The organism is Erwinia sp. V71 (assembly GCF_965644245.1).
GTDB lineage: Bacteria > Pseudomonadota > Gammaproteobacteria > Enterobacterales > Enterobacteriaceae > Erwinia.
In genome coordinates, this window is sequence record NZ_CBFFRK010000016.1 from 1 (window position 1) to 57,671 (window position 57,671).

The 57,671-nt window shown below is 56.1% G+C and carries 51 protein-coding genes and 1 pseudogene (1 of these 52 running past the window's edge); 19 read left to right on the forward strand and 33 right to left on the reverse strand.

The genetic code is table 11. The features are described 5' to 3' along the window. Positions 1-275 precede the first annotated feature (275 nt). The 4 genes from gntU to ACSZO1_RS05815 form a co-directional block, all read right to left on the reverse strand. Positions 276-1,616 (reverse strand): gluconate transporter, encoded by a 1,341-nt coding sequence (gene gntU / locus ACSZO1_RS05800; RefSeq protein WP_437610439.1) that lies wholly within the window; start codon positions 1,614-1,616, stop codon positions 276-278. A gap of 6 nt (positions 1,617-1,622) precedes the next feature. Then, positions 1,623-2,159: a gluconokinase gene (gntK, locus tag ACSZO1_RS05805; RefSeq protein WP_437610441.1), complete on the reverse strand. Its 537-nt coding sequence runs from the start codon at positions 2,157-2,159 to the stop codon at positions 1,623-1,625. A 139-nt stretch (positions 2,160-2,298) separates the two neighbouring features. Further along, positions 2,299-3,294 (reverse strand): gluconate operon transcriptional repressor GntR, encoded by a 996-nt coding sequence (gene gntR, locus ACSZO1_RS05810; protein WP_437610443.1) that lies wholly within the window; start codon positions 3,292-3,294, stop codon positions 2,299-2,301. A gap of 122 nt (positions 3,295-3,416) precedes the next feature. Continuing rightward, complete coding sequence (locus ACSZO1_RS05815) at positions 3,417-4,112, reverse strand: pirin family protein (protein ID WP_437610445.1); 696 nt, start codon at positions 4,110-4,112, stop codon at positions 3,417-3,419. Positions 4,113-4,542: 430 nt separating this feature from the next. On the opposite strand from ACSZO1_RS05815, the gene ACSZO1_RS05820 reads away from it, so the two are divergent. Both ACSZO1_RS05820 and ACSZO1_RS05825 read left to right on the forward strand, forming a co-directional pair. Beyond that, the gene (locus ACSZO1_RS05820; RefSeq protein ID WP_437610447.1) at positions 4,543-6,129 is read left to right on the forward strand and encodes an AbgT family transporter; all 1,587 of its coding nucleotides are present in this window, start codon (positions 4,543-4,545) and stop codon (positions 6,127-6,129) included. A 222-nt stretch (positions 6,130-6,351) separates the two neighbouring features. Next, entirely contained in the window at positions 6,352-6,849 is a 498-nt protein-coding gene (locus tag ACSZO1_RS05825; RefSeq protein WP_437610449.1) for a GNAT family N-acetyltransferase, read from the forward strand. Between the two features lie 131 nt (positions 6,850-6,980). Here ACSZO1_RS05825 and ggt read toward each other — a convergent pair whose 3' ends face one another. After that, complete coding sequence (gene ggt / locus ACSZO1_RS05830) at positions 6,981-8,735, reverse strand: gamma-glutamyltransferase (protein WP_437610451.1); 1,755 nt, start codon at positions 8,733-8,735, stop codon at positions 6,981-6,983. 218 nt (positions 8,736-8,953) lie between these two features. On the opposite strand from ggt, the gene ACSZO1_RS05835 reads away from it, so the two are divergent. Continuing rightward, positions 8,954-9,244, forward strand: coding sequence for a DUF2756 domain-containing protein (locus tag ACSZO1_RS05835; protein ID WP_437610452.1), 291 nt, complete (start codon positions 8,954-8,956; stop codon positions 9,242-9,244). Here the strand turns inward: ACSZO1_RS05835 and ugpQ are convergent. From ugpQ to ACSZO1_RS05885, 10 genes are all read right to left on the reverse strand, one after another. Beyond that, positions 9,241-9,984: a glycerophosphodiester phosphodiesterase gene (gene ugpQ / locus ACSZO1_RS05840; protein ID WP_437610454.1), complete on the reverse strand. Its 744-nt coding sequence runs from the start codon at positions 9,982-9,984 to the stop codon at positions 9,241-9,243. The two genes, ACSZO1_RS05835 and ugpQ, sit on opposite strands and share 4 nt — an antisense overlap. Then, positions 9,974-11,053, reverse strand: a complete 1,080-nt coding sequence (locus ACSZO1_RS05845; protein ID WP_437610455.1) for a sn-glycerol-3-phosphate import ATP-binding protein UgpC — start codon at positions 11,051-11,053, stop codon at positions 9,974-9,976. The genes ugpQ and ACSZO1_RS05845 overlap by 11 nt, the downstream gene beginning before the upstream one ends. Positions 11,054-11,056: 3 nt before the next feature. After that, positions 11,057-11,902, reverse strand: coding sequence for a sn-glycerol-3-phosphate ABC transporter permease UgpE (ugpE, locus tag ACSZO1_RS05850; protein WP_437610457.1), 846 nt, complete (start codon positions 11,900-11,902; stop codon positions 11,057-11,059). Beyond that, positions 11,899-12,786: a sn-glycerol-3-phosphate ABC transporter permease UgpA gene (gene ugpA, locus ACSZO1_RS05855; RefSeq protein WP_437610459.1), complete on the reverse strand. Its 888-nt coding sequence runs from the start codon at positions 12,784-12,786 to the stop codon at positions 11,899-11,901. The genes ugpE and ugpA overlap by 4 nt, the downstream gene beginning before the upstream one ends. An 83-nt stretch (positions 12,787-12,869) precedes the next feature. Next, entirely contained in the window at positions 12,870-14,189 is a 1,320-nt protein-coding gene (gene ugpB / locus ACSZO1_RS05860; RefSeq protein ID WP_437610461.1) for a sn-glycerol-3-phosphate ABC transporter substrate-binding protein UgpB, read from the reverse strand. 294 nt (positions 14,190-14,483) lie between these two features. Continuing rightward, on the reverse strand, positions 14,484-15,197 hold the full coding sequence (livF, locus tag ACSZO1_RS05865; RefSeq protein ID WP_437610463.1) for a high-affinity branched-chain amino acid ABC transporter ATP-binding protein LivF: 714 nt from the start codon (positions 15,195-15,197) through the stop codon (positions 14,484-14,486). A 1-nt stretch (position 15,198) separates the two neighbouring features. Further along, positions 15,199-15,966, reverse strand: coding sequence for a high-affinity branched-chain amino acid ABC transporter ATP-binding protein LivG (livG, locus tag ACSZO1_RS05870; RefSeq protein WP_437610465.1), 768 nt, complete (start codon positions 15,964-15,966; stop codon positions 15,199-15,201). Further along, complete coding sequence (locus ACSZO1_RS05875; RefSeq protein WP_437610467.1) at positions 15,963-17,237, reverse strand: high-affinity branched-chain amino acid ABC transporter permease LivM; 1,275 nt, start codon at positions 17,235-17,237, stop codon at positions 15,963-15,965. Before ACSZO1_RS05875 ends, livG begins: the two co-directional genes overlap by 4 nt. Continuing rightward, positions 17,234-18,160: a high-affinity branched-chain amino acid ABC transporter permease LivH gene (livH, locus tag ACSZO1_RS05880; RefSeq protein ID WP_437610469.1), complete on the reverse strand. Its 927-nt coding sequence runs from the start codon at positions 18,158-18,160 to the stop codon at positions 17,234-17,236. Before livH ends, ACSZO1_RS05875 begins: the two co-directional genes overlap by 4 nt. Before the next feature lie 205 nt (positions 18,161-18,365). Then, positions 18,366-19,481: a branched-chain amino acid ABC transporter substrate-binding protein gene (locus ACSZO1_RS05885; protein WP_437610471.1), complete on the reverse strand. Its 1,116-nt coding sequence runs from the start codon at positions 19,479-19,481 to the stop codon at positions 18,366-18,368. A 400-nt stretch (positions 19,482-19,881) separates the two neighbouring features. Between ACSZO1_RS05885 and panM the strand changes: the two genes are divergently transcribed. Beyond that, positions 19,882-20,283 (forward strand): aspartate 1-decarboxylase autocleavage activator PanM, encoded by a 402-nt coding sequence (gene panM / locus ACSZO1_RS05890; protein WP_437610473.1) that lies wholly within the window; start codon positions 19,882-19,884, stop codon positions 20,281-20,283. Positions 20,284-20,420: 137 nt separating this feature from the next. On the opposite strand, the gene rpoH is transcribed toward panM, so the two are convergent. The 4 genes from rpoH to ftsY all read right to left on the reverse strand — a co-directional run bounded on the left by rpoH (position 20,421) and on the right by ftsY (position 24,676). Next, positions 20,421-21,278 (reverse strand): RNA polymerase sigma factor RpoH, encoded by an 858-nt coding sequence (gene rpoH, locus ACSZO1_RS05895; RefSeq protein ID WP_437610475.1) that lies wholly within the window; start codon positions 21,276-21,278, stop codon positions 20,421-20,423. Positions 21,279-21,544: 266 nt separating this feature from the next. Next, the gene (gene ftsX, locus ACSZO1_RS05900) at positions 21,545-22,528 is read right to left on the reverse strand and encodes a permease-like cell division protein FtsX (protein WP_437610477.1); all 984 of its coding nucleotides are present in this window, start codon (positions 22,526-22,528) and stop codon (positions 21,545-21,547) included. Beyond that, positions 22,518-23,186 (reverse strand): cell division ATP-binding protein FtsE, encoded by a 669-nt coding sequence (gene ftsE, locus ACSZO1_RS05905; RefSeq protein ID WP_437610479.1) that lies wholly within the window; start codon positions 23,184-23,186, stop codon positions 22,518-22,520. The genes ftsX and ftsE overlap by 11 nt, the downstream gene beginning before the upstream one ends. A gap of 5 nt (positions 23,187-23,191) precedes the next feature. Then, on the reverse strand, positions 23,192-24,676 hold the full coding sequence (gene ftsY / locus ACSZO1_RS05910) for a signal recognition particle-docking protein FtsY (protein WP_437610481.1): 1,485 nt from the start codon (positions 24,674-24,676) through the stop codon (positions 23,192-23,194). Between the two features lie 186 nt (positions 24,677-24,862). Between ftsY and rsmD the strand changes: the two genes are divergently transcribed. Continuing rightward, a complete protein-coding gene (gene rsmD / locus ACSZO1_RS05915) occupies positions 24,863-25,468 on the forward strand; it encodes a 16S rRNA (guanine(966)-N(2))-methyltransferase (RefSeq protein WP_437610483.1) in 606 nt (201 codons plus the stop codon). Beyond that, positions 25,458-25,727, forward strand: coding sequence for a DUF1145 family protein (locus tag ACSZO1_RS05920; protein ID WP_437610485.1), 270 nt, complete (start codon positions 25,458-25,460; stop codon positions 25,725-25,727). Before rsmD ends, ACSZO1_RS05920 begins: the two co-directional genes overlap by 11 nt. Positions 25,728-25,991: 264 nt before the next feature. On the opposite strand, the gene ACSZO1_RS05925 is transcribed toward ACSZO1_RS05920, so the two are convergent. Next, complete coding sequence (locus tag ACSZO1_RS05925; RefSeq protein ID WP_437610487.1) at positions 25,992-26,348, reverse strand: DUF2500 domain-containing protein; 357 nt, start codon at positions 26,346-26,348, stop codon at positions 25,992-25,994. Positions 26,349-26,540: 192 nt separating this feature from the next. On the opposite strand from ACSZO1_RS05925, the gene ACSZO1_RS05930 reads away from it, so the two are divergent. Further along, positions 26,541-27,167: a lysoplasmalogenase gene (locus tag ACSZO1_RS05930; RefSeq protein ID WP_437610489.1), complete on the forward strand. Its 627-nt coding sequence runs from the start codon at positions 26,541-26,543 to the stop codon at positions 27,165-27,167. Between the two features lie 118 nt (positions 27,168-27,285). Next, the gene (locus tag ACSZO1_RS05935; protein ID WP_437610490.1) at positions 27,286-29,538 is read left to right on the forward strand and encodes a zinc/cadmium/mercury/lead-transporting ATPase; all 2,253 of its coding nucleotides are present in this window, start codon (positions 27,286-27,288) and stop codon (positions 29,536-29,538) included. A 47-nt stretch (positions 29,539-29,585) separates the two neighbouring features. Here the strand turns inward: ACSZO1_RS05935 and tusA are convergent, their stop codons facing one another. Further along, the gene (gene tusA / locus ACSZO1_RS05940; protein ID WP_437610492.1) at positions 29,586-29,831 is read right to left on the reverse strand and encodes a sulfurtransferase TusA; all 246 of its coding nucleotides are present in this window, start codon (positions 29,829-29,831) and stop codon (positions 29,586-29,588) included. Between the two features lie 390 nt (positions 29,832-30,221). Between tusA and ACSZO1_RS05945 the strand changes: the two genes are divergently transcribed. Continuing rightward, the gene (locus tag ACSZO1_RS05945) at positions 30,222-30,887 is read left to right on the forward strand and encodes a 7-cyano-7-deazaguanine/7-aminomethyl-7-deazaguanine transporter (protein WP_437610494.1); all 666 of its coding nucleotides are present in this window, start codon (positions 30,222-30,224) and stop codon (positions 30,885-30,887) included. 105 nt (positions 30,888-30,992) lie between these two features. After that, on the forward strand, positions 30,993-31,547 hold the full coding sequence (locus tag ACSZO1_RS05950; RefSeq protein ID WP_437610496.1) for a DcrB family lipoprotein: 555 nt from the start codon (positions 30,993-30,995) through the stop codon (positions 31,545-31,547). Between the two features lie 156 nt (positions 31,548-31,703). Here the strand turns inward: ACSZO1_RS05950 and iolE are convergent, their stop codons facing one another. From iolE to iolD, 4 genes are all read right to left on the reverse strand, one after another. Then, on the reverse strand, positions 31,704-32,600 hold the full coding sequence (gene iolE, locus ACSZO1_RS05955; RefSeq protein WP_437610498.1) for a myo-inosose-2 dehydratase: 897 nt from the start codon (positions 32,598-32,600) through the stop codon (positions 31,704-31,706). Positions 32,601-32,652: 52 nt separating this feature from the next. Next, complete coding sequence (locus ACSZO1_RS05960; protein WP_437610500.1) at positions 32,653-33,537, reverse strand: sugar phosphate isomerase/epimerase family protein; 885 nt, start codon at positions 33,535-33,537, stop codon at positions 32,653-32,655. Between the two features lie 68 nt (positions 33,538-33,605). Beyond that, positions 33,606-34,619, reverse strand: a complete 1,014-nt coding sequence (locus ACSZO1_RS05965) for a Gfo/Idh/MocA family protein (RefSeq protein ID WP_437610501.1) — start codon at positions 34,617-34,619, stop codon at positions 33,606-33,608. Positions 34,620-34,709: 90 nt separating this feature from the next. Next, complete coding sequence (iolD, locus tag ACSZO1_RS05970) at positions 34,710-36,650, reverse strand: 3D-(3,5/4)-trihydroxycyclohexane-1,2-dione acylhydrolase (decyclizing) (RefSeq protein WP_437610503.1); 1,941 nt, start codon at positions 36,648-36,650, stop codon at positions 34,710-34,712. A 570-nt stretch (positions 36,651-37,220) separates the two neighbouring features. On the opposite strand from iolD, the gene ACSZO1_RS05975 reads away from it, so the two are divergent. Then, positions 37,221-39,140 carry a bifunctional 5-dehydro-2-deoxygluconokinase/5-dehydro-2-deoxyphosphogluconate aldolase gene (locus ACSZO1_RS05975; RefSeq protein ID WP_437610505.1) on the forward strand — a complete coding sequence of 640 codons (1,920 nt, stop codon included), beginning with the start codon at positions 37,221-37,223 and terminating at the stop codon, positions 39,138-39,140. Between the two features lie 207 nt (positions 39,141-39,347). Beyond that, on the forward strand, positions 39,348-40,184 hold the full coding sequence (locus ACSZO1_RS05980; protein ID WP_437610506.1) for a MurR/RpiR family transcriptional regulator: 837 nt from the start codon (positions 39,348-39,350) through the stop codon (positions 40,182-40,184). A gap of 155 nt (positions 40,185-40,339) precedes the next feature. On the opposite strand, the gene iolB is transcribed toward ACSZO1_RS05980, so the two are convergent. Then, positions 40,340-41,161 carry a 5-deoxy-glucuronate isomerase gene (gene iolB, locus ACSZO1_RS05985; RefSeq protein ID WP_437610508.1) on the reverse strand — a complete coding sequence of 274 codons (822 nt, stop codon included), beginning with the start codon at positions 41,159-41,161 and terminating at the stop codon, positions 40,340-40,342. A gap of 70 nt (positions 41,162-41,231) precedes the next feature. Then, positions 41,232-42,737: a CoA-acylating methylmalonate-semialdehyde dehydrogenase gene (locus tag ACSZO1_RS05990; RefSeq protein WP_437610510.1), complete on the reverse strand. Its 1,506-nt coding sequence runs from the start codon at positions 42,735-42,737 to the stop codon at positions 41,232-41,234. A 315-nt stretch (positions 42,738-43,052) separates the two neighbouring features. On the opposite strand from ACSZO1_RS05990, the gene ACSZO1_RS05995 reads away from it, so the two are divergent. Then, on the forward strand, positions 43,053-43,865 hold the full coding sequence (locus ACSZO1_RS05995; RefSeq protein ID WP_437610512.1) for a TIM barrel protein: 813 nt from the start codon (positions 43,053-43,055) through the stop codon (positions 43,863-43,865). 58 nt (positions 43,866-43,923) lie between these two features. On the opposite strand, the gene ACSZO1_RS06000 is transcribed toward ACSZO1_RS05995, so the two are convergent. The 3 genes from ACSZO1_RS06000 to ACSZO1_RS06010 all read right to left on the reverse strand — a co-directional run bounded on the left by ACSZO1_RS06000 (position 43,924) and on the right by ACSZO1_RS06010 (position 46,990). After that, positions 43,924-45,129 (reverse strand): MFS transporter, encoded by a 1,206-nt coding sequence (locus tag ACSZO1_RS06000; protein WP_437610514.1) that lies wholly within the window; start codon positions 45,127-45,129, stop codon positions 43,924-43,926. Positions 45,130-45,360: 231 nt separating this feature from the next. Further along, positions 45,361-46,293, reverse strand: coding sequence for an alpha/beta fold hydrolase (locus ACSZO1_RS06005; RefSeq protein WP_437610516.1), 933 nt, complete (start codon positions 46,291-46,293; stop codon positions 45,361-45,363). Positions 46,294-46,351: 58 nt separating this feature from the next. Further along, a complete protein-coding gene (locus ACSZO1_RS06010) occupies positions 46,352-46,990 on the reverse strand; it encodes a TetR/AcrR family transcriptional regulator (RefSeq protein WP_437610518.1) in 639 nt (212 codons plus the stop codon). Between the two features lie 129 nt (positions 46,991-47,119). On the opposite strand from ACSZO1_RS06010, the gene ACSZO1_RS06015 reads away from it, so the two are divergent. The 6 genes and pseudogenes from ACSZO1_RS06015 (at position 47,120) to ACSZO1_RS06040 (ending at position 55,393) form a co-directional block, all read left to right on the forward strand. Then, entirely contained in the window at positions 47,120-48,703 is a 1,584-nt protein-coding gene (locus ACSZO1_RS06015) for an EAL domain-containing protein (protein WP_437610520.1), read from the forward strand. Positions 48,704-48,903: 200 nt separating this feature from the next. Continuing rightward, positions 48,904-50,409, forward strand: coding sequence for a glycine betaine/L-proline transporter ProP (gene proP / locus ACSZO1_RS06020; RefSeq protein WP_437610522.1), 1,506 nt, complete (start codon positions 48,904-48,906; stop codon positions 50,407-50,409). 184 nt (positions 50,410-50,593) lie between these two features. After that, a complete protein-coding gene (locus ACSZO1_RS06025) occupies positions 50,594-51,625 on the forward strand; it encodes a LacI family DNA-binding transcriptional regulator (protein WP_437610524.1) in 1,032 nt (343 codons plus the stop codon). Between the two features lie 208 nt (positions 51,626-51,833). Continuing rightward, positions 51,834-53,267: pseudogene (locus ACSZO1_RS06030) on the forward strand (sugar porter family MFS transporter). 16 nt (positions 53,268-53,283) lie between these two features. Beyond that, positions 53,284-54,207: a TIM barrel protein gene (locus ACSZO1_RS06035; protein WP_437610526.1), complete on the forward strand. Its 924-nt coding sequence runs from the start codon at positions 53,284-53,286 to the stop codon at positions 54,205-54,207. A gap of 13 nt (positions 54,208-54,220) precedes the next feature. Next, positions 54,221-55,393, forward strand: a complete 1,173-nt coding sequence (locus ACSZO1_RS06040) for a Gfo/Idh/MocA family protein (protein WP_437610528.1) — start codon at positions 54,221-54,223, stop codon at positions 55,391-55,393. A gap of 251 nt (positions 55,394-55,644) precedes the next feature. On the opposite strand, the gene ACSZO1_RS06045 is transcribed toward ACSZO1_RS06040, so the two are convergent. The 3 genes from ACSZO1_RS06045 to ACSZO1_RS06055 form a co-directional block, all read right to left on the reverse strand. Next, entirely contained in the window at positions 55,645-55,881 is a 237-nt protein-coding gene (locus tag ACSZO1_RS06045; RefSeq protein ID WP_437610530.1) for an NUDIX hydrolase, read from the reverse strand. Between the two features lie 401 nt (positions 55,882-56,282). Further along, positions 56,283-57,209, reverse strand: a complete 927-nt coding sequence (locus tag ACSZO1_RS06050; protein ID WP_437610532.1) for a substrate-binding domain-containing protein — start codon at positions 57,207-57,209, stop codon at positions 56,283-56,285. Between the two features lie 112 nt (positions 57,210-57,321). Beyond that, positions 57,322-57,671, reverse strand: the final stretch of a protein-coding gene (locus tag ACSZO1_RS06055; RefSeq protein ID WP_437610534.1) for a TIM barrel protein. The gene runs 430 nt beyond the window's last position; 350 of the gene's 780 nt are visible here — the last part of the coding sequence; its start codon lies off the right edge, out of view; it ends in the stop codon at positions 57,322-57,324.

Below are 57,671 nucleotides of genomic sequence, written 5' to 3' on the forward strand. Positions count from 1 at the left end.
ACTTATCGGTAGTTAACCCTTCCTCCTACACTCTCCACAATCATGTCCGAGCGTTGCACTTATTATCTGAATTCGCGGATCGGCAGAACATTGTTTAATCACCACGAAAAGATATGGCTCAGAATAATCTATACGGCAGTCATGAGGCTGATGAACAGAGAAGTACACTGCAGCTCTAATTACGCCCGCAAACAGGCGGCAATCGATAACGTGGGGAGAGAGGATTGATGGCGGTATCTGCGGGAATGCCGGAACAGACATTCCCGCCCAGGGGATTACGACAGCAGCTGGAAGGCGATCATACCGATCTCTGCACCTACGGTTCCCAGGATAGTTTCCATCATGGTCCAGGTTTTCAGCGTCTGTGCTTCGGTCGCGCCGGTAAAGCGACCAAACAGCCAGAAACCGGCGTCATTGACGTGGCTCAGCACAATGGAGCCGCTGGCAATGCAAATCGACAACGCCGCCATCTGCGCGCCGGAGAAGTGCAGCACTTCAATCACCGGCATCACCAGACCTACCGTCGTCAGACAGGCCACAGTAGCGGAACCCTGAATCACGCGCACCGCCGCAGAGAGGATAAAGCACGCCAGCGCAATCGGCAGACCGGCACCGGTTAACGCATTGCCCAGCGCCGGGCCGACGCCCGAATCCACCAGCACCTGCTTGAACACGCCGCCTGCACCAATCACCAGCAGGATAATGCCCGCAGGCTGCAACGCGCTGCCGCAGATTGCCATCACCCGCTCTTTATCCATGCCCTGGCGATACGCCAGACCATAAATGGCCACCAGACAGGCCAGCAGAATGGCGGTAAAGGGGTGGCCGATAAACTCCATCCACTCATACAGCGTGCTGCCTTCCGCAGTGAAGCGTGCGCCAATGGTTTTCAGCCCCACCAGCACCAGCGGGAACAGGATCAGAGACAGGCTGAAGGTAAACGATGGCAGCTTCGCCTTGTCATACTGCGGCTGCGTCTCTTCCTCCGGCAGACGAAAGTCGACGTGACGGCTGATAAAGTTGCCAAACAGCGGCCCGGCAATCAGCATCCCGGGGATCGCAGCGCACAGCCCCAGCAGGATCATCCAGCCAAAATCGACATGCATCTGCGACGCCAGCAGCATCGGTGCCGGTCCCGGCAGCAGGAACGCGGCGGCGGCGGCCACCCCGGCAAACAGCGGGATCACCAGCTTCACCAGGTTGTCGCCGGTACGACGCGCAACGGCAAACGCGATGCTGATCAGCAGCACAATCGCCACCTCAAAAAACAGCGGCAGTGCGCAGATCAGCCCAGCAATGCCCATCGCATAGTGCGCGCGGCTTTCACCGAAGGATTTCAGCATGCGAATGGCGATCTGATCGACCGCCCCCGTTTCATGCAGGATTTTGCCGAACATCGCGCCCAGCGCGACGACGATAGCGAGAAAACCGAGGGTGCCGCCCATGCCTTTCTGCATGGTGTCGGCAATTTTGTCGAGCGGCATACCGGAGCAAAGACCGGCGCCGACAGAGACAAGCATCAGCGCCAGAAAGGCGTGCATACGGGCTTTCATCACCAGGAACAGCAGCAGTAAAACCGACCCCGCTGCGGTCAGAACCAGTGTTGCGGTACTCATTACAACTTAATCCTTGTTGATAGCGCCTTCGATGGTGGCGATGGTGGAGGCGATGACCTCATCCAGTGGATGATTAATATCCACCACTAACACATCCGGCTCATCTGCGCCCGGCTCTTCCAGCGTTTCAAACTGCGTCACCAGCATCTGCGTTTTGAAGAAGTGGCCTTTACGCGCTTTCAGACGCGCTTCAATAGTGGCGAAGTCACCCTTCATGTAGATAAACGACAGGTTGTCGTTATCTTTGCGCAGGATATCGCGGTAGCGCTTCTTCAGCGCCGAACAGACCACGATCGAAATATCATTGGTACGCTGCATGGCGAACGCCGCGTCATTCAGCGACTGCAGCCACGGACGGCGGTCGTCGTCATTCAGCGGATGGCCTTCGGCCATTTTCACGATGTTGGCGCGCGGATGCAGAAAGTCGCCATCCAGAAATGCCGTTTTTAACTGATAAGAGACCTGGTTCGCTACAGCGGATTTACCGCTGCCAGATACGCCCATCAGGATAAAGACATGATGCGACGAGGATTGGGTTGTCATTATTTTCTACTCCGGCAGATGAAGCACGCATGTTACCGATAACAAATGTGCATAATATTCTCAGGAGCTGCGCTGGCATTAGCAACCATTCCGCCGGGAAAAGGTTGGAAGTGTGAGCTATCTCAAAAAAACGTCACACTCAGATACTGCCGCCTTGCAGGATTTCGAAGCCGACATCCAGCGGCGCAAATTCCCGCTCATCACCGCCAATGCGCGCCAGTAACATCGCGGCGGCTTCGCGCCCCATACGCTCACGCGGCGTCAGCACGGTCGCCAGCGGCGGGTTAACCACCTGCGCGATATCGTGACCATGGAACCCGGCAATCGCCATATCCTGCGGCACGCGCAGTCCCTGACGCTGGCACTCAAACAATGCGCCAATCGCCAGGTCATCGTTGGTACAAAACAGGCCATTGGTCGCCGGATAACGCTGCTGCGCAGCACGCATCAGCTCAGCGCCTGCGGTAAAAGAAGAGGCATCTTCCATCATCACACTGTTGGCCTTCAGCCCGGCTTCTTCCATAGCAATCTCGTAACCGCGCTGTTTCTGCAGCGTACGCTCATCAAGACGCGCGCCGAGATACACCGTATGACGATGCCCTTTGGCGAGAATGGCGTGCGTCATCTGACGCGCCGCTTCCACGTTATCGAACCCCACAGCCATATCCAGGCAGGGAGAAACCGAATCCATCATCTCAATCACCGGAATACCGGCCGTCTCAATCATGCGCAGCGTGGCAGGCGTGTGGGTGCGTTCGGTGAGGATCAGGCCGTCAATGTTCCAGCCCAGCAGTGATCGCAGCTGTAGCTCTTCTTTCTGCTGATTGTAGCCAAAGTGGCTGAGTAGCGTCTGGTAACCGGCCGCATCGGTGACGGTCTCAATGCCGCGTAATACATCAGCGAACACCTGGTTAGTCAGCGAGGGCAGCAGCACGCCAATGGCGCGGCTGGTGGCGTTGGACAGCATATCCGGCGCACGGTTAGGGATGTAGCCCAGCTCATCCAGCGCCACGGCGATTTTTTCACGCAACGCGGCGGAAACCTGCTCAGGATTGCGCAGATAGCGGCTGACGGTCATTTTGGTGATGCCAACACGGTCGGCAACATCCTGCAGTACGGGTCTTTTTTTCTTCATCGGTTTGCGGCTGACGATTCGGGGTAATGCTGAGTCTACCAAAATAACCGGCCGCAAAGCGTGTTGTGGTACAGAAAACAATAAGATGGCCAGCATTGCTGGCCATCCTGTCACTCATCACATCAGACTGGCGGCAGATCAAACAGCAGAATTTCTGCGGCGCTGTCAGCCTGAATCGTCAGGGTGCTTTCGTCCCAAATCGCCAGCGCGTCGCTGGTGGTGGCTGGCTGGCCATTCACCTGTACATCGCCTTTGACCACCTGGATCCAGATGCGGCGTTGCGCATCCACTTCCGTCGTCGCCTGCTCACCCGCCTGCAGTGCCCAGCGCGACAGCGTCATATCCTGGAACACCTTCAGCGAACCGTCACGCGCATCCGGCGACAGCACCAGCTGACGTCCCTGCACATCATCGAAGCGGCGCTGTTCGTAGCGCGGTTCGATGCCGGCTTTTTCCGGGATAATCCAGATCTGATAGAGATGCAGCGGCTCTTTGTCACTGCCGTTATATTCGGAGTGACGCACACCCGTGCCCGCACTCATAATCTGGAACTCACCCGCCGGGATACGCTCTTTGTTGCCCATGCTGTCCTGATGCTCCACCACCCCAGACAGTACATAGGTTAAAATTTCCATATCTTTATGCGGGTGGGTGCCGAAACCCTGACCCGGGGCGATGATATCTTCGTTAATTACCCGCAGGGCGGAGAACCCCATAAAGTCAGGGTCATAGTAATTAGCAAAGGAGAACGTGTGCCAGCTATCCAGCCAGCCATGGTTTGCGTGACCGCGATCTTCAGCTTTACGTAAATAAATCATATTCAACTCTCCTCAACGTTTTTTACTAGTCTGGACCTGAAGCACGCTGGAAGATAGCTGAAAAACTTCATCCCTCTGTTCAAAAAAAATGATGGAGTTGTCTCACTCTGGCTCAGCCAAATTGTTGATTTACCGCTGATGTCATCTGCCGTTATTCACGCGAAAGAGTTTTAGCGGTGTCACATAATCAACACATGAAAGATATCGATAACGCGTCAGAAAAGAGAAATAAAACCCGTAAAAAAACCGGATTAACCGCAGGATTATCAACGACTAACTTACTGATAAAAATCTAATTATTACAATATTATTCGGTTTTATCTGACTATCAGATCGGTTTTCCTGCCTTGGTCACTTTTCCCCGCCTAATAAAATGTGCGCTTCGCTGGTATGGTGATGCCGAATCATTGGGTAATTTCAGGGAAGAAAGATGACCGATCACACCGCACTAAAACCACCGGGCCCGCTGACCCGCTTACTGAATACCATCGAGTGGCTGGGCAACCTGCTGCCGCATCCTGTCACGCTGTTCGCGATACTGTGCCTGTTGATCATCGTTGCTTCCGGCATTGCGGCGGGCTTTGATATCAGCGTGATCGATCCGCGCCCGGAAGGCGCCAGTGGACGGGCTGCCAATGGCGTGGTGAACGTGGTCAGCCTGCTGAGTGTCGAAGGATTGCAGCGCATTGTCAGCCATCTGGTGACCAACTTCACCAGCTTTGCGCCGCTGGGGACGGTGCTGGTGGCGATGATTGGCGTCGGTATTGCCGAACATTCTGGCCTGCTGTCGGCCGCTATGCGCGCACTGGTATTTGGCGCGCCGAAAAAACTGGTGACGTTTACTCTGGTATTTGCAGGCATTATGTCGAATACCGCCTCGGAACTGGGTTACGTCGTGCTGATCCCGCTTGCCGCCATGCTGTTCCACTCGCTCGGACGCCATCCTCTGGCCGGACTGGCGGCGGCATTTGCGGGTGTCTCTGGCGGCTACAGCGCCAATCTGCTGCTGGGAACCGTCGACCCGCTGTTATCCGGTATTACTCAGAATGCCGCGCAAATTATCGACCCCAGCTACAGCGTCGGCCCCGAGGTTAACTGGTACTTTATGGCGGTCAGCACCCTTGTTATCTCGGTACTCGGTACCTGGATCACCACCAGTATCATCGAACCGAAACTGGGTACCTATAACGAGAGCGACGGCGATGCGCCCAAAGGTGATATGGGCCAGCTCAGCGTGCAGGAAAAACACGCCCTGAAAGGCGCAGGTATTGCCGCGCTGCTGCTGACTCTGCTGCTGGCGCTGACGTTGTGGCCGGGTTACGGCATTCTGCTCAACCCCAAAACTGGCGGCATCGCTGGCTCACCGTTCCTGCACGGTATCGTCGCCTTTATCATGCTGTTTTTCGCCATTCCCGGTTATGTCTATGGTCGCCTTAACGGCACCATGCGCACCGACCGTGATGTGATCGCGGCGATGGCAAAAAGTATCAGCAGCCTGAGCCTGTATATCGTGCTGGTGTTTTTTGCCGCGCAGTTTGTTGCGCTGTTTAACTGGAGCAATTTTGGCACTGTGATCGCCGTAAAAGGCGCGCAGTTCCTGTCAGCACTGGATATCAGCGCTCCGCTGCTGTTCTGCGGTTTTATCCTGCTGTGTGGCTTTATCAATCTGATGATTGGTTCCGCCTCCGCCCAGTGGGCGGTCACCGCACCGATTTTTGTGCCGATGCTGATGCTGGTGGGCTATGCGCCGGAAGTGATTCAGGCGGCATACCGCATCGGCGACTCCGTTACCAATCTGATTACACCAATGATGAGCTATTTCGGTCTGATTATGGCGGTAGCGGCGCGCTATCAGCGCAATCTGGGGATCGGTACACTGGTGGCAATGATGCTGCCGTACTCGGTGATCTTCTTACTTGGCTGGAGTTTGCTGTTTGTCGTGTGGGTATTTGGTTTCGGCCTGCCGGTGGGGCCTGGTGCGGCGACCTGGTACACACTGCCCGCGGTGGCGAACTGAAGGCAAAAAAAAGCCAGCACCCGAGCTGGCTAAGAAACACTGGAAGCAATGTGAGCAATGTCGTGCCTTCACAGCAGGTCCAGTAAGGGACTTCCTGAGAACGCGTGACAATAATAATCATTATCATTCGCATCTGTAAAGCGCTTTTTGCGATTAATTTCATTTGACCTTTAGTGAAAAGTCCCTGATGTTAAAAGGGAATATTCGCAAAGGAGCCGCAAAATGAGTCAGATTGAGATCCGTCATGTCACTATTGATGATGCCCTTGCTCTGCAACAGCTGTACAGCCAGCCCGATACCCAGGCCAGTACGCTACAGCTGCCGCATACATCACTAAAAAACTGGCAGGATCGGCTGACCAACCTGCGCCTAGGCGCTTATCTGCTGGTCGCCTGTATCGACGGTAAAGTCGTCGGGCAAATTGGCCTGGAAGTCGAACAGTCACCACGCCGCCGCCATGTTGCGCACTTTGGTCTGGGTGTTGATGTAAACCATCGCGGGAAAGGGATCGCGCAGGCGATGATCGCGACAGTAGTCGATATGTGTGATAACTGGCTGGCCATTGAGCGCATAGAGCTGACGGTATTTACCGATAACGCCGCTGCGATTGCCGTCTACCGTAAGTTTGGCTTTGAAATTGAAGGCACCGCGCGCCGCTTCGCGTTGCGCCACGGTGAACAGGTGGATGCGCACTTTATGGCGCGTTTACGTCCAGACTGACAGCTGACTGCCCCTGTGCCTGCGATTATACCGGGCGGTCGCAGAATCGCACATAAAATGATCAGATTTCAGGCGTTACATTGCCGCTTTGCGGCCAGTCTCACGCCCCGGCGCACCGGGGCGTGTGGCGATTAATAGCCCGCCGTTAAATCTCCCGGCGAACGAGGATCGGAGGCACCATACAATGCGCCATCCGGCCCCAGCATAATGCTCTGAGTGCTGCCCATCGCCGCCTGCACTTTCACATGCTGGCCTTTGCTCTCCAGCAGGCGCAGCGTATCAGGACTAAAGCCCTTCTCGACGCGCAGCTGATCCGGCAGCCACTGATGATGGAAGCGCGGTGCATTGGTCGCTTCTGCCACGTTCATCCCAAAATCGATGCTGTTGACTACCATTTGCAGCACAGTGGTAATAATCCGGCTACCGCCCGGGCTACCGGTCACCAGCCAGGTTTTGCCGTCTTTCGCCACGATAGTCGGTGACATCGACGACAGCGGGCGCTTATACGGCTGCACCGCATTGGCTTCGCCACCCACCAGGCCATACACATTTGGCGTACCCGGTTTAGCGGAGAAGTCATCCATCTCATTATTCAGCAGGATGCCGCTGTTACCGGCGACAATGCCGCTACCGAAGTTGGTATTCAGGGTATAGGTCACCGCAACAGCGTTACCGGCCTTATCCACCACCGAGAAATGCGTGGTCTGATTGCTTTCATAAGGTGCCAGTTTGCCCGGTTTGATCTCAGCAGACGGACGCGCTTTAGCGAGGTCAATCTGCTGTGCCAGCGATTTGGCATAGGCTTTGCTGGTCAGTGCCTGCCACGGCACTTTGACGAAATCCGGGTCGCCAAGATATTCCGAGCGGTCGGCATAGGCATATTTCTCCGCTTCCGCCATCACCTGAATAGCATCCGCACTGCCGAAGCCCAGTTTCGCCAGGTCGAAGTTCTCGAGGATATTGAGGATCTGCACAATATGAATCCCGCCGGATGATGGCGGCGGCATGGAGAACACTTCATAACCGCGGTAGGTGCCACTGATCGGCTGGCGCTCAACTGCACGATACGCCGCCAGGTCCGCTTTGCTGATCAGCCCGCCATGTTGTGCCATTTCCCCGGCAATTTCGTCGGCGATGGCGCCTTTATAGAAGGCATCTGGCCCCTGTTTCGCAATCAGTTCCAGACTTTTGGCCAGATTGCGCTGCACCAGGCGCTCACCTTTCAGGTAAGGCGTCCCATCCGCTTTGAAGAAGATCGCCTTGCTGTTGGGGTGGCTGAGCAGCACCTCTTTGCCATAGGTATTCAGATCGTCAGCCAGTGAGGCATTCACCACAAAGCCTTTACGCGCCAGCTCAATCGCCGGTTGCAGCAGGTGACTCAGCGGCAGCGTGCCATATTTATTCGCCGCCAGGGCAAAACCTGCAACAGAACCCGGTGTGCCGGATGCCAGATGCGAAGTGAGGGATAACTTACTGTCAGCATTGCCCTGCGCATCAAGGAACATATCGCGGCTGGCTTTCACTGGCGCCATCTCACGGAAATCAATCGCCGTGGTGCGTCCGGAGGCAGTACGCAGCATCATAAAACCGCCACCGCCCAGGTTACCCGCCTGCGGATGTGTCACCGCCAGCGCGAAGCCCACCGCTACCGCGGCATCCACCGCATTACCGCCCTGCTGCAGAATATCCACCCCGACCTGGGTCGCCAGTGCATCCACCGACGCCACCATGCCATTACGCTCTTTCACCGGGTGAAAAGTATCCGCGTCCACGCCGTATGACACCGGGGGTGCGGCCGCAGGCTGGGCGGCCAGCGCCCCCTGCCAGCAGCAAAAACAGAGTACCAGCGACCCGAAAGCAGATCCCAACTTGCCAGTTTGCATCATCCTGTCTCACCTTCTTATGGTTGTTTACATTCGATTTACATCTGTTAAGTGTGTACCAGATAAGCAAAAAGACGAACCGTAAGTCAAATTCAGCTGATTCCTGACTCCAGAGACAGGCTAAGCAGTTAGACTAATTACAGGCGGCAAGTGGCGTGGTGGATAATCTGCCTGCCAGTACGACGCACAGCATCCGTCGCCTGCCAGATGGAGGAAAGATAATGAAAAGATGGTTAATTATTTTTGCTGCCATGCTGCCGTTAAGCAGCATGGCCAATACTGATCCGCTGAATAACAGCACCAATCCCAGCCAGCCTGGCTACAACCCCAGCCAGCAGCGGCTGAAAAAGGAGATGCAGACCAGCCAGCAACAGCAGCAGCAGAAACTGCGCCAGGACCAGCAGCGTCAGAGCCAGGATCTGCAGCGCAAAATGCAGGAACAGCGTGATGCCGCCCGTCAGCGCGTGATTAAAACGCAGCCGGGCAGCAACAGCACGTCACAGCAGCCTTAAGCGAAGTCAGGGCCAATGGTGTCGATGCGATCGGTACAGATAGCATCGACACCCCAGCTCAGCAGCTCACGGGCGCGATCGGTCTGATTCACCGTATACACCAGAATGCGCAGTCCGGCGGCCTTCAGCATTGCAGTGCGCTCTGCATCCAGCAGCTTATAGTTAAGATGAATCGAGGTGCAGTCGAGCGCCGTCGTCATCTCACGCCAGTCATCGTGCCACTCATCGAGCAGCAAACCACGTGGCAGTTCCGGTGCCGCCTGCATCGCCGTTTCCAGCGCCTCATAAGCGAATGAAGAGAGCAATGGCGCGGTTTGTCCCTGCCACAGCTGACGCGCCGCCAGCGCGATCACCTGCCCGGTCTCACGCTCCAGCCCGGTGGTCGGTTTGATTTCGATATTCGCCATCATGCCATGCTGCTGGCAGCGTGCCGCCACCTCACTCAGTAATGGCAAGGGTTCGTGCTGAAACTCACGGCTGAACCAGCCGCCCGCATCCAGCTGCTGCAGTTTTTCCCACGGCAAATCGCCCGCCACACCCCAGCCATTACTGGTGCGATCCAGCGTGTCATCATGCAGCAGAAAGATCTGCTGATCCTGCGACAGCTTGGCGTCAAATTCGATCATGGTATGGCCATATTTCGCGCCGACATCAATCGCCGCCAGCGTATTCTCCGGCGCCAGCTTACCGCCGCCGCGATGGGCGACAATGGCCGGATAGGGCCAGTGTTTAGTTATCATCCAGACGCATTCCTGTAACCGCATCAAAAAAGTGTAACGCGCTGGCAGGCAGCTGCAGCCACAGGGTGCTGCCTGGCGCCGGGCGTTCAACATGCGCTAAACGCACCACCAGATTATTGCTGCCCCATTTGCCATGCGCCAGGTTATCCGCTCCGAGCATTTCCAGGGTTTCCACCTGCAGCGGCGTACCGCCCGCTGCCTGGTCAGGCAGCTGAATATGCTCCGGCCGCACCCCCAGGGTCAACTGGCGATTCGCCCAGCGCGTTTTTGCCTGTGGCAGCGGCAGAGAAAAACCGGCCGCCAGGTTAAAGCTTTTGCCATCGCTGCTCACCGTGCCGTCCAGCAGGTTCATCGATGGCGCGCCGATAAAGCTGGCGACAAAGCGCGTTGCCGGACGCTCATACACTTCCACCGGCGTACCCAACTGCTCCACCACACCTTTATTCATCACCATCACACGCTGCGCCAGCGTCATCGCCTCAACCTGATCGTGGGTAACATACAGACTGGTGGTTTTCAGCCGGCGATGCAGCTGCTGCAGCTCAAGGCGCATCTGCACACGCAGACGCGCATCCAGATTCGACAGCGGCTCATCAAACAGGAACACTGAAGGTTCCCGCACAATGGCGCGGCCCATCGCCACACGCTGACGCTGGCCGCCAGACAGCTCACGCGGACGACGCTGCAGCAGCGCATCCAGTTCAAGGCTTTTGGCCGCTTCCAGCACGCGCTGGCGGATTTGCTCTTTGCCCATCCCGCGGATCTTCAGGCCATAGCCCATATTCTGCTCCACCGTCATATGCGGATAGAGCGCGTAGTTCTGGAACACCATGGCAATGCCGCGATCTTTCGGCTCCAGTTCGGTCACACGCTGGGTATCGATATAGATATCGCCGGAGGTCACGCGCTCCAGTCCGGCGACCATACGCAGCAACGTCGATTTTCCGCAGCCAGATGGCCCCACCATCACCATAAATTCGCCGTCGTGAATCGTCACATCAAGGGGCTGGATGACCGCATGTTTGCCGTCGTAGGATTTGGTCACCGCCTGAAGTTTTACGCCTGCCATCTGCTATTTCTCGCTCTCAACCAGACCACGCACAAAGGCGCGCTGCATTACCATCACCACCACCACCGGTGGAATCAGTGTCATTAACATTGCCGCCATCACCAGGTTCCACTGCGTCGAACCGTCACCACTGGAGATCATGGTACGGATACCTGCCACCGCGGTGCCCATGCTGGCATCACTGGTGATCAGGATCGGCCACAGATACTGGTTCCAGCCGTAGATAAAGGTGATGACAAACAGTGCCGCCAGATTCGTCTTCGACAGCGGCAGCACAATGTCCCAAAAGAAACGCATCGGGCTGGCGCCATCGATACGCGCCGCTTCCAGCAGCTCATCCGGCAGCGACATAAAGAACTGACGGAACAGGAAGGTCGCGGTGGCGGATGCCATCAGCGGCAGCGTCAGGCCGGTGTAGCTGTCCAGCAGCTGCAGGTTAGCGATCACTTCCACCGTCGGGAAAATACGCACTTCAACCGGCAGCATCAGGGTGATAAAAATCAGCCAGAAGAACAGCCCGCGCAGCGGGAAGCGGAACCACACCAGCGCAAAGGCAGAGAGAATCGACACACTGATTTTCCCCACGGTGATCGCCAGCGCCATCAGGGTGCTGTTAAACAGCAGTACGCCAATCGGCGCGCTGCTGGAGCTGACACCGCTGGTCCAGATGGTGTGCAGGTTGTCCCACAGGTGTGTGCCGGGGATCAGTGTCATCGGCACCTGGTAAATTTGAGCGTTATCCAGCGTCGCGGCGACAAACGCCACATACAGCGGAAACAGAATGGTCAGGATGCCCAGCAGCAGCATCGCATGGCTGAAAAACGTCAGCCCGGGGCGGTTTTCAATCATTGGTAGCGCACCTTACGCTCGACATAGCGGAACTGAATCACCGTCAGCGCAATCACCAGCAGCATCAGCACCACTGACTGGGCGGCCGAGGCCGAGAGATCGAGTCCGGTAAACCCTTCACGATAAATTTTGTAGATCAGCGTGGTGGTGGCCTGCACCGGGCCGCCGCCGGTCGCAGCATCGATCACCGGGAAGGTATCGAAGAAGGCGTAGACCAGGTTGACCACCAGCAGGAAGAAACTCACCGGCGCAATCAGCGGCAGTGACAGATTAAAGAAGCGGCGGATCGGCCCTGCGCCATCAATTGCGGCGGCTTCCACCAGCGAACGCGGAATCGACTGCAGTGCGGCGAAGAAGAACAGGAAGTTATAGCTCACCTGCTGCCAGACCGACGCCAGCACCACCAGGAACATCGCCTGGCCGCTGTTTTGCGCATGGTTCCAGTCATAACCGAACTGGCTCAGCAGATGAGTAATCAGACCCAGGCCGGGGTTAAACAGAAACATCCACAGCACGGCGGCAATCGCCGGGGCAACGGCATACGGCAGCAGCAGCAAGGTCTGGTAGAAGCCACGCAGGCGCAGTACATAATCCACCAGCGCCGCAAGAAACAGCGACACCAGCAGGCCACAACCGGTCACCAGACCGCTGAAAATCAGCGTGGTCCAGAACGACTCCAGATAGTAGGGATCGTTAAACAGGTTGACGAAGTTTTGCATGCCAACAAAGACACTGGAGATGCCGAAAGGATCGACACTTTGCACGGAATACCACAGTGCTTCTCCCGCAGGCCAGATAAAGAAAATCAGGGTAATCAGCAGCTGCGGTAACACCAGGGCATAGGGCAGCCAACTGGTGCGGAAACCGGGACGAACAGCGGACATAGTTAATCTCGGGAGTTGAATGACAATGCGGGCGGCATCGCTGCCGCCCGTTCAGGACCGGGCGCATAGCTGCGCCCGCAGGCTTACTTCACCTGCTGTTCGAAACGACGCAGCAGCACGTTACCACGCTCAACAGAGGCATCCAGTGCCGCCTGTGGCGTTTTCTTACCGGTCCAGACGCTTTCCAGTTCTTCATCCACGATGGTACGAATCTGCGGCATGTTGCCCAGGCGCATCCCTTTGGTGAATGACAATGGTGGCTTGTTCAGCATCTGACGGGTTGCCGTATCCGCACCCGGGTTCTTGTCGTAGAAGCCCTGCTGTTTGGTCAGCTCGTAAGCCGCCGTGGTGATCGGCAGATAGCCGGTTTTCTGGTGCCATTCCGCGGCGTTTTCTGGTTTCGCCAGGAACTGCATAAACTCCGCCACACCTTTGTAGGTTGCAGCATCTTTGCCTTTCATCACCCACAGGCTGGCACCACCGATAATGGCGTTCTGCGATGCGTTTGGCACGGTAGCGTCATATGGCATCATGCCCACGCCATAGTTGAATTTGGCGTAGTGGCGGATATCCGCCAGTGAACCGGAAGAAGCGGTGGTGATCGCACAGTCGCCGCTGTAGAACTTCTCGGTAGACTCGTCTTTACGACCGTAGTAGGTGAAATCACCCTTCTTGTTCATATCCTGCAGCATCTGGATATGGCGCACCTGTACTGGCTTGTTAAACTCCAGTACCGCATCAGTGCCGCCGAAGCCGTTATCACGGGTGGCCACCGGCAGAGCATGCCATGCGCTGAAGTTTTCAATCTGAATCCAGCCCTGCCAGCCGCTGGCGTAGCCGCACTTCATGCCTGCTGCACGCAGTTTGGCGCTATAGTCCGCCAGATCCTGCCAGGTTTTAGGTGGCTGCTCAGGATCAAGACCCGCTTTTTTAAACGCGTCTTTGTTGTAGTACAGCACCGGCGTGGAGCTGTTAAATGGCTGGGACAGCAGGTGGCCGCTTTTCGCATCGGTGTAGTAACCGGAAACGGTTGGCACAAACTGCGACTCATCAAACTGGATGCCGGCATCCTTAAACACTTCGTACACTGGCTTGATGGCTTTCGACGCCATCATGGTCGCCGTGCCCACTTCGTATACCTGCAGAATGGCGGGTGCATTGCCGGTACGCACGGCAGCAATACCTGCTGCGAGGCTCTGGTCGTACTTGCCTTTATAGACCGGTACCACTTTGTAATCAGGGTTAGCCTGGTTAAAACGCTGCGCCAGAGAATCGACCTCTTTCCCCAGCTCACCGTCCATGGAGTGCCAGAAAGCAATTTCAGTGGCAGCCAGGGCATTGCCGCTCAGTGCACAGCCAAGCACGATGCTCAGTGCGGTATGACGAAAAGTGATGGATGGCATATCAGTTTCCCGTGACATGATTGTTACGCGCGATTTCACGCATTTTATGTTCGGGAAGTAACATGGCATGGAAAAATGACAGAGAGATAAACGGGTTATGACAGCAAGGTGACAGCCGCGTGACGCGTGAGCGCGCGTGCAAAATTTTCCTGGCGGGCGATGTGGAAGCGGGAAAATCCGCGGCAGGCAGCGTCAGGGCATTGAAATTACAGCGATGCAGTCAGGATCGCGACAAATGAAATCGGCCTGCAATGCAGGCCGATGGTTTTCAGCGGGTTATCACACTGTGTCGTGTTAACCGCCGAGATACGCGCTGCGCACCGCCTCGTTCGCCAGCAACGCATCACCGCTGTCTTCCAGCACCACATGGCCGTTTTCCAGCACATAACCACGGTCAGCCAGCTTCAGCGCCTGGTTCGCGTTCTGCTCCACAAGGAAGATGGTCATGCCTTCGTCACGCAGCTGCTCGATGGTATCGAAAATCTGCTGAATGATGATCGGTGCCAGACCCAGCGACGGCTCGTCCAGCAGCAGCAGACGCGGCTGGCTCATCAGTGCACGGCCAATCGCCAGCATCTGCTGTTCGCCGCCGGACATGGTGCCTGCACGCTGTACTTTACGTTCCAGCAGACGCGGGAACAGCTGATAGACACGCTCAATACGCTGCTGATACTGCTCGCGATCGGCAAAGAAACCGCCCATCGCCAGGTTCTCTTCCACCGTCATGCGCGAGAAGACCCGCCGCCCTTCCGGCACAATCGCAATCGCCTCACGCATAATGCGAGCGGTCTGCCAGTCGGTAATCTCTTTGCCGTCAAAGGTAATCACGCCATTCGTGGCACGCGGCTCACCGCACAGCGTCCCCAGCAGCGTGGTTTTCCCCGCGCCGTTTGCGCCAATCAGGGTCACGATCTCACCCTGATCAATATGCAGACTCACCTCGTGCAGCGCCTGAATCTTGCCATAGTGCGCGCTGACGTTACTTAACGTTAAAATCGGGTTCGCCATCTTACGCCTCGCCTAAATACGCACGGATAACATCCGGGTTATTACGGATCTCGTCCGGTTTGCCATTCGCCAGCGGCGTCCCCTGATTCACAACATAAATACGGTCAGAAATACCCATCACCAGTTTCATATCATGTTCAATTAACAGCACAGTGACTTTATGCTCGCCACGCAGTTCGGCGATCAGCTCGTCCAGTTCATGGGTTTCGCGCGGGTTAAGGCCTGCTGCTGGCTCGTCCAGCATCAGGATTTCCGGCTGCGTCACCATGCAACGGGCAATTTCCAGCCGACGCTGCTGACCATACGCGAGGTTACCGGCCTGGCGGTTTGCCATCTCCAGCAGGCCGACACGCTCCAGCCAGGCAGCGGCGCGATCCAGCGCTTCACTTTCGCTGCGGCGAAATGCCGGGGTTTTCAGCAGGCCAGAGAACACACCGCTCTTCAGGTGCTGATGCTGTGCGACTAACAGGTTTTCAATCACCGTCATTTCGCGGAACAGACGCACATGCTGGAAAGTACGCACAATCCCCATACGGGCGATCTTCTGCCCCGGCAGGCCTTCCAGATGCTGATCGCGCAGTTTAATGGTGCCGCCCGTCGGACGGTAAAAACCGGTCAGGCAGTTGAACACCGTGGTCTTCCCGGCGCCGTTCGGGCCGATCAGTGATACGATCTCTTGTGGATGCAGTTCCAGCTGCACATTGTTGACCGCCAGCAGGCCGCCAAAACGCATCATCAGGCCATCAACGGCTAATAAAGGCTGACTCATGCCTGCTCTCCTTTTCCGTTGCGTTTCAGCTTCAACTGCGGACGCTGCATTGGCAACAGTCCCTGCGGACGCCAGATCATCATCAGCACCATCAGTGCACCCAGCACTAGCATGCTGTATTCATTCAGGTCGCGCATCAGTTCGCGGGACACCACCAGCAGTACCACCGCCAGAATCACCGCAAACTGTGATCCCATACCGCCCAGCACCACAATCGCCAGCACAAATGCCGACTCCGCGAAGGTGAAGGATTCCGGGCTGACAAAGCCCTGACGTGCCGCAAACAGCGTACCGGCAAAACCGGCAAACGCGGCGCTGATGGTAAAGGCGGTCAGCTTGATGCGACGCGGGCTTAAGCCCAGTGAACGGCAGGCAATCTCATCGTCACGCAGCGCTTCCCAGGCACGGCCCAGCGGCATACGCAGTAAGCGGTTAATCACAAACAGCGTCAGCACCACCAGCAACAGCGCCACCATATACAGGAAGATAATGCGGTCGCTCGGGTCATACTGCAGGCCAAAGAAGTTATGGAAGGTGTCCCAGCCGCCGTCGCGCGCGCTGCGGTTAAACTCCAGCCCAAAGAAGGTCGGTTTCGGGATCTGGCTGATACCGTTAGGGCCACCGGTGATTTCGGTGTTATTCAGCAGCAAAATACGCACGATTTCGCCAAAACCCAGTGTCACAATCGCCAGGTAGTCACCGCGTAAACGCAGCACCGGGAAGCCTAGCAGCAGGCCAAACAGCGCCGCCACCAGCCCAGCCAGCGGCAGACATTCCCAGAAGCCCAGGCCATAGTAATGGTTGAGCAGCGCGAAGGTGTAAGCACCGATGGCATAGAAGCCGCCGTAACCCAGCACCAGCAGACCGGATAAGCCCACCACTACGTTAAGGCCCAGGCCGAGGATCACATAAATCATCGTCAGGGTAGCGATATCCACCGTGCCGCGCGACACCAGAAATGGCCATACCACCGCGGCGATAATCAGCGCCAGCGCCAGCAGTTTTTGTTTTGGCGTTGAACCGTCAAAGCTCGGCAGAACAAACGCAGGACCACCGACCTTTTTCAGGCTGCTTTGCAACAACGGACGCACTAACTGGAACAGAAACACCACCGCACAACCGACGGCAATCCAGTTCCAGCGTACGCTACCGGCGTTATTCACCACCAGTTGCGTGCCATCCAGATTCAGGCGCATTCCCATAAAAAAGGCGGCCAGAATCAGCAGCATCAATGCCGAGACAACGGCATTGACCAGATTAAGCTGTTTCATACTTTCTCGACCTCCGGACGACCGAGGATACCGGTTGGCATCACCAGCAGCACCACAATCAGCAGCGCGAAGGAGACCACATCTTTATATTCTGTGCTGAGATACGCGGAGGTCAGCGCCTCGGCGATGCCCAGAATCAACCCGCCCAGCATCGCACCCGGAATACTGCCGATACCGCCCAGCACCGCTGCGGTAAATGCCTTCATGCCGGCCATAAAACCGATATAAGGGTTAATCACGCCATAGAACTGGCCCAGCAGCACACCGGCCACTGCCGCCATCGCCGCACCAATGACAAAAGTCAGCGAGATCACACGGTCAGTATTAATCCCCAGCAGGCTGGCCATTTTCAAATCTTCCGCACAGGCGCGGCAGGCGCGGCCCATACGCGAATAACGAATAAACAGCGTCAGCGCCAGCATCGCAAGGAAGGTCACAATCCAAATCACCGCCTGCATGGTGGTGATGGTCGCGGCAAAGCCGTTGCTCTCCGCCAGTTTCCACTGACCGGTGATCAGGCTTGGCAGCGCCAGGTCGCGCGAGCCCTGCGTCAGGCTGACGTAGTTTTGTAAGAAGATCGACATCCCGATGGCGGAGATCAGCGCGATCAGGCGTTTAGAGGATCGCACGGGCTTATACGCCACACGCTCAATACTCCAGCCATAGGCGCTGGCAATCACGATCGCCATAATGAAACCAGCGGCGATCAGCAGCCAGCCCACGTCGATCCCCATCATCATCAGCGCCGCGATAACGATAAAGGAGACGTAGCTACCGATCATATACACTTCGCCGTGAGCAAAGTTGATCATGCCGATGATGCCGTACACCATGGTGTAACCAATGGCGATCAGCGCGTAGGTGCTGCCCAACGTCACACCGTTGAACATTTGCTGCAGGAAATAGAGAAACTGCTCGGACATACCTGATTACCTTACTCATCCGCAGGTGAGCGGAAGGTACAAAAACGACTACAACCGCCCTAAATCATTTGTGGCGCAGGAAGGCGGCAAACCCGCTCATCCCCGGGAACATAGCTAACTATGCGACCGGGGTGAGCGGGTGAAGCCAACGCATCTGCGGCGCGAATGATGACGGGCGGCGGGATTTCAGTACAAGCGTGCTGACTTATTTCACCGCAGTTGAGGTGCCGTCAGCATGCCATTTGAAGATACCGAATTCGAAACCTTTCAGGTCGCCCTGCGCGTTCCAGTTCAGGTCGCCCATCACGGTCGGAACTGCCTGGCCTTCTTTCAGGTTTTTCACGATATCAGCAGGTTCTTCGCTCTTGCTACGCTCGATGCCGGTTTTCAGAGACTGCAGCGCGGCGTAAGTGGTCCAGACGAATGGGCCGGTTGGGTCCAGTTTCTTCGCTTTCAGCGCATCAACGATTGGCTGGTTAGCCGGAACCTGGTCGTAACGCTTCGGCAGGGTCACGAACATGCCTTCTGAAGCTGCGCCCGCAATGTTAGACAGTGAGGAGTTACCCACACCTTCTGGGCCCATAAACTGGGTTTTCAGACCAGCAGCACGCGCCTGGCGCAGGATCTGGCCCATTTCCGGGTAGTAGCCGCCGAAGTAAACGAAGTCGACGTTCTCTTTCTTCAGACGCGCCACCAGGGTGGAGAAATCTTTATCACCGGCGGTCACACCGTCAAACAGCACCACATTGGCGCCTGCTTTTTTCAGGCTGTCCTGCACGGAACGCGCCAGGCCTTCGCCATACTGCTGCTTGTCGTGCACCACGGCGATACGCTGTGGTTTAATCTCACTGACGATATATTTTGCTGCGGTTGGGCCCTGGTCGGAATCCAGACCCGTGGTACGCATCACCAGTTTATAACCACGAGTGGTCAGCTCAGGTGCGGTCGCTGCCGGCGTGATCATGATGATGCCTTCATCTTCATAGATATCGGATGCAGGCTGAGTTGAGGAAGAACACAGGTGGCCAATCACGTAGCGAATGCCATCGTTGATCACTTTGTTCGCCACGGCGACAGCCTGTTTCGGGTCACAGGCATCGTCATACTCAACGCCGACCAGCTTGTTGCCGTTAACGCCACCTTTGGCATTGATATCTTCGATAGCCTGCTTAGCGCCGGTGAACTCCATATCGCCATACTGTGCGACAGGGCCAGTCTTCGCCCCAACGATGGCAACTTTAATATCTTGTGCCATTGCCGCGTGGCTCATCGCCAACGCAACGCAGCCTGCCAGAAACGCGCTACCTTTACTGATTTTCATCCGCACTTCCCCATCTTGTGGTCTGTTGTGTGATTGCTGGTTATTTTTTGCCTGATTTAACTTAAAAACTCGTTAGCTAATAACGGCTTAGCGGTTAAAACGGCATTTTGTAGTAATAAGGCTTTATTTTTCAGGTTATTAAACAGGAATTTTCTTCTGTAAATCAACTGACACATGCAGAAAATAGCGTCCAGAACAGCACGATCACCTGGTAGCATTGATGGCATAATCGCCACAAGGCCAGCGAGTTATGCTGTTAATATAGTCATAATCTGATTTTTTACTCGGCCCTGGGCGCGCATCAAAAACAGATCGCGTCGTTTTGGCTGGGGAAAAGTTAAGCACCCTAATGATGACATCTTCGCTACAATATCCCTTTAAACCGTAGCAGGTAGCTAACATGAAGCTGACCATCATACGCTTGCAACAATTAAGCGCTCAGGATCGCGTGGATCTCGGCAAAGTCTGGCCGGGAAAAGATATCGCCGCGCTGGAAAACGGGCTGGACGAGCAGCATCGGCTGTATGTCGCACGCTTTAACGATCGCCTGCTGGCGGCCGTGCGCCTGGAAATCAGCGGCGTGCAGGGCAAACTTTACGATTTGCAGGTTCGTGAGGTCACGCGGCGTCGCGGCGTCGGTCAGTATCTTCTGGAAGAAACGCTGGCGCAAAACACCTCGCTGGTGCACTGGTGGATTGCTCAGGATGGCAGTGAAGACCCGGCAGCGATCGCTGCCTTTATGCAGGCCTGCGGTTTTCATACCCAGATTGATGGCTGGGTGAAAAAGGTGATGTCGGTCTGATCGATAAACGCGCCGCGCTCTGCATACCGCAGGCGCAGCGTCGCATCACCGCGCCTGCGTTGCACTGCAGGCAATAAAAAAGCCCCATTTTTGCAAACGGGGCTTTTTCGTTCTGACCGTTACGTCAGCAGTGTGCGTTACGCTTCGATCGCCATACGCAGTTTCTTCATGGCGTTCTTCTCCAGCTGGCGCACGCGCTCGGCGGAAACACCATATTGATCGGCCAGTTCCTGCAGAGTAGTTTTGTTATCATCGTCCAGCCAGCGTGCACGGATAATATGCTGGCTACGCTCATCCAGCCCCTGCAACGCATCGCTCAGCTTATCGGCGGCGTGATTGTCCCAGTTATCCTCTTCAATGCCATCGGCGAAGTCAGAGGTTTTATCCTGCAGATACAGCACCGGCGCCATGGATTTGCCTTCGCCAGACTCATCATCAGACGACAGGTCAAAGGTCATATCCTGCGCGGCCATACGCGATTCCATTTCACGCACGTCTTTACTGGTTACGCCCAGCTCACGTGCCACCATTTCCACTTCATCCTGGTTAAACCAGCCCAGACGCTGCTTGGTTTTACGCAGGTTAAAGAACAGCTTACGCTGTGCTTTGGTGGTCGCGACTTTCACGATACGCCAGTTACGCAGCACGTATTCGTGAATCTCGGCTTTAATCCAGTGCACGGCAAAGGAAACCAGACGCACGCCAACATCAGGATTAAAGCGGCGCACCGCTTTCATCAGGCCGATGTTGCCTTCCTGAATCAAGTCCGCCTGCGGCAGGCCGTAACCGGAATAGTTACGAGCGACATGAACAACGAAGCGCAGGTGAGACAGGATCAGCGTTTTTGCTGCATCCAGATCGCCCTGGTAATGCAGCCGTTCAGCCAGCGCCTTTTCCTCTTCCGCCGACAACATCGGCCAGACGTTAGCGGCCCGGATATAGGATTCCAGGTTGCCTAAAGGAGCGATAGCTAAAGTTTGCATTTCTTTGGTCATTCAAACCCTCTCTGTGAATATGCCAGTTGCCACGCGATTCCTTCGCGTCATCCACAACACTACGTGATTTACCTGCGGAAATCGAAAGCAATCTGTGCTGATTCGACGACAAAGTTATCCACAAGTTCCATTTCGCGGTGCATATTTTACACACACCTTGCGGATGAGGGAAGCGGACGCAGACAGAAGGGAAATAAATCAGAACTTCCTCTGCGGCACACTTTCTCGCAGCAGAGGAAGATTATAACAAAAAATATGTCCTGGGGTTACTGCGGTGTAAATCGGCGTAAATGTTGTACGGTCGCCAGCCAGGCGGCAATCCAGCCAATCATCGCCGCGATTAACAGCAGCAGCAGGCTTTCATCCCAGGAGAGGCCGCTGATGCGGAATGTGGTGCCAAATACCGCCGCCACCTGCGCCACCACCGATTCAAGACGCAACACCAGCACTTCCGACAGAATCAGCGACAGCAACGCGCCGCTAAAGCCGAGCAGAGCGCCACCATACAGGAAAGGCCGCAGAATAAAGCCATCCGTTGCACCAATCAGCTTTTGTACGTTGATGGTATCGCGGCGGGCAAAGATGCTCAGACGCACGCTGTTACCGATCACCAGGAACACCGCCACAATCATCAGAATGCCGATCATCGCCGCGACCTGCCCGACCAGACCGGTCAGCGCCGCCAGCCGGGCAAACCAGCTGTCGTCCATACGCACTTCATCCACGCCCTGCACTGCCGCAACCCGTTCACGCAGGGTCTGCAACGTATTCGAGCCCTGGAAATTGAGCTTCGGCGTAATAACCGCCACCGCCGGTAACGGATTTTGCTCCAGCATATCCAGCGCGCCGCCAAAACCGGACCAGTTGCGGAATTCGCCCATCGCCTCTTCACGCGACAGGTAATTCACCTTATCCACGCCATCCTGCTGCTTCAGCTGGGCAATCACGTTTTCCGCAGCGTCGTCATCCAGCGTTTTGCTGAGATAAACCGTCAGTTGCGGCGCCGGATACCACTGATCGGCGGCCTGGCTAACGTTTTTCCACACCATATAGCAGACGCTCGGCAGCGTCAGCGAAATGGCAATCACCATCACCGTTAACAGTGTCGCCAGAGGCTGGCGCCACATATCCGACAGTGAGCCGTGCAGCGCATAACGCCACTGCTCCTGCCAGCCGCCCTTCAGCGCACGACTCTTCGACGGCTGCTTCGTCTTCGCCGCCGCCGGACGTTTATTACGCTTATTCACCATAATGGCCTCCGTGCAGGCGTCCCTGACTCAGCGTCATCACGCGGTAATTACGCCGCCCGATCAGCCCCATATCATGGGTCGCCATCAGGACGGTGACACCTACGCGGTTAAACTCTTCGAACAGGCGCAGAATATCTTCCGACAGCGCCTCATCGAGGTTACCGGTCGGTTCATCCGCCAGCAGCACCGCCGGTTTGTTCACCACCGCGCGGGCAATGCCGACACGCTGCTGTTCACCGCCAGAGAGCTGAATCGGGAAACTCTTCGCTTTGTCGAGCAGGCCAACTTTATCCAGCGCTGCCGACACGCGACGACGGATATCTTCACCGCTGGCGCCCGCGATGATCAGCGGGATCGCCACATTGTCATACACTGAGCGATCCATCAGCAGATGGTGGTCCTGGAAAATCATGCCGATTTGCCGGCGCAGGAACGGCACTTCACGATTCTTCAGGCGGCTGATGTCATGACCGCCAAACCAGATATGCCCGGCGCTTGGCCGTTCAATGCCACAAATCAGCTTCAGCAAGGTGCTTTTCCCTGCCCCGGAATGACCAGTCAGAAACGCCATCTCCCCTGGGTGCAGATGGAAATCCACCCCCTGCAGCGCCTGCCGACCGCCGAGATAAGCCTTACTGACCTCTTCAAAGCGAATCATCCTAATTAGTCCTCTCGGGCAAACAGTGCCTCAATAAAGTCGTCGGCCTTAAATGACCGCAAATCTTCGATACCCTCCCCCACGCCGATATAACGGATAGGGATACTAAACTGATCCGCCACCGAGAAAATCACCCCGCCTTTGGCGGTGCCGTCCAGTTTGGTCAGCGTGATACCGGTCAGCCCGACAGCCTCGTGGAACAGCTTCGCCTGGCTGATGGCGTTTTGCCCGGTGCTGGCATCGATGGTCAGCATCACTTCGTGTGGCGCGCTGTCATCCAGCTTTTTCATCACACGGGTGATCTTTTTCAGCTCTTCCATCAGATGCGCTTTGTTCTGCAGGCGACCTGCCGTATCGGCAATCAGCACATCCACGCCGCGCGCCTGCGCTGACTGAATGGCATCAAAAATCACGGAGGCGGAGTCTGCGCCGGTCTGCTGGGCCACCACCGGAATATTGTTACGCTGGCCCCACACCTGCAGCTGCTCGACGGCCGCGGCACGGAAGGTATCGCCTGCCGCCAGCATCACCGACTTGCCCTGCGCCTGATACTGACGCGCCAGCTTGCCGATGGTGGTGGTTTTACCCACGCCGTTAACGCCGACCATCAGAATGACAAACGGTGTTTTACCGCTGACATCCAGCGGTTCTTCCACTTTGGCCAGAATTTGTGACATCTCGGCTTTCAGCAGGCCATACAGCGCTTCGGCATCGCGCAGCTGCTTACGGCTCGCCTGCTGAGTCAGACTGCTGATGATGCGACGCGTGGTGTCCACACCCACATCAGCGATCAGCAGCTGTTCTTCCAGCTCATCAAACAGATCGTCGTCGATCTTCTTGCCGCGGAACAAGCCGATAAATCCGGAACCCAGGTTTTCACGGGTTTTGACCAGGCTGCGCTTCAGACGGGCAAAGAAGCCCTCTTTGGTGGGGCGCTCCTGTTCCTGTACTGGTGCGCTTTCGGCTTCTGCTGCGCGTTCGGCTGCTGCTGCACGCTCGGCTTCTGCTGCGTGTTCGGCTGCTGCTGCGCGTTCAGCCTCTGCTGCACGCTCGGCTGCTGCTGCGCGTTCAGCCTCTGCTGCACGTTCGGCTTCTGCTGCGCGTTCGGCTTCTGCTGCGCGTTCGGCTTCTGCTGCGCGTTCGGCTGCTGCTGCGCGTTCGGCTTCTGCTGCGCGTTCGGCTGCTGCTGCGCGTTCGGCTTCTGCTGCGCGTTCAGCCTCTGCTGCGCGTTCAGCCTCTGCTGCGCGTTCGGCTTCTGCTGCGCGTTCGGCTGCTGCTGCGCGTTCGGCTTCTGCTGCACGTTCGGATTCTGCTGCGCGTTCGGCTTCTGCTGCGCGTTCGGCTGCTGCTGCACGTTCGTTTTCTGCTTCCTGCTCAGCCGCGGACTGCTGTTCCTCTAACGCCTCTTTTTGTTCCTCTTTCGCTACTGGCGTCTCATCGCGCCCCAGTCCCAGCCAGGAAAAAAAACCACGTTTTTTATCTTTTGCCATTGTGCAACCACACTCCTCGCTGGCTGAACCCCCGCTGACATCTGCAGCCGGGTCAGAAAATAACCTGATAATTAGTCTCTTAGTCTAACACTTTCTGTGCACGGCAACACCTGCACCCTTTTTACGTTTCCTCGTGGCAATTAGCCCGTTAAACTACGCAACAATTTATACAGAGTTGTAAAAATCATGAACAAACAACCTCGCGGCAAGGGTGCCGGACAAATTCGCATTATTGGCGGCCAGTGGCGCGGCCGTAAATTACCTGTACCGGACAGCGCCGGTCTGCGCCCCACCACTGACCGCGTACGCGAGACCCTGTTTAACTGGCTGGCGCCGGATATTCAGCAGGCACGCTGTCTCGACTGCTTTGCTGGCAGCGGCGCACTGGGACTGGAAGCCCTGTCGCGCCATGCCGCGTCGGCCACGCTGCTGGAGCTGGAACGCCCGGTGGCACAGCAGCTGGAGAAGAATCTGGCGACGCTCGGGGCAACCAATGGCAAAGTGATCAACACCAATACCCTGAGCTGGCTGGCGCAACCCGGCAGCGCGCATGATCTGGTGTTTATCGACCCGCCGTTTCGCAAAGGATTACTGGATCAGACGATTACGCTGCTGGAAAGCCAGAACTGGCTCGCAGACGGCGCGCTGATCTACGTGGAAAGTGAAGTGGAAAACGGCATGCCGCCGGTGCCCGTCAACTGGCATCTGCACCGCGAGAAAATCGCCGGGCAGGTGGCTTACCGTTTGTATGTGCGTCAGACCAGCCACAAGGAGAATGAGGATGCTGCTTAATCTGGGACGTTTGCTGATGCTGTGCGTCTGGGCTTTTCTGCTACTGAATATCGTCCAGCCGTTTCCGAAGCCATTGAAGTATTTCGTTGATGTCGCGCTGTTTTTTATGGTGGTGATGCACGGTCTGCAACTGGTGTTGCTGCGAGCCACCCAGCCAAAAGATGGGCCGAAGCTGAGCAAAGTCACTCAGGCGAAGATTTTTTTCTTTGGTGTCTTTGAACTGCTGGCGTGGCAGAAAAAGCATTTTCCGAAGCAGTAACAAGTTCGCCCGCTGGTTGACCGTCATTTCAGAGCCTCGCGTTTATCTCTGCACCTGCTCAGGGAATCCGGTCAGCTCCGGAAAGACGCAAAATCTGTCATCCATGACCGCTCGTCCCGCGCCGTCCATGGCGCGGGACGCTTTCCTGCGCTGACCGGATTCCCTGTGCACTCAACCGGGTGTTGCTGTCTCTGTTGCCCGCGCCCTGAGTTTATCAGCCGCTTAAAGCCGCCCGAACAGGCAGCCGACGCCATACCAGGTCCTTTAAACCGCAGGCGTAAAACTGACAAAACGCGAGCCCTTGACCTGCAGTTTGCCTTTCACCCCTTTATCCAGCTGATGATAATCCTCCGCACTCAGCACCAGCTTAAAATCTCCCGCGCCATTTAACGGGTGAAACCAGGCTTCATAACGCATCTCTTCCAGCGGGATCACCTCGCGCTGACGCGAACGCCGGCTGGACACGGAAAACTCACGTTTGGTTTTCACCTCAACCGGCAACGAACGTAATGGTGACGCGTCATTAACCGCCTTTTCACGTCGCTGCTTAATAAACTGACGCGTGGCAAGAATGGCAATGATCGCCAGTACGATGAAAAAAATTAGCGGTGGTTTGCTCATGTTTCTCTCGTCTCCTCTGGTCGACAGTGAACAAATGTTGGCCGGGCAAAAGCATACAACCAGAGGATGCTGATTGTCACATCCGCGGCCCATAACCTAAACTGAGATCGCTATTTCGGGGAAAAACAGTGCTGATTCGGACAGCCCGACCGGTTGTTTCAGGCCCGGCGTCCGCCATAAAAGGGAAAAACTATGCTTTGGTCCTTTTTAGCCGTGCTCTTTTCGGGCTGGCTGTATGTCGATGCCACTTATCGCGGCCCACAATGGCAACGCTGGGTGTTTAAACCGGTCACCATGCTGCTGTTACTGGCCTGGGCGTGGCAGGCGCCGGGGCTCAATACCAGTGACTATCTGATTCTGCTGGGACTGCTGGCGACGCTGGCGGGTGACGCCCTGACGCTGCTGCCGCAACAACGCCTGATGTATGCTGTCGGCGCATTTTTCCTCTCTCATCTGCTGTACACCCTTAACTTCGCCAGTCATATGACGCTCAGCTTCTTCTGGCCGATTCCGCTGGTGATCCTGCTGGTCGGTCTGTTGCTGATCGCCACTCTGTGGACACGCCTTGAAGAGCTGCGCTGGCCGGTCTGTACCTTTATCGGGATGACGCTGGTGATGTTGTGGCTGGCAGCAGAGCAATACTACTTTGCGCCGACCGCGCACAGCTTCACGCTGCTGGCCGGTTCACTGCTGTTACTGCTGGCGAATGCAGTCTGGTTTTTCAGCCATTATCGCCGCCGTTTTGCTGCCGATCGTGCCATTGTCGCCGCCTGCTACTTTGCCGGACACTTCCTGATTGTCCGTTCACTGTGGCTGTAATCTGACGACGATTGAGAAAAATTCGCATCTGGCGCTTGACTCTGGAGTTGACTCCAGAGTGTAGGATGCAGAAAAGGCGGGCAACCACGCCCGCCATTTCTGACCCTCGGGAGGCGCTATGCACGAACACTCTTCCTGCTGCAGCACACGCAAAGCAGCGAACAAACCGGCATGCAGCAGCGTGGCACGTCCGGTTATCCAGAAAATCACCACCGTTTCCGCCGCCGGTACGCCAGATGCCTGCTGCCAGGACAGCAGTTGCAGTTCGGGCGACACCGCCGACGACGAAGGTGAGCTACCCGGCGACGGGCAACGTTTTAGCTGGCAAATCAGCGGCATGGATTGCCCCAGCTGCGCCCGTAAAATTGAAGCCGCGGTGCAGCGGCTGGAAGGCATTGACCATGCGCGCGTACTGTTTGCGACGGAAAAACTGGTGGTCAGCGCACAGCGGGACATTCGCCAGCAGGTCGAACAGGCCGTCACTCAGGCCGGATTCCGGCTGAAAAGCTCGCAGGGCACGACGCCAAACGCCAGCTTCTGGCAGGAAAACCGCACCATTATTCTCGTCAGCCTGCTGATGCTGGCCAGCTGGTTACTCAGCAGCGTCGATGCCACCAGCGGCCGTCTGGCGTTTATCGCTACCACGCTGGCGGGCATCTGGCCGGTGGGACGTAAAGCACTGCAATTGATCCGCAGCGGCACGCCATTCGCCATCGAAACCCTGATGACCATCGCCGCCATTGGTGCGCTGTTTATTGGCGCCAGCGCTGAAGCTGCGATGGTGTTGCTGCTGTTTCTGCTGGGAGAACGGCTGGAAGCCTTTGCCGCCGGGCGCGCACGCCGTGGCGTGACCGCGCTGATGGCGCTGAAACCGGATGAAGCGGTACGCCTGCGTGGTGAACAGCGCGAAACGGTAGCCGTCGATGCCCTGCGCCCGGGCGATATTATCGAAGTGGCTGCGGGCGCACGCCTGCCCGCCGATGCGCGCCTGCTTGACGCCTTCGCCAGCTTTGATGAAAGCGCCCTGACCGGTGAATCAGTGCCAGTAGAGCGTCAGCAGGGCGAAAAAGTCGCCGCAGGCTGCACCAGCGTTGACCGCCAGGTAAAAATGGAAGTGGTGTCCCGCAGTGGCGAGAGCGCCATTGACCGTATTCTGCATCTGATCGAAGAAGCTGAAGAGCGCCGCGCGCCGATTGAGCGCTTCCTTGACCGCTTCAGCCGCTATTACACCCCGGCGATTATCGCCCTGGCGCTGCTGGTAATGCTGATCCCGCCACTGTTGCTGGCCGCCGAATGGCAGCCGTGGATCTACAAAGGTCTGACGCTGCTGCTGATTGGCTGCCCGTGTGCACTGGTGATCTCAACGCCAGCGGCCATCACGTCCGGCCTGGCGGCAGCAACACGCCGTGGTGCGCTGATTAAAGGGGGGGCGGCGCTGGAAAGCCTCGGTTCGGTACGCACTATCGCGTTCGATAAAACCGGTACGCTGACCCAGGGTAAGCCACGGGTCACAGAGGTGGTGGCGCTGAATCACGCCGATGAGACGCGCATGCTGCTGCATGCTGCCGCGGTGGAAAGCGGCTCCTCACATCCGCTGGCGCAGGCCATCGTGGCACATGCGGCCACACTGAACGCGCCGCTGCCAGCGGCTGAAGGACAACGCGCACTGGCGGGCAGCGGAGTGGAAGCCTGGGTCAATGGACGTCACGTGCTGATCAGCGCACCAGGTAGCGTGTCGCAGCTGGATGCCGCGCAGCAGGCGCAAATTGCTGAGCTGGAGTCCGCGGGTAAAACGGTGGTGGTGGTGCTGGAAGATCAGCAACCCATTGGCCTGATCGCCCTGCGCGATACCCTGCGCCCGGATGCGCGTGATGCCATCGACCAGTTAAAATCGCTGGATGTGCACAGCGTGATGCTGACCGGTGATAATCCGCGTGCCGCCGCCGCCATCGCAGACGAGCTGGGCATCAGCTACCGCGCCAGCTTGTTGCCTGCGGATAAAGTGCAGGCAGTCTCTGAACTGAATCAGCAGCAGCCGGTGGCGATGGTCGGTGACGGCATTAACGATGCACCCGCCATGAAAGCTGCCACCATTGGCATCGCGATGGGCAGCGGGACGGATGTGGCGCTGGAAACCGCTGATGCCGCACTGACGCATAACCATCTCAGTGGTCTGGCGGCAATGATTCGCCTGTCGCGCGCCACCCACGCCAATATCCGGCAGAATATCGCCATTGCGCTGGGGCTGAAGGGGATTTTCCTGATCACCACGCTGCTCGGTATCACCGGTTTGTGGCTGGCAGTGCTGGCGGATTCAGGGGCAACGGCGCTGGTGACGGCGAATGCGCTGCGGCTGTTACAGAAGAAATAACGCTATGGAGAGGAAGCACGGCACGGCTTCCTCTCCCGTATCACGAGTTAGCGCCCTTTCTTCAGCAGATACTTATACGGCAGTTGCTCAACCGACTGCGCCACCAGCGTATGCTCCATAAAACGGCAAAAGCCAGGAATATCGCGGGTAGTCGCCGGATCGTCGGCAATCACCAGTAACGTTTCCCCGTCCTGCATCAGCCGCACCGCTTTACGCACCATCATCACCGGCTCCGGACAACGCAGACCCAGCGCATCCAGGGTTTGATCAGGATTCGCGAAAATATCGCTCATAACACTCTCATTAGGTAACAGACCAGATTGCCGCCTATTCTACCGCCGGACATTCGACGTGCAAGTCAGATGCCCGACGTTAACGTTTGCGCTAAAATTAACCATTGCATTGCGAAGCGGAATGCGTAAGATTCCGCCTCTTCGCATCAAATAGTGCGAAGCAAGGGCGTTATCGGTGCAGTCAGTCTGGATACGGCCAGCGCGCAGCCAGCGGAGCGTACTGAAGTACGTGAGCTTACTCGCTACGCTCGCCCTCCGGGTCGCCCTGGCAGGCGTTCAAGATGCTAAAGCATCTTGTGGCGGCACTGCCCGGGATCAAACTGACAAACAAGATAGCCCGAACATTAAAGCACTGGGTTCCCTCACCCCACGTTTAAAAAGGTTACATCGATGATTTCGTTTACTCCGCATCAGCGCGCCTGGGCGCTGGGCTTGCTGTCCCTGTTTCATATTCTGGTGATTACTTCCAGTAACTACCTGGTACAATTGCCGGTATCCATTTTCGTCTTCCACACCACCTGGGGGGCATTCAGCTTTCCCTTTATCTTCCTGGCGACTGACCTGACGGTGCGTATTTTTGGCGCGCCACTGGCACGACGCATTATTCTGGTGGTGATGATCCCTGCGTTGTTTATCTCCTACGCGCTCTCATCCCTGTTTTACCAGGGTGAATGGCAGGGCCTGGCGGCACTGCGCGAGATGAACCTGTTTGTCGCCCGTATTGCCTGCGCCAGCTTTATGGCCTATGCCCTTGGCCAGATCCTCGATGTGCATGTGTTTAACCGCCTGCGTCAGAAAGCCAGCTGGTGGGTCGCCCCGGCGGCATCGATGTTCCTTGGCAACATCAGTGACACACTCGCCTTCTTCTTTATTGCGTTCTACCAGAGCCCGGATCCGTTTATGGCACAGCACTGGATGGAAATCGCGATGGTGGACTACTGCTTTAAAATTTTGATCTGCATGGTGTTCTTCCTGCCAGCTTACGGCGTGTTGCTGAATGCGACGCTGAAACGCCTGGCGGAGCGCAGCAATCCACGCACGCTGAATTTCGGCTGAATCACGCGGCTTAAAACTCTGTGACAGTCTGTTGGTTGCTTTTACTGTCTGATTCAGTTTGTATTAATGCCTGAAAATCGATACGCGACTCAATAAGGGAACCTGATGCGTAACTTTGCGAAATATGTAGGAATCAGTTTACTGGTGGTGGGTTTAGCCGCCTGTGACGCGAAAGATGACCAGGCTGCCAACGATAATGGCGTCAGCAGCAGCCAGTCGGCGCAAACCGTCAATCTGATGGAAGGTAAACTGAGCTTCTCGCTGCCCGCGGGGATGTCAGATAAAAGCGGCAAACTGGGCACGCCATCAAATAACATGCATGTCTATGCCAACGAAAGCGGCCAGAAAGCGATTATCGTGATTGAAGGCGACGCCACCAGCGATGCGCTGGATGTACTGGCGCAGCGTCTGGAAAGCCAGCAGCGCAATCGTGACGCGCAGCTGCAGGTGGTGACCAGCAAGGCGGTCGACCTGAAAGGTCAGCCAGCACACCAGCTGGATACGGTGATTTCCGCCAACAACCAGACGTCTTGGTCTTCCGTGCTGCTGACTAAGGTGGATGGCAAGCTGGTGACACTGCAGATCAGTCTGCCTGCAGATAACCAGCAGCAGGCGCAGAGTGAAGCGGAAAGTATTATTCAGTCAGTGACAGTGAAATAACGCAGGCGGGCGACTTACCGATATCTGAATGCCCGCACGGACTTGTCCCTTCCCCCACGATGTGGGGGAAGGTCAGGATGGGGGAACAACTTGCAGAATTGCATCAGGCAGCTCCCCCAGCCCTCCCCCATTTTATGGGGGAGGGGGCGTTAAAGACTACAGCCCCGCTGTTTCGCGAATATATTTCCGCGCCTTCACCGCATACTCAAACGGATTGGCCAGCGCCGGATCCTGCTCCGCTTCCACCACCATCCAGCCTTTGTAGCCGTAGTCGTCGAGGATTTTAAACACCGGTTTAAAGTCAATCACGCCATCACCCGGCACAGTAAAGGTGCCTTTCTTCACACCATCGAGGAAAGAGAGCTTCTCTTTACGCACCTGCGCCACAATCTCATCACGCACATCTTTTAAATGCACATGGTTGATACGCGGCAGATATTTCTGCAGCAACGCCAGCATCTTTTCCTGTGAGCCTTCAGAGTAGTAAGCGTGACCGGTATCGAACAGCAGATACACGTCATCGTTGGTCAGCGCCATAAAGCGATCCACTTCTTCCGTGGTCTGAATGCCGGTGCCCATATGATGATGCAGACACACCTGCATGCCCTTCGCGGTCGCGATTTTCGCCAGCTCGTTATAGCCTTCTGCGGTCAGACGCCACTCGTCATCGGTAAAGTGCGGTTTCTGCTCCAGCACCGCCAGCGTGGTGCCCTGAATACTTTTGCTCTGCTCAGAACAGCCAATCACTCTGGCGCCCATCGCATGCAGGAAATTCATATGGTTGGTGAATTCGTCGATGGTTTTCGCTTTATCACCCTGGGCGAAAAAGGTGCTGAACCAGGCATTACAGATCTGAATGCCACGGATCTCCAGCATCGGCTTCAGCACCGCCGGGTCACGCGGATATTTACTGCCAACTTCACTGCCGGTAAAACCCGCCAGCGCCATTTCGCTGACAATCTGCTGGAAGGTGTTCTCTTTACCCAGATCGGGCATGTCATCGTTGGTCCAGCCAATCGGCGCAATCGCCAGCTTCACGTTATCTTTGTTCATAAATCATGCCTCTGACATGAAATAAAGGCGGCGTCAGCGCCGCCTTGTGTTGTTATTTATTCAGCAGTTCGCGTTCGATCAGTTCGCGCGTTTGTACTGCCTGTACCGGCATTTTTTCCGGGTAACCGAACAGGGCAGCGGAAATGATCGGTTCGCCACCGACTTTAAACGTACGGTCAGAAAACCGGATATCGCGCAACGTCTGGAACAGGGCGTCGAAATTAACTTCCCCTTCACCCACGGCGACATGCTGATGGATAGTGGCGTCCACACCCGGCGGGTTAACGATGTAGCGGCAGTGTTTGGTATGGTTCATGGTATCGGCGATCAACATATGCGAGAGATCGTCACCGGCATACTCCAGCATGCCCTTCACATCGCCGACACCTTTGTCGTAGTAGAAGGTGTGTGGCGCACTGTAGATATATTTCACGTTCTCGCTGCGGAACGATTTCACGATATCGGCGGTTTCATTGCTCTCTTCGCAGAAATCCCATGGATGCGCCTGAATTTCGCAACGAATGCCTTCACGTTCGAAAATAGGCAACAACTCATCCATCGAGCGATAGAACATCTCTTCGCAGATTTCCGGCTCGTTCGGGTTACCGGACAGCTCGGTGTTGATCACCTGCACGCCCATCTCCACCGCGATTTCGATCATGCGTTTCCAGTTTTTCACCGCTGCCTGACGACGCGCTTCATTCGGGCCCGACCAGCGGTACACCGTGATGAACGAAGAGATCTCCAGGCCGGTTGCATTCAGCGCGTTCTTGTATTCCCGCATAATTTCACGACTGGCTTTCGGGTGTTTATAGAACGGGTTGATCTGCGGATGCGGCGACTGCTCAATATACTTGTAGCCCCATTCAGCAACCTGGTGAACCATTCTGGTGATGCCTAAATTTCGAATGACATCAACATCAAACGCGATTTTCATCAGTCTCTCCCTGAAGAATCAGTAAGGGTTAGCGGCGTGGCCGCCACACGCGGGCGACCACTGAAAACTTACTTATCGTAGAACGTCGGGCGCGGAGGCAGTTCCACGGGCTCAATCGCCCCGCTCTCCTGCGCTTTAATGCAGGCGTCGGCGGCAACAGACGCGGCATAGCCGTCCCATGCCGATGGGCCGGTCAGTTTGCCCGCTGCGATATCGTTAATGAACGCCTGCAGTTCGACGTCATAGGCATCGATAAAGCGATCTTTCCAGTCCACCAGAATGGTGTCAGACAGTTTGGCGTCTTTACGCAGGCGCACAGAAGCGGGTTCTGGCAGCTTCGCGATACCCAGCTCACCGACCACTTCGGTCTGAATGTCATAACCGTAGGTACAGTTAACAAAGATCTCCACATCAATGCGGATACCTTTCTGGGTTTCAAACAGGACGATTTGTGGATCTTTCAGTCTGGCGTGTGACTTAGACGTGGTGCGCGGATACACCACCTGCACGGATTTATAGTCGTCTTCGGTCAGCCAGCGCAGCACATCCAGCTCGTGGATCAGCGTGTTGGTGATCGCCATGGGCGTGGTGTAGTTTTCCGGCACCGTCGGGTTACGGTGTGCACAGTGCAGCATCAGCGGATCACCAATTTCGCCGTCGGTGATCACTTTTTTCAGGGCGCGGTAGCCGGCATCAAACGGACGCATAAAGCCCACCTGCACCAGACGTTTGCCATGAGCGATCTCGGCATCCACCACGCGGCGGCAGCCTTCGGCGGTCATCGCCAGTGGTTTTTCACAGAACACCGGCTTGCCTGCGGCAATCGCTGCCAGGGTAAATTCTTCGTGAGTCGGATCCCAGGAGGTGACCAGCACTGCATCCACATCACTGGATTTAATCACGTCGTGGCCATCGGCATAGACTTCAGCTTCCAGACCTAAACGCTGCAGCGCGGCTTTTGCGCCGTCAACATTGATATCGGACACGGCCACCACTTTTGCTCCCTGCAGCACTTTGCTGCAGCGGCGAATGTGTTCCTGACCGATAGCGCCAGTACCGATAACACCTAAACGTAGCGTCATGATATCTCCGAAAAATAATCAGTAGGGTTAGTAATCAGTAAGTGTTAATTAGCGCTGCGGCCTCAGACCGCAGCGCCCGGGGGAGTTTTTTTAGTATTTACGCGCTTGTTCAATATGTTCGTCGAGCATTCTGGCCACGGCATCAACACGTTCGGAGGTCGATACGCGTGCGCCGCCGACGTGCCACCAGCTGAAGTATTTGTGCACCATGGTTTTTGGCAGCACTTTGATATCAATCAGCGTGGAAACCGTCTGTTTGCGCGCATCTTCCAGCGCCTGTTTCAGCTCCGCCAGCGTGGTGACGCGATAGGTTTTACAGCCATAGCCCGCCGCAATCGCCGCAAAGTCGACCGGTACAAAACCGCCGTTCAGCTTGCCGCTTTCGTCATTACGGAAACGGAACTCGGTGGTAAAGCTGTCCATGCCGTGTTCCATCTGCAGGTTGTTAATACAGCCGTTGGTCATGTTATCGAACAGCACCACGTTGATCTTGGCACCTTCCTGAATCGAAGTGACCAGTTCAGAGTGCAGCATCATAAAGGAGCCATCTCCCAGCAGGGTGTAGACTTCACGCTGCGGTTCCGCCAGCTTCACGCCCAGTGAAGCGTTCACTTCATAGCCCATACAGGAGTAGCCATACTCCACGTGATAGCTGTTGTAATCACGGGTACGCCAGACGCGCTGCAAATCGCCCGGCAGACTACCCGCAGCGGCGACGATCACCGCATCCTTTGGGAGCTGCTCGTTCAGCGTGCCAAGGACGCTGCTCTGGGTCAGTACGGAGCTGGTCAGGCGTTTAAATTCTGCGAACAGCGCTTCACGGTCGATATTGTCGGCGATTTCCGGAATAAAGCCGTCACCGGTGAACTCCACCTGATAGACACGCTGCGTCTCTTTCAGCAGCTTGCTCTGCGCCTGCTCAACTTTCTCGCCCCAGCCGCTGCTGAAGCCCTGCGCCGCCAGACGCTCGTTGAGCGCATTCAGCGCTTCACGCGCATCCGCGACCACCTGCACACCATCCAGCTTATAACTGTCGAAGCTGCTGACGTTGATGTTGATAAAGTTGACGTCCGGGTTCTGGAAAATCCATTTCGACGCAGTGGTAAAGTCGGTGTAACGGGTGCCGACGCCGATCACCAGATCGGCCTCTTTCGCCAGCAGGTTAGCCGCCAGGCAGCCGGTTTCACCGACACCGCCGACATTCAGCGGGTGGTCAGACACAATCGTGCCTTTACCGGCCTGGGTTTCAGCAAACGGGATCTGGTGGCGTTCCGCGAACTGGCGCAGTGCCTCACCGGCTTCGGAGTATTTCACCCCGCCACCGCAGACAATCAGCGGCTTACGTTTACCGGCCAGCAGTTTCAGCGCATCATCCAGCTGAGCAGCGGTCGGCAGGCGACGCTCCAGACGGTGCACACGTTTCTGGAAGAAATACTCCGGGAAGTCCCAGGCTTCACCCTGCACATCCTGCGGCAGCGCCAGCGTCACCGCGCCGGTTTCCGCCGGATCGGTCAGTACGCGCATGGCGTTAATGCAGGCGGTCATCAGCTGTTCAGGACGGTTAACCCGATCCCAGTATTTGCTGACGGCACGGAAGGCGTCATTGGTGCTGATGCTCAGATCGTGGCTCTGCTCAATCTGCTGCAGTACCGGGTCCGGCTGGCGGGTCGCGAACACATCGCCCGGCAGCAGCAGCAACGGAATACGGTTGGCGGTGGCAGTACCGGCAGCGGTAATCATGTTCGCCGCGCCAGGGCCGACAGATGAGGTGCAGGCGATAATTTCACGGCGCAGCTTCTGTTTGGCGAAGCCAATCGCCGCATGTGCCATGCCCTGCTCGTTACGCCCCTGGTACACCACCAGATCGCCACTGTCCTGCTCCAGCGCCTGGCCCAGACCGAGCACATTACCGTGGCCGAAGATGGCGAAAATCCCTTTTACAAATTTGGTTTCCACTCCGTCAACTGACAGATACTGGTTATCCAGAAACTTAACCAGCGCCTGTGCCGTGGTTAATCTAATCTTGCCCATGTGCTCATCCTTTACCGTAAAGGGCGCGTCTGAAACAGACATGCCACAGTTCGTCTGCAAGGCCGCCGACAGCGAATGGTGACAACGCGGCGACTGATAATTGAAACGTGAGGCGATTATAAACAAATATTTTTTCCACTAAACACGATTACAGAAAAAACATTTCATTTTGCGAGAGAGATCAAATTCTGTGATGAAACGGGACTTAACCTGGCGTTTTCCTGCTGTTAACTGAAACATTCAGCCATCTTAACAGCTGAAAAGGAAATTTCATTTCACTTCAATAGTTTCCACCAAAGCGCCGCAGGGAGTTGAGACATCGCTCACAGCTTCTGTCAGCCGTGAAGCGGTGAAAAAAAAGCAGACGGTGAAACAGGGATCGCCAGAGTTTTACCTGGTTCACAATTTTGGGGTGATAATTTCATTTCATATTGAATTTGGAATTTTTATTCCTCATACTGCAAAACATGTCAGATCCGGCTTGATCGGCTTTCGATTTTCCCTTCACCTAGCGTTATAGCTCAGGAGAAACCCGGCAAGGCCTGCTTATCACAGAAGGAAAACACAGGTATGAGTACACAACAGAAACGGCTTGATGTGATTTGTATCGGGCGCATCGCCGTTGACCTCTATGGCCAGCAAATCGGTGCGCGGCTGGAAGATACGTCGTCATTCGCCAAATACCTTGGCGGCTCGTCCGGCAATGTCGCTTACGGCACCGCAATTCAGGGGCTGAAATCAGGCATGCTGGCGCGTGTGGGAGATGAGCATAATGGTCGCTTCCTGCGGGAAGAACTGCAGCGCGTAGGCTGCGATACCGAATCCCTGATCACCGATAAAACGCGCCTGACAGGGCTGGTGATCCTCGGTATTAAAGATGAAGATACCTTTCCGCTGATCTTCTACCGTGAAAAATGTGCCGACATGGGCCTGACGCCGGATGACATCCGCGAAGAGTACATCGCCTCTTCCCGCGCGCTGGCAATTACCGGTACTCACCTGTCGCACCCGGATACCCGCGCCGCGGTGCTGAAAGCACTGGATATTGCCCGCCGCCATGGACTGCGCACCGCACTGGATATCGACTACCGCCCGGTACTGTGGGGACTGACCTCACTGGGTGACGGCGAAACCCGCTTTATCGAATCCCAGGACGTGACCCGTCAGCTGCAGGAAGTGCTGCACTACTTTGATCTGGTGGTGGGTACCGAAGAAGAGTTCCATATTGCCGGTGGCAGCACCGACACCCTGACGGCACTGAAAAATGTGCGTCAGGCGACCAAAGCGACTCTGGTGTGCAAACGTGGTCCGCTCGGCTGCGTGGTGTTTGAAGGCGCTATCCCGGACAGCTGGGACGCGACCAAACTGCACAGCGGCGTACGCGTTGAAGTGCTGAATGTGCTGGGCGCAGGTGATGCCTTTATGTCCGGCCTGCTGCGCGGCTGGCTGAATGATGAAGGCTGGGAACAGGCGTGCCGTTATGCCAATGCCTGTGGCGCGCTGGTGGTTTCCCGCCACGGCTGCGCCCCGGCGATGCCGACCAAAGAAGAACTGGATGACTTCCTGTCACGCGACAACGCGGTGAAACGTCCGGATCTCGACCCGCGCCTGAATCACCTGCATCGCGTCACCACCCGTAAACAGCAGTGGCCGGAGCTGAATATCTTCGCCTTCGACCACCGTAAACAGCTGGCGGATATGGCGCGCGAGGCGGGCGTGGATGAATCACGTATTCCACAGCTGAAAAAACTGCTGTTGCAGGGTGCGGAAGAAGCGGCGGCGGAAGCCGGTCTCGACAACCGTAGCGGCATCCTCGCCGATACCACCTATGGTCAGGGCGCACTGAATGCGATTACCGGCAAAGGCTGGTGGATTGGCCGCCCGATTGAACTGCCGAGTTCCCGTCCGCTGCGCCTGGAACATGGCAATATTGGCTCCCAGCTGATCGACTGGCCACAGGAGCACGTGGTGAAATGCCTGGTGTTCTATCATCCGCATGACAGCGCGGAATTGCGCCAAGAGCAGGATGAACTGATCCTCGACGTCTGGCGTGGCTGCAACAAGTCCGGCCATGAACTGCTGCTGGAAGTGATTCTGCCAGAAAGCAATCCGGACCATAAAGAGTCCTACTACCATGAGATCCTCAGCCACTTCTACAGCCTCGGCATTCAGCCTGACTGGTGGAAACTGCCGCCGCTGTCGCTGACAAGCTGGAATGATATCGGCCGGCTGATTGAGCAGAACGATCCACACTGCCGCGGCATCCTGCTGCTGGGCCTCGATGCGCCGGAAGAGAAGCTGAAAGCTGGTTTCGCCGATGCCGCCAGAGCACCGTGGGTGAAAGGGTTTGCTGTCGGTCGCACCATTTTCGGCCAGCCGTCACGCCAGTGGTTACAGGGCGAACTGGATGATGCTGCGCTGATCAGCCAGGTGAAGAGTAATTACCTGACACTGATTGGTTACTGGCGCGAAGCGCGTCCGGCGAAATAAATATACCATCTGCGCAAGGCGACCTCGGGTCGCCTTTTTTATGGCTGACGCATGGCAAGAGGATTAATATTTGTGCATATTATGTGAGTTATTTCATATTGCGATGAAATAAAGACCACATTTCACACCATCAAGTGAAATTTTCCATTCATCCGGGTAAAATATCGCTCAGCAAAACGCCAATTATTCTCTTAGTGAGCTGACTTAATGACCAACAATCCAACACAACTTTCTCTGCTCCAGGACGATATCCGTCGCCGTTATGACACCCTCAGCAAACGTCTGAAGCAGGTGGCTCGCTATATTCTGGATAACAGCAACAGCATCGCCTTTGATACTGTCGCTTCGATTGCCCAGCAGGCCGATGTGCCGCCATCAACCCTGATTCGCTTCTCCAACGCGTTTGGTTTCAGTGGCTTCAATGAAATGAAACAGGTCTTCCGTCAGCATCTGATGGAAGAGACGGTGAACTATACCGAGCGTGCCCGCCTGTTCCGCCAGACGGCAACCGACGAGAACGCCGCCGCACCGGAAAGCCCGACAGAAATCCTTAATGTGTTCACCATGGTGAACTCACAGGCGCTGCAGCAGCTGGCGATGAACACCAACCCGGAACAGCTGGAAAAAGCGGTGGAACTGCTGAATAACGCAGACAACATCTATGTAATTGGCCTGCGCCGTTCGTTCAGCGTGGCGTCCTATCTGACTTACGCGCTGCGTCATCTGGAGCGCCGCGCGTTTCTGATTGATGGCCTCGGTGGCATGTTTACCGAGCAGCTGAGCATGGTGCGCAAGAAAGATGTGGTGATTGCCATCAGCTACTCACCGTACGCGCGCGAAGCGGTGGAAGTGGTCGAGCTGGGCGCGAAGTCTGGCGCCCATCAGATTGTGATTACTGACAGCCAGGTTAGCCCGCTGGCCGCGTTCAGCGACGTCTGCTTTGTGGTGCGCGAAGCGCAGGTCGATGGTTTCCGCTCGCAGGTTGCCTCGCTGTGCCTGGCGCAGACGCTGGCGGTATCTCTGGCACTGAATAACGCGAAATAAACCGGGATGGAAGATGGGGGCTGGAGAAATGAAATCTTGCAGGCCTCACCGTACCGCTCCCCCATCCCAGCCTTCCCCCACTTCGTGGGGGAAGGGGCGTACAGTGAAAACAGATGGAGAGGAGATCACCAACAGCCCCTCCCTGCTCCGCGATATTACTTATTACGTGGATACGCATCGCTGTTCACCCAGGCATGATCCTTCTCCCAGGTAAACTTCCACAGACGCACCGGCCCGGCCATCACGTTCAGATAATAGTTATCATACCCGGCAATCGTCGCCACCGGGTGATAACCCCGTGGCACCGTGACCACATCGCGGTTATACGCCGCCATGCACTCATCCAGTGAGCGATCGTCGGTGTACACGCGCTGCATGGCGAACCCCTGCTCCGGATTAAAGCGATGGTAGTAGGTCTCTTCCAGATAGGTTTCGTCAGCCGAATCTTCCTGATCGTGCTTGTGGCTTGGATAAGAGCTGGTGTCGCCCTCATCGGTATACACTTCCACCACCAGCAGGCTGTCTGCCGGTTTGTCGTCCGGCAGAATGTTGTGCACCAGGCGCTGATTGCGCCCTTTACCGCGTTTCTCAACCCCGACATCCTCCGGAGCGATCAGGCGCGCAGGCAGATTACCGTTGCCCGCCGGGGCATTACACACCGCCAGTTCGAGATCGGAATCGGCATACACTTCCACTTTATCGCCACCCGGCACATACACGGAGTACGGCGGCGTGCGTTCAAACGGTGACATGCGTTTGCCGATATTCGGGAACTCCGCATCACGGGTTTTCACCGATGCCAGCCCGGCGACCAGCACCAGACACAGCTCTTTATCACCGCTTTCCAGACTCAGGGTTTGGCCTTTTTTCAACAGATACGCGTCAAAACCAACATAGCGCCAGCCAGCACTCTCCGGCGTAACATGCTGGATGCGACCACTGGCATCCGGTTGTTGACGTTTGGCAAGCAAAGACATCCTGCTCCTCCTGTATCCCCGCCATACTTCGGGCTGCAGGCAGCGCAAAGCATGACGGGGATGTCGTTAGTTATCCCAGCGTAGGCATACTGAATTCAGCCACTGTCTGATGACCGCTCGGCCAGCGCACTGTTGCGGTTTTCATGCGGGTGTAGAAACGCACACCGTCCGGACCATGCACATTCAGCGCGCCAAACACGGAACGTTTCCAGCCGCCGAAGCTGTGGAATGCCATTGGCACCGGTACTGGCACGTTAACGCCGACCATGCCAGCCTGCACATTACGCACAAAATCACGGCCAATATGCCCATTGCTGGTGAAGATCGCGCTGCCGTTACCAAACTCATGGCTGTTGACCAGTTTCAGTGCGCTTTCATAATCTGGCGCACGCATGATGCTGAGCACCGGTCCGAAGATCTCTTCACGCCAGATAACCATCTCCGCAGTGACGTTATCGAACAGCGTACCGCCCACGTAGTAACCTTCGGCATGGCCTGGCACCGATAAGTTGCGGCCATCGATAACCAGCTTCGCGCCCTCTTCCACACCTTTGTCGATATAGCCGAGGACTTTCTTCTGATGCGCCGCAGAAACCACCGGGCCCATCTCGTTTTCGTCTTTGCCTTTCTGAATGCCAGGGCCGACGCGCAGCGCTTTGATTTTCGGCGTCAGGGCGGCGATCAGTTTATCTGCCGTCTCATCACCGACCGCCACCACCACTGGCAGTGCCATGCAACGCTCACCGGCAGAGCCAAAAGCGCCACCCATAATCGCGTTTACTGTCGCATCCAGATCGGCATCCGGCATGACGATCGCGTGGTTTTTCGCCGCGCCGAACGCCTGCACGCGTTTGCCGTATGCGCTGGCGGTTTTGTAGATATGTTCCGCCACGCCGGAGGAGCCAACAAAGCTCACCGCCTGCACGCGCGGATCTTTATACAGCTGCTCGGCATCTTCGTTAGAGCTGTGAATGACGTTAAACACGCCGTCCGGCAGGCCTGCTTCACTCAGCAGCTCCGCCATGCGTACAGAAACAGACGGGTCCAGTGCCGGTGGTTTCAGCACAAAGGTGTTACCGCACGCCAGCGCGATCGGGAACATCCACAGCGGCACCATCGCCGGGAAGTTGAATGGCGTAATGCCCGCCACCACACCCAGCGGCTGCATCAGCGAGTAACTGTCGACGCCACCGCCCACATCCGGTGAGTTTTCACCTTTAATCAGATGCGGAATACCACAGGCAAACTCCACCACTTCCAGACCGCGCGTCAGTTCACCGTGCGCATCAGACCAGACTTTGCCGTGCTCGCTGACAATCAGTTCCGCCAGCTCATCGCGGTGCTGTTCCATCAGCTCTTTGAATTTGAACAGCACACGAGCGCGACGCAGTGGAGAGGTGTTGGCCCAGTCCTCAAAGGCGTTATGTGCGACTTCAATGGCATGTTCCACTTCCGCCGCGGTGCTTTGCGTCACAGCGCGAACCTGCTTACCCGTTGCCGGATCGTAAACCGGAATGGATTCATTGCTGGCACTCAGGACCTGTTTACCGCCAATAAAGTTACCCGTGATACTCATGTTCTTGCCTCTTTACTTTTGATGACACGAATGGATGACATGAATGCGTGCTAAAAACGTATAATATTGAAATAAATTTTTCAAATATTTCTCTTTGGAAAATTCGTTTTTAGCGGCATGGATCGCATTTTTACTGTAATCACCTTTTATGCGTGCGGGTCAGTCACCTCTTTTTTGCGAAGTCGATCTAAAAATCAACATTCCATATTTCACTATACATGAAATAAATGTTCTCTTATGCAGCATCCCCCGCAGATTAAAAATCAACCCTTATTCTTGTTGTGATTAACTCTTGTGCCCTGAAGGAGCCGTACGATGGCCATTGATCCAACCCGTTTCTGTGTTAACCGTAAAATCGCGCCAACGCTCTCCCTTGAAGCGTTTTTCAAACTGGTACAGCGCGTCGGTTTGCATAAAGTTGAAATCCGTAACGATATGCCGGGTGGCAAAGTGACTGACAACCTGAGCCACGCGGAAGTGAAGGCGCTGGCGGAAAAATATGGTCTGGACATTGTCACCATCAACGCCGTCTATCCGTTTAACCAGATTAGCGACGCGCTGCTGGCGAAAACCGAAGGTCTGCTGAAAGATGCGCAGGGTGTGGGCGCGAAAGCGCTGGTGCTGTGTCCGCTGAATGATGGCACGCCAGTTTCCGCGCACGACACGCTCGCTGCGCTGAAAACCCTCGCGCCACTGTTTGCGAAGTATGGTGTGCAGGGACTGGTGGAGCCACTCGGCTTCCCGGTGAGTTCACTGCGTTCTGCCGCGCAGGCGCAGGCGCTGATCCGTGAAGCGCAGCTGCCGTTTAAGATTGTGCTGGATACCTTCCATCATCATCTGTACGAAAATGCAGAGCAGGAGTTTGCGGCTGTGGATGTGAATGGCATTGGCCTGGTGCATCTCTCTGGCGTGGAGGATGCGCGTCCGACCGCCGAACTGACCGATGAAGAGCGCATTATGCTGACTGAAGGCGACCTGCTGAACAGTGTGGCGCAGGTTAAGCGCCTGGAGAGCCGCGGCTATAAAGGTATCTACGCGTTTGAGCCGTTCTCTTCGGTACTGGAGAGCTGGAGCGAAGACGATATCGAGCGCGAAATTCGCCACAGTATTGAACTGTTGCAGGCCTGATAAGGTGGGTTCCCTCCCCCATGCCAGCCTTCCCCCGCGAGCGGGGGAAGGAGCATGCTTACCCCGCAGTCTCAGTGGTCGTTCTGAGCTGCATACGCAGCGTCACCAGCAGCGCCACACAGACCAGCAAACCGCTTAACAGATAAATCACCGGCACACCGGTATAGCTCATCAGGAAACCGGCCACCGGCCCGGTAATCCCCAGCGATAAATCCATAAAGGTGGTGTACGCCGCCAGCGCACTGCCCTGATTCTGCTGTGGCACCACTTTGACTGCCACCACGCCAATCGACGGGAACACCAGTGAGAAACCAGCCCCCGTCAGGAATGCGCCGAGATGCGCCATCCACGGTGCAAACGAGCCAGCCACCATAAACAGGCCAATCGCCTCCACCGCGAAGCAGCACATCGCCACTTTCAGCCCGCCATAGCGGTTAATGCTGTTGGGAAACAGCAGCCGCGTACCGACAAAGGCGGCGCTGAACATCGTCAGCGCAAACGCAGCGCCCTGCCAGCCTTTATCCTGATAGAACAGGGTGATAAAGGTGGCAATAACCCCAAAACCAGCCGATCCCATCGCCAGCAGCAGGCCAAAACCATAGATTTTACCCAGCACCGCGCGAAACGGCATCGGTTTGCCTTTGCTGCCCTTCACTGCCGGACGCCGCCATGCAAAAGCTATCGCGGTAACGATAATCGCCATGATCACCACCGACAGCAGCATCAGCCCGCCCGCGTGATAAATCACCACGCCAAGCGGCGCACCGATCGCCATGGCGCCGTAGGTACAGATACCGTTCCAGGAGATCACCCGGCCAATATGCAGTGAACCTACCGTCGCCACGCCCCATAGTGTCGACCCCGTCCCGGCAAAACTCTGACCGATGCCGAGAATCAGACGTCCGGCGCACAGCAGGGTCAGACTCAGCACGGGCCTGTCGAGGTTCAGTACCGCCAGCAGATAAAACAGCCCGCTCAGGAAACAGCCGCACAGCCCGAAAATCACGACATTCTTTGGCCCCCACAAATCCGCATAACGCCCGGCATAAGGGCGGCTGAGCAGCGTGGACAGATATTGCAGACTGATGACCAGACCTGCCCAGAAGGCGCTGAATCCCATCACATCATGGACATAGCCGGGCAGTACCGCGAGCGGCAGGCCGATGGTCAGATAACTGGCAAAATTGAAGATAACGGTGGAAACAATGCGCAGATTTAAGCGAAATCCGCTTTGGGCGGCTTCCGTTGCAGGTTGCTCGGACATGAAATTTAAAGCTCGCGTTCTGATTACAGGATGGGTGGCGCTGACATAACTATACACTCTAATTTCCGCTTGCGGGTCATACAAACGACCAATATTGCAGCTATCCTGCGGCTTCCTGCTGGTAAATCATCAGCTTAACGCCATTTACTGTACAGGGAATTATTTGAGGTGCGGCCCGGATAGCGCGCAATCAGGGGAAAACCGCGCCAGCACGAATGGCTGGCGCAGCAGTTACTCAGGATACTGCCGGTAAAACTGCAGCAAACTGGCGACCAGCGCCGACGGTGCTTCTTCCGGGATATAGTGGCCGGTCGCGGCGAATATCTGCCCCTCCACCCGTTGCGCCACGCGGCTCAGGGTAGTAAACAGCACATCGCCGACGCCCTGCTCCGCGCCGCCCGCCAGCACTGGCTGCGTCAGCTGGCGCGTGGCGCGCTGCTGGTTTGCCGCCAGCCCCTGTGGGCTAAATGCCGTGCGGTAATAACTGAGCGCTGCGCGAAGCGCTCCTGGCAGCTGATTCACCCGCACATACTCGTCAAGATCGGTGCTATCAATCGCCCAAAGCCTGCTGGCTTTGGCGGCAAACAGCCAGTTAAGAAATGCTTTCTCACGCCCGCTGAGTAAAATTTCCGGCAGATCGTCGAGACGGTTAAATGCAAAGTGCCACGATTTCACATTCGCTTCCGCTGACGGGATACCCGCAGGGGCAGGCGGCGTGATCCCCGGCAGCGCGGCATCAAACAACGCCAGCCGTTTCACATCCTGCGGCCAGTCACAGGCCAGCGCGTAGCCAATCCAGCTGCCGATATCGTGTCCCACTACATCCACACAACCGAGCCCTTCCGCAACGATCAGCTGATGAATATCCTGCGCCACGCTGGCCATATCATAGCCCTCAGCCGGATGCGCCGAATCCCCCATGCCGCGTGGGTCGATGGCAATCACCCGCCGCCCGGCAGCAACCAGCAGCGGCATCACATAACGCCAGGCGTACCAGCTCTGTGGCCAGCCTGGCAGCAGCAGCACCGGCTCTCCGCTGCCGCCGGTCACATAGTGCAAGCGTGTGCCATTGACCTGCAGAGAAGCATGGCGGAACTGCTGCCAGAAGGTTGCGGGGGCAAAAGGGGTGATTGCCGGGTCCGGCAGAGCACTATCAGGTTGCATGGCCTTTCTCCATTTCAGTTAATTAGAAAATGATCATTTCCAAATTGAGTAAAAAAACTCAGCCGAGCAGCGTCATCGCCGTTGCCACCAGCCGGTTAATCTCATCTTCGCCCGCACCGGTTTTACCCAGCACGCGCATGCCCTGGGTGATACATACCAGCATCCCGGCGACGGCCACGGCATCCACGGTTGCGGCAATCGTACCTTCCTGCTGCCCCTGTGCAATGCACTGCTGAAAACGCTGACGATAATGCGCTATCAGCTGTGCGATACGCGCAGCGATATCGGCATGGCTGCTCGCCAGTTCACTGGCACTGGCCACCACCAGACAGCCACGCTGTCCTGCCTGGCCGTAGCTGTACTCCGCATAGTGGCGCAGAATGCCTTCAATCTGCTCCCTGCCGCCCTTCAGTGGCGTCAGCCGCTGCGCCAGATGGGCACCACGCACCTGCAGATAGCGGTCAAACGCGGCCAGAAACAGCGCATGCTTGTCAGGAAACGCTTTGTATAAACTGCCTGCCGTAACGGCCATCGCCTGGCTCAGAGCGCTGATCGACGCGCCATGGTAGCCCTGCTCGCTGAACAGAGTGATGGCGCGATCCAGCGCCGCGTCGAGATCAAACTCACGCGGGCGTCCAGGACTGCGGCGGCTGGGGGATAAAGGTCGGTTCATCGTATGAATATAGGAAACGATCATTTCCCAATCAACTTATTTTTCTATGCAAATCAAATGACACAGAACGGTGCTATAAATGTAATCAATGAAGGCAACACTCATGTTATCCTGTTACATAGCGTAACGGAGGCGGAAACAAGGGGAATTGCAGTGCTGGCATCAATAAGAAAGCGACGCGAACGCAGCTGGCAGTTGCTGCTCGCCGCGGGTTTGCTACCGCTGATGCTGTGCCTGGTTTTCACTTATTTCGCCGCGCAGCAGCTGGAAAAACGCCAGCAGATCGGCACCGCGCAGGCCGTGTTAAGCCAGGCGGAAAGGATTAGCGATCTGGCGTGGGGTATGGTCGATTATCTGCAAACTTACGACCATCTCGCCTGCGATAGCGTCAGCAGTGAGATTCAGCGTGTTGGCTCCACCGCCGCGTATTTCCGTTCCGTCGGCCTGACCGCAGGCAATACCGTGCTCTGCTCCTCCGCTTATGGCCTGAATCCGGGCACCGTTAGCGTGATGATCCGCGATCCCAAAGCGCTGCCGCTGCCGCCCCAAATGAACAAATCTATTTCCGGCTCGTCCGGCGTCCCGGGGCGTCCGGCGGTGATCTTTTTCCGCCAGAAACCGTCAGGAGAAGGCGCGTTTGCCATGGTGGACGGGCAGTATCTGATCGACTTTATGCACGCTCTCGGTCAGCCGCGCGATTACCAGGTGTCACTGCAGTTTGATCATGGCTACATCATCAAAACCGGTCGCGCACAGCGTGACCAGCACTGGCTGTTCAGCACCCCGGTTTATCATATTTCCTCCACGCGTTATCCGATTGATATCAGCGTCGCCACACCGGTGTCTGAAGCGCTCAGCACCTGGCGTCAGGTGTTTCTCACTTTCCTGCCGATGGCGGCGATTCTGTCGCTGGTGCTGATGGCGCTGGCCAGCAACTGGCTGCGGCGCAAAATGTCGTACCAGGATGAAATCCGTCGCGGCATACGTAACCATGAATTTAGCGTCAATTATCAGCCCGTTTATGATGCTGAGCGCAGCCGTTGCGCGGGTGCTGAGGCGTTACTGCGCTGGCAGCGACCGGACGGCGAGTGGGTGCGTCCCGATATGTTTATCGCCGCCGCAGAAGCCGAAGGCATGATTATTCCGCTGACCCAGCATCTGCTGGAGCTGATTGCGGAGGATGTCGACCACTGGCCGGTGCCGCCGAATTTCCATCTCGGCATTAATGTGGCGGCCGAGCACCTGCAGCATCCGTGCTTTGTTGAAGACATTCGTCGTTTCGCTGCCAGACTGGCGCATAAGCCGCTGGTGATTATTCTGGAACTCACCGAGCGCAGTCTGATCAGCGAAGGTGAAGAGGTGGCGGCAAAACTGGCAACGCTGCGCCGTGAAGGCATCGAAATCGCCATTGATGATTTCGGCACCGGCAACTGCTCGCTCTCCTATCTGCAGACCTTCCAGCTCGATTATCTGAAAATCGACCGTGGTTTCATCAATGCCATCGAGTGCCTCGAGGGGGAAACGCCGGTACTGGATGCGATTATCAACCTCAGCCACAAGCTGAATCTGCAGATTCTCGGCGAAGGGGTGGAAACACCACTACAGTATCAGTATCTGAAAAATCATGGCGTTGCCTTTATCCAGGGATTCCTCTACGCCAGACCAATGAGTAATGAAGCTTTAATTCACTGGCTGCTGCAGGAAAATCGCCCACTGCCCGGTATTGTTACTCCTTGATATCTATCAGTTTTTCTCACCAGTTTTGTCAATTTCCGTAAACACGATATACTAATACCAGACGGATATCGTTTTACCGACACAAAAACCAGGTATTTTTCTCGCTATTTATGGCCTTTTGCCATACACAATTTTGCCTGCTGGCAACCTTATGCCGTGGGCCCTCCTTTTGGAAAACACATTAATACAGGGCGATTTATATGAAGCTACGTAGGAAGCGTGTAAAACCAATTCAGCTGGATGATGTCACTATCATCGACGACGCAAGGTTACGTAAGGCGATTACCGCCGCCTCTTTAGGCAACGCCATGGAGTGGTTCGACTTCGGCGTGTACGGCTTTGTGGCCTATGCTCTCGGTAAAGTCTTTTTCCCCGGTGCCGATCCGGGAGTGCAGATGATCGCCGCACTGGCGACCTTTTCCGTGCCGTTCCTTATCCGTCCGTTAGGCGGTGTGTTCTTTGGCGCGCTGGGCGATAAATATGGCCGGCAGAAAATTCTGGCGATCACCATTGTGATTATGTCGCTCAGTACCTTTGCCATCGGTCTGATCCCCTCCTATGAGTCCATCGGCATCTGGGCACCGATCCTGCTGCTGCTGGCAAAAATGGCCCAGGGCTTCTCGGTCGGTGGTGAATATACCGGTGCGTCGATCTTTGTCGCGGAGTATTCCCCGGACCGTAAACGCGGCTTTATGGGCAGCTGGCTGGACTTCGGTTCGATTGCCGGATTCGTGCTCGGCGCGGGTGTGGTGGTGCTGATCTCCACCATTATCGGTGAACAGAAATTCCTGGAATGGGGCTGGCGTATTCCGTTCTTCCTCGCTCTGCCACTGGGGATTATCGGCCTCTACCTGCGCCATGCGCTGGAAGAGACCCCGGCCTTCCAGCAGCATGTGGATAAACTGGAACAGGGCGACCGTGACGGCCTGCGTGAAGGCCCGAAAGTCTCGTTCAAAGAGATTGCGACCAAACACTGGAAAAGTCTGCTGAGCTGTATTGGCCTGGTGATTGCCACCAACGTCACCTACTACATGCTGCTGACCTATATGCCGAGCTACCTGTCGCACAACCTGCACTATTCGGAAGATCACGGCGTATTAATTATTATCGCCATCATGATCGGTATGTTGTTTGTGCAGCCGGTGATGGGTCTGCTCAGTGACCGTTTTGGCCGTCGTCCGTTTGTTATCTGCGGCAGCCTGGCGCTGATTATTTTCGCCATTCCGTGCTTTATGCTGATTAACAGTGATGTGATTGGCCTGATTTTCGCCGGTCTGCTGATTCTGGCGGTGATCCTCAACTCGTTCACCGGGGTGATGGCATCTACCCTGCCCGCGATGTTCCCGACGCATATCCGTTACAGCGCGCTGGCGAGTGCCTTTAATATTTCGGTGCTGGTTGCCGGTCTGACGCCGACCGCAACGGCCTGGCTGGTGGAAACCTCCGGCGACCTGTATATGCCCGCCTACTATCTGATGGTGGTGGCGCTGATTGGTCTGATCACCGGTTTCACCATGAAAGAGACGGCGAATAAACCATTGCGTGGTGCGACGCCGGCGGCGTCGGATCTGGCAGAAGCGAAAGAGATTCTGCAGGAGCATCACGACAATATCGAACAGAAGATCGAAGATATCACGGCTGAAATCGCTGAGCTGGAAGAAAAGCGTAAGCATCTGATTAATCAGCATCCGCGGATTAACGATTAACCGCCCCTTCCCCCGGGAAACGGGGGAAAGGTCGTGGTGGGGGAGGGGAGCAGACAGCACTCCCGCTTTGACGCTGTTTTTTTCAGCGCTGCGCTCACGCTCACAAACCGGCATCTTTCTCCCTCTGTTATCTGCTTTCCGTCCGTGATAATTTTCTATCAAACTGATAGAACGCAGATTGCTGATGAAACATACCACCATAAAAGATATTGCCCTTGCCGCAGGCGTCGGCGTGGCGACCGTGGACCGCGTGCTGAACCGGCGCGCACCTGTGCGCCAGGAAACTGAAAGCAAAGTGATCTCCGCCGCACAGCGCCTCGGCTACCGCTTCCCGCAGGGCTATACAACTGACATCCCCGCCCCCAGAACCGGAATAAAGATGAAAATGGCCTTTATCCTGCTGCCGGGTGATTACTCGTTTTATGGCCCGCTGCGCCAGCAGTTATTGCAGTATGCTGCCCCGTGGCATAGTGCGGATACGCCCCCCGAGTTCTGTTTTCATGCGATTAACGCGATTGAGGAAACCGCGGCGAAAATCCGCGAACTGGCGACGCGTGTCGATGTGATTGGCCTGGTGGCGCTGGATAATGCCTTAATCCGTCATGCGGTCGAGGAAGTGTCGCGCAAAGGCGTCAAAGTCTTCACGCTGTTTTCTGATCTGTCGCCCTGCGGCCATGCCGGTTACATCGGCCTCGACAACCGCAAAGCAGGCAGAACCGCAGGCTGGGCCGTCGAAAAGCTGGTGCGCAACAGCGGCGAAATTGGCATCATCATCGGCGATAATCAATTCTTGTGTCAGGAAACCTGCGAAATCAGTTTCCGTTCTTATCTGCGTGAATGCCACAGCGGACACAAAGTTCTCGAACCGGTGAAAAGCCATGAAACCATTGCAGGTGGCTACCAGGCCACGCAACAGCTGCTGCGTGACCATCCAAAGCTGGCCTGTATTTATGCCCCGTGCGGCGGCATTGAAGGCATGGTGGTGGCGCTGAAGGAGAGCGGCAGGCAGCAGGCCGTATCCCTGATTTGCCATGGTCCGTTTCAGGGCAGCCAGCTGGCGCTAATCAACAACGAAGTAGAACTGGTGATTCACCAGCGACTGGAAGAATTTTCCGCCGCGGTGATCGACTGTTTCCGCCAGAGTCTGCAACACCCCACCAGCGGATTTATTCATCACACTTTCAGCTTCGAACTGCTGACGCGCGAAAACGCCTGATCCCTGATGCTGCAAAGCTTGCAGCATCTTCTCACTCCCGTCCCAGCCTGATATTCGGGTCTTATCCCTGCCCTTTTTGATAGTTTTATATCATTTATAACTATCATAAATAATATGATCGCCATCAAAAAACAAACATTCCATCATTGATGGTTTTGAAATGTTTATTTAAAAATGCAGCAAAACGACAAACACAAAGGAACTCTGTATGACTATCCCTACGTTACGTCATAACCTGCAGTATGTGATGGCGATCTGCTGTGTTGCCGCGCTTGGCGGGTTGCTGTTCGGTTATGACTCTTCGGTTATCTCCGGCGCGATTGAACCTCTCAGTCACCACTATCAGCTCACCCCGGCAGAAACCGGCTGGGCGGTATCCAACGTGATCATCGGCTGTGTGATCGGCTGCCTGATCGCCGGGAATCTTGCCGATCGTTTCGGTCGCAAAAAGATCCTGATCCTGACCGCCATTCTGTTTATCGCCTCGGTGGTTGGCACCGCGCTGGCGCCAGACTTCACCACCTTTGTCGCTTTCCGTATCCTCGGTGGTCTCGGCATCGGTATCGCCTCGGTGGTCTCACCGGTGTATATCGCCGAAGTGGCACCCAAGGATTATCGCGGCCGCGCCATGACCATGCATATGATCTGCTGCGTCGGCGGTCAGGTACTGGTGCTGCTGACCAACTATCTGATTGCGAAAGATGCCTCGCAGGAGTGGCTGAACAGCACAGGCTGGCGCTGGATGCTCGGCTCGGCGTTTGTCCCCTGCGTGCTGTTCTTTATTTTCGTCGGCTTTATCCCGGAAACCCCGCGCTGGAACGTGATGGCGGGCCGCGATGAACAGGCACTGCGCACCCTGACGCGCATCTCCAGCGCGGAACACGCCCAGAGCGTATTGCGGGAAATCCAGCAGTCACTGCGCAGCCATCCTGAAGCCGGGCAGAAACCTGAAGCGGTGAAATTCACCCGTAAAAACATCATCTTCCTGGTGATTGGTATCGGTCTGGCAGTGTTTAACTAACTGACCGGCATCAACGTGATTCAGTATTTCGGTCCGTCGCTGCTGATGAATGTCACCGACAATATGCAGGATGCGATGTTTATGACCATCTGGCTGGCGGCACTGCAGTTTGTCGGCGTGATGGTTGGCATGATGCTGATTGACCGCGTCGGCCGCAAAATTCTGCTGCTGGTCGGCTCGCTCGGCTCCGCCGTCTGCCTGCTGGTGACCTTTGCCACCTTCTACTTCGGCGTCAAAGGCATTCCGTCGGTGATTGGCCTGTTCGGTTTTATGTTTATCTTCGGCGCGACCTGGGCTCAGGTGGTGTGGACGGTGATCGGCGAAATCTTCCCGAACCGTCTGCGTGCTGTCGGTATGGGCTTCTCCATCGGCGCGATGTGGATCTCCAACTTCCTCGTCAGTCAGACCTTCCCAATGATGAACCAGAACGCCTGGCTGAGCGAAAACTTCCACGGCGGCTTCCCGCTGCTGCTGTTCGCGGTCTGCTCCCTGATCTCCTGGTGGTTCGTTAACGCCTGCCTGCCGGAAACCAAAGGCGTGGCGCTGGAGAAAATGGAAGCGCTGGTGCTGGAACGTTTTGATGCAACCGCAGGCAAAAAAGAACGCCTGCATACTCACTGATAACCGGACAACAAACATGACCCTACATATTGCTAATGCGCCCTGCAGCTGGGGTGTCGATGACCCCAAAAACCCGCATCTGCCACCGTATCAAAAAGTGCTGCAGGAAGCGGCACAGGCGGGTTACCGCAGCATTGAACTCGGTCCGTGGAGCTATCTGCCCACTGACCACGCGAAACTGACCGCCGATCTGAACCAGCATGGCCTGTCGCTGGTGGCCGGAACGATTTTTGACGACCTGGTCAGCGAAGCGAATTTTGATTACATCGTGACGCTGACCCATAACATCTGCCGCACGCTGTCCGCCGTGCCGACCGCCGTGAAAACCCACGGCGACAACGCGCCTGCGCCATATCTGGTGATTATCGATTTTGGTAATGCCGAGCGCGCACGACTGGCAGGCCAGGTGGATAAAGCGCCACGGCTGAGCGATGCCGACTGGCAGCGTATGGTCCAGCACATCATCACTATCAGCAACATCGCGCAACACGAATATGGCGTGCGCCCGGTGATCCACCCGCACGCCGGTGGCTGCATCGAGTTTGCCGATGAGCTGGAAAAAATCGTCGCCGATATTCCCCACGATGGGGCCGGACTGTGCCTCGATACCGGACACCTGTACTACGCCAGCATGGACCCGGTGGCATCGCTGGACAAATACTTCGACCGCATCGACTACCTGCACTTTAAAGACGTCAACCAGCAGGTGTTCGACAGCGCACTGAAACGTGAACTGGATTTCTTCACCGCCTGCGCGGAAGGAGTAATGTGTCCGCTCGGGACGGGCGCCATTGACTACCCGGCAGTACGCGCCCTGCTGACCGCGCGCCACTACCAGGGGTGGATCACCATCGAACAGGAGCGCGATCCGCGCAATGTTGAAACCAGCCTGCGCGATGTCACCGCCAGCCTGAATTACCTGCAATCTGTTGGATTCTGAGAAGGGGCATATGATGATTAACGGCACTAAACCACTCGACAGGTCGCTGCGCTGGGGTATGGTCGGCGGCGGCGGCACCAGCCAGATTGGCTATATCCACCGTTCCGCCGCGCTGCGCGACAACACTTTTACCCTGGTGGCGGGCGCGTTCGATATTGATGCACAGCGCGGCAAAGCCTTCGGCAGCTCACTGGGCGTCGAGGCGTCACGCTGCTATCCCGACTATCAGACCCTGTTTGCTGAAGAGGCAAAACGCGCCGATGGCATTGAGGCAGTTTCGATCGCTACGCCAAACAATACCCACTTCGAAATTTGCCGTGCCGCTCTGGAAGCGGGCATCCATGTGGTGTGCGAGAAGCCACTCTGCTTCACCGGCGAAGAGGCGCAGATCCTGGAAGATCTCTGTGCCAGCAAGCGCAAGATCATTGGTGTGACTTACGGTTATGCCGGTCACCAGCTGATCCACCAGGCGCGCGAGATGATCGCCGAAGGGCTGCTGGGCGAGATCCGCATTATCAATATGTCGTTCGCTCACGGTTTCCACAATACAGCGGTGGAACTGGATAATCCGAGCACCAAATGGCGCGTCGATCCGCGTTTTGTCGGCCCGAGCTATGTGCTGGGCGATCTGGCGACGCATCCGCTGTTTATCGCCGAAACGATGGCACCGCACCTGAATGTGAAACGGCTGATGTGTTCCCGCCAGAGCTTTGTGAAGAGCCGTGCCCCGCTGGAAGATAACGCTTTTGTGCTGATGGAGTATGACAATGGCGCGGTCGGTTCGATGTGGTGCTCCGCCGTGAACTGCGGTTCGATGCACGGCCAGAAAGTACGCGTGATTGGTGAGAAAGCCAGCCTGGAGTGGTGGGACGAGCAACCTAACCAGCTGCGCTACGAAGTGCAGGGCGAACCGGTACAGATTCTGGAGCGCGGCATGGGCTATCTGAACCCGCGTGCGCTGGAAGAAGATCGCATCGGCGGCGGTCATCCTGAAGGACTGTTTGAAGCCTGGTCAAATCTGTACCGCCGCTTTGCCGTGGCGATGGATGCCACCGATCGCGGTGATGAACAGCTGCTGCGCGATCACTGGTATCCGGACGTGCATGCCGGTCTGATGGGCGTACGCTGGGTGGAGAACTGCGTGCGTTCGGCGGATAACGGCGCGAACTGGGTGGAGTTTCAGTAAAGCCAGCACCCTCCCCTGTCGTCCGGGGGAGGGGAACAGATCATCGGTCAGGGCCGCGATGCATTGACGGATGAGACAGCCTTCTGATTTTTAACCAGCGGGATAATCTGCCTTTGGGTAAGCGGAGCCAGATCGACATTTTCATCTTTCGATAAATCGAGCCAGATCACCTCTTCTATTTCGGCCGCAGGAATAACGGCATCTGCAGGTATACGGGCAGCAAAAATTTCGGCAACCAGTTTATGGCCCGGTTAATTTGCCGCTGTATCAGTAAACTGCCCGACAAAAGTCACATCCTGCTCTGCGACGTCAATCTGCAGTTCTTCACGCAGTTCACGTATCAGTGCTTTTTCCGCCCGCTCTCCCGCCTCAATCTTGCCACCCGGCTGCATAAAGCAGGTTGTATTACGTTTTCTTACCAGCAACATGCGCCCAGGCTCATCAGTGATGACTGCCGCAGCAATGTGAATCACTTTTTCTTCGTTCATGTTTTTCCTGCACGGAAATGTTAGCGGTGGAAAGGGCATTTCACTTTGTTTTTATTGAGAATAGTGAACAGCGCCATAAAGCTGTCAGCAACGTAATCAGGTGCCGATGAGGCCAGCCTTCCCTTGCTGTGAGCTCCCCATGTTACCGCACAGGTCGCCACTCCGGCATGGCAACGTCAGTTTTCTTACTGGTGATGATAGCAATTTTTTTACCCGCGTCATGTAATTCTTTCAGTAAATCAACGGCTACCAGATCGTGGTCACACGAAGAAAACAGACGCTATCACCAGCCACGTCGGGGGCTGACAGTTAACTGCCGACAGTATGGCGATACGCTCTCCCCTCCTGACTACACGATGTTTAGCGGGGGGAGAACGATTCCGGACGTAAATTCTGGCAACTTACAGCTTCTGATTCCGGTCAGCAAACTGCTGATAATTATTCTGATTAATCAGCTGATACGGTACCCAGTTATAGACTTCGGTTTTCTGATTCTCCAGCATCGCTTTGGTCACCTGCACCGCGCCTTTCGCCTGACCGGCGGCATCCTGGAAAATGGTCAGAGCCAGCTGGCCGTTTTTGACAAACTGCAGGCCGTCTGGCGTACCATCAATCCCCGCCACCACAATATGGCGATTTTTCGCCTGTGACAGCGCCATAATCGCACCAATCGCCATCTCATCATTATTAGCTGCAATGGCGTCAATCGGCGCACCGTTCAGTATCCAGCCAGAGACAATATCCACGGCTTCATTACGCTGCCATTTAGCCGTTTGTTTCTCCACCACCTTCATGTCCTTATATTTGGCAATGACCGCTTCCACCGCACGGGTACGCTCACGCGCTTCCTCGCTGGACAACGCACCAATCAGAATCGCCACATTACCCCGGTAGTTCATCTGCTTCGCCAGCGCTTCCATCTGCATTTCACCGCCCAGCGCCGAGTCGGACCCGACATAAGACATTTTGCCGCTCAGTTTCACTTCTGGTTTACGGTTGACGAAAATCAGCGGAATACTGGCACGCGTCGCCGCATCCATCATCGGTCTGACACCCTGGGTATCCACCGGATTAAGAATAATCGCGTCAACACCCTGATTAATAAAATCGTCCACCTGCTGCACCTGCAGCGCGACATCCCCTTTGGCATCAACAAACTGTCCGTCAAGCTGCTGTTTTTTCATTTCATCGATCATCTGCGTACGCAGAATAGAGACAAAATTGAGGTCAAAGTTCGCCAGCGCGCCCCCCACTCGCAGCTCTCTGGCCTGGCAGGTGAACGCCATCACGGCGCCGAACGCGATACACAGCATCGTTGTTATTTTCATGATTGTTTCCTGTAGGTTGAGGTCTTTATTGTTTTATGCAGGAGTACAACGACAGGTCAGAATGAGTCACCTCCGGATGCAAGGTGGCGGAGCGATCCGCCACCCTTCTGTGTTACAACGTAAAATGATCGCGGAACTGCGCTAACGCCGCTTCGCTGTCACCCTGTGCCCAGCCTTCCAGCGCCACCGTGCCGCGATAGTTCATCTCATGCAGCGTACGGGCAATCGCGTGGTAGTTAATTTCCCCCGTTCCCGGCTGGCAGCGGCCCGGCACATCCGCCACCTGAATCTCTCCGATGGCGCTGCCGCTGCGTTTCAGCAGTTCGATCAGGTTGCCCTCGCCGATTTGTGCGTGATAAAGGTCGAGATTCATTTTGCACGCCGGGCTGTTGACCGCTTCCACCAGCGCCAGCGTGTCGCAGGCGCGGGCAAACGGCGTACCGGGATGATCCACCGCGGTAT

Excerpts from the sequence above, each read along its gene's own strand:
- ACSZO1_RS06045 (WP_437610530.1), bottom strand. The coding sequence starts at position 55,881 with ATGAACGAAGAAAAAGTGATTCACATTGCTGCGGCAGTCATCACTGAT.
- livG (WP_437610465.1), bottom strand. The coding sequence starts at position 15,966 with ATGAGTCAGCCTTTATTAGCCGTTGATGGCCTGATGATGCGTTTTGGC.
- ACSZO1_RS06005 (WP_437610516.1), bottom strand. The coding sequence starts at position 46,293 with ATGCAACCTGATAGTGCTCTGCCGGACCCGGCAATCACCCCTTTTGCC.
- ggt (WP_437610451.1), bottom strand. The coding sequence starts at position 8,735 with ATGATGCAAACTGGCAAGTTGGGATCTGCTTTCGGGTCGCTGGTACTC.
- tusA (WP_437610492.1), bottom strand. The coding sequence starts at position 29,831 with ATGAGCGATATTTTCGCGAATCCTGATCAAACCCTGGATGCGCTGGGT.
- iolD (WP_437610503.1), bottom strand. The coding sequence starts at position 36,650 with ATGGGCAAGATTAGATTAACCACGGCACAGGCGCTGGTTAAGTTTCTG.
- ACSZO1_RS05820 (WP_437610447.1), top strand. The coding sequence starts at position 4,543 with ATGACCGATCACACCGCACTAAAACCACCGGGCCCGCTGACCCGCTTA.
- ugpA (WP_437610459.1), bottom strand. The coding sequence starts at position 12,786 with ATGTCCGCTGTTCGTCCCGGTTTCCGCACCAGTTGGCTGCCCTATGCC.
- ACSZO1_RS05825 (WP_437610449.1), top strand. The coding sequence starts at position 6,352 with ATGAGTCAGATTGAGATCCGTCATGTCACTATTGATGATGCCCTTGCT.
- ACSZO1_RS06010 (WP_437610518.1), bottom strand. The coding sequence starts at position 46,990 with ATGATCGTTTCCTATATTCATACGATGAACCGACCTTTATCCCCCAGC.
- gntK (WP_437610441.1), bottom strand. The coding sequence starts at position 2,159 with ATGACAACCCAATCCTCGTCGCATCATGTCTTTATCCTGATGGGCGTA.
- iolB (WP_437610508.1), bottom strand. The coding sequence starts at position 41,161 with ATGTCTTTGCTTGCCAAACGTCAACAACCGGATGCCAGTGGTCGCATC.
- ACSZO1_RS05815 (WP_437610445.1), bottom strand. The coding sequence starts at position 4,112 with ATGATTTATTTACGTAAAGCTGAAGATCGCGGTCACGCAAACCATGGC.
- ugpE (WP_437610457.1), bottom strand. The coding sequence starts at position 11,902 with ATGATTGAAAACCGCCCCGGGCTGACGTTTTTCAGCCATGCGATGCTG.
- ugpB (WP_437610461.1), bottom strand. The coding sequence starts at position 14,189 with ATGCCATCCATCACTTTTCGTCATACCGCACTGAGCATCGTGCTTGGC.
- proP (WP_437610522.1), top strand. The coding sequence starts at position 48,904 with ATGAAGCTACGTAGGAAGCGTGTAAAACCAATTCAGCTGGATGATGTC.
- ACSZO1_RS05965 (WP_437610501.1), bottom strand. The coding sequence starts at position 34,619 with ATGACGCTACGTTTAGGTGTTATCGGTACTGGCGCTATCGGTCAGGAA.
- ACSZO1_RS05980 (WP_437610506.1), top strand. The coding sequence starts at position 39,348 with ATGACCAACAATCCAACACAACTTTCTCTGCTCCAGGACGATATCCGT.
- ACSZO1_RS06000 (WP_437610514.1), bottom strand. The coding sequence starts at position 45,129 with ATGTCCGAGCAACCTGCAACGGAAGCCGCCCAAAGCGGATTTCGCTTA.
- ftsX (WP_437610477.1), bottom strand. The coding sequence starts at position 22,528 with ATGGTGAATAAGCGTAATAAACGTCCGGCGGCGGCGAAGACGAAGCAG.
- livH (WP_437610469.1), bottom strand. The coding sequence starts at position 18,160 with ATGTCCGAGCAGTTTCTCTATTTCCTGCAGCAAATGTTCAACGGTGTG.
- ftsE (WP_437610479.1), bottom strand. The coding sequence starts at position 23,186 with ATGATTCGCTTTGAAGAGGTCAGTAAGGCTTATCTCGGCGGTCGGCAG.
- ACSZO1_RS06035 (WP_437610526.1), top strand. The coding sequence starts at position 53,284 with ATGACCCTACATATTGCTAATGCGCCCTGCAGCTGGGGTGTCGATGAC.
- ftsY (WP_437610481.1), bottom strand. The coding sequence starts at position 24,676 with ATGGCAAAAGATAAAAAACGTGGTTTTTTTTCCTGGCTGGGACTGGGG.
- ugpQ (WP_437610454.1), bottom strand. The coding sequence starts at position 9,984 with ATGATAACTAAACACTGGCCCTATCCGGCCATTGTCGCCCATCGCGGC.
- ACSZO1_RS06050 (WP_437610532.1), bottom strand. The coding sequence starts at position 57,209 with ATGAAAATAACAACGATGCTGTGTATCGCGTTCGGCGCCGTGATGGCG.
- ACSZO1_RS05920 (WP_437610485.1), top strand. The coding sequence starts at position 25,458 with ATGCTGCTTAATCTGGGACGTTTGCTGATGCTGTGCGTCTGGGCTTTT.
- ACSZO1_RS05950 (WP_437610496.1), top strand. The coding sequence starts at position 30,993 with ATGCGTAACTTTGCGAAATATGTAGGAATCAGTTTACTGGTGGTGGGT.
- panM (WP_437610473.1), top strand. The coding sequence starts at position 19,882 with ATGAAGCTGACCATCATACGCTTGCAACAATTAAGCGCTCAGGATCGC.
- livF (WP_437610463.1), bottom strand. The coding sequence starts at position 15,197 with ATGGCGAACCCGATTTTAACGTTAAGTAACGTCAGCGCGCACTATGGC.
- ACSZO1_RS05995 (WP_437610512.1), top strand. The coding sequence starts at position 43,053 with ATGGCCATTGATCCAACCCGTTTCTGTGTTAACCGTAAAATCGCGCCA.
- ACSZO1_RS05845 (WP_437610455.1), bottom strand. The coding sequence starts at position 11,053 with ATGGCAGGCGTAAAACTTCAGGCGGTGACCAAATCCTACGACGGCAAA.
- rpoH (WP_437610475.1), bottom strand. The coding sequence starts at position 21,278 with ATGACCAAAGAAATGCAAACTTTAGCTATCGCTCCTTTAGGCAACCTG.
- ACSZO1_RS05975 (WP_437610505.1), top strand. The coding sequence starts at position 37,221 with ATGAGTACACAACAGAAACGGCTTGATGTGATTTGTATCGGGCGCATC.
- ACSZO1_RS06040 (WP_437610528.1), top strand. The coding sequence starts at position 54,221 with ATGATTAACGGCACTAAACCACTCGACAGGTCGCTGCGCTGGGGTATG.
- ACSZO1_RS05990 (WP_437610510.1), bottom strand. The coding sequence starts at position 42,737 with ATGAGTATCACGGGTAACTTTATTGGCGGTAAACAGGTCCTGAGTGCC.
- rsmD (WP_437610483.1), top strand. The coding sequence starts at position 24,863 with ATGAACAAACAACCTCGCGGCAAGGGTGCCGGACAAATTCGCATTATT.
- ACSZO1_RS05835 (WP_437610452.1), top strand. The coding sequence starts at position 8,954 with ATGAAAAGATGGTTAATTATTTTTGCTGCCATGCTGCCGTTAAGCAGC.
- ACSZO1_RS05875 (WP_437610467.1), bottom strand. The coding sequence starts at position 17,237 with ATGAAACAGCTTAATCTGGTCAATGCCGTTGTCTCGGCATTGATGCTG.
- ACSZO1_RS05885 (WP_437610471.1), bottom strand. The coding sequence starts at position 19,481 with ATGAAAATCAGTAAAGGTAGCGCGTTTCTGGCAGGCTGCGTTGCGTTG.
- ACSZO1_RS05925 (WP_437610487.1), bottom strand. The coding sequence starts at position 26,348 with ATGAGCAAACCACCGCTAATTTTTTTCATCGTACTGGCGATCATTGCC.
- iolE (WP_437610498.1), bottom strand. The coding sequence starts at position 32,600 with ATGAACAAAGATAACGTGAAGCTGGCGATTGCGCCGATTGGCTGGACC.
- ACSZO1_RS05960 (WP_437610500.1), bottom strand. The coding sequence starts at position 33,537 with ATGAAAATCGCGTTTGATGTTGATGTCATTCGAAATTTAGGCATCACC.
- ACSZO1_RS05945 (WP_437610494.1), top strand. The coding sequence starts at position 30,222 with ATGATTTCGTTTACTCCGCATCAGCGCGCCTGGGCGCTGGGCTTGCTG.
- gntU (WP_437610439.1), bottom strand. The coding sequence starts at position 1,616 with ATGAGTACCGCAACACTGGTTCTGACCGCAGCGGGGTCGGTTTTACTG.
- ACSZO1_RS05935 (WP_437610490.1), top strand. The coding sequence starts at position 27,286 with ATGCACGAACACTCTTCCTGCTGCAGCACACGCAAAGCAGCGAACAAA.
- ACSZO1_RS06025 (WP_437610524.1), top strand. The coding sequence starts at position 50,594 with ATGAAACATACCACCATAAAAGATATTGCCCTTGCCGCAGGCGTCGGC.
- ACSZO1_RS05930 (WP_437610489.1), top strand. The coding sequence starts at position 26,541 with ATGCTTTGGTCCTTTTTAGCCGTGCTCTTTTCGGGCTGGCTGTATGTC.
- gntR (WP_437610443.1), bottom strand. The coding sequence starts at position 3,294 with ATGAAGAAAAAAAGACCCGTACTGCAGGATGTTGCCGACCGTGTTGGC.